Below are 42368 nucleotides of genomic sequence, written 5' to 3'. Positions count from 1 at the left end.
TCGGGCGCGCCTTTCTTTGCTTACTTTCTTTGGCAAGACAAAGAAAGTGAGTCAGCCCCGGCAGGGGATGAAACAAGGGATGCACCACAAGTGCAAAAGACGCCAGAGGACTGCCCGGAGACACACCAAAAAATGATCACCAAACTCCTAATCGCCAACCGAGGCGAAATCGCCTGCCGAGTCGCCGCCACCTGCCGCAAGCTTGGCATCCGCACCGTCGCTGTCTACTCGGATGCCGACGCCAACGCCCGCCACGTCGCCGCCTGCGATGAAGCGATCCACATCGGCGAACCCGCCGCCCGCGACAGCTACCTCCGCGCCGACCGCATCCTCGAAGCCGCACGCGCAACCGGCGCCCAGGCCGTCCACCCCGGCTACGGCTTCCTGTCGGAAAACGAAGCCTTCGCCAAGGCCTGCGCAGACGCCGGCATCATCTTCGTCGGCCCACCGGCCTCGGCCATCGAAGCGATGGGCAGCAAGAGCGCAGCCAAGGCGCTCATGGAAAAGGCCGGCGTGCCGCTCGTGCCCGGCTACCACGGCGACAACCAGGACGCCGCCTTCCTGCGCACGCAGGCTGATCGCATCGGCTACCCCGTGCTCATCAAGGCCAGCGCAGGCGGCGGCGGCAAGGGCATGCGCGTGGTGGAATCCGGCGATGCGTTCGAAGCGTCGCTGGCCTCCGTCAAACGCGAAGCCTCGTCCAGCTTTGGCGACGACCGCGTGCTGATCGAGAAGTACCTCACGCGCCCTCGCCACATCGAAATCCAGGTCTTCGCCGATGGTTTTGGCGATGCCGTTTACCTGTTCGAGCGCGACTGCTCCGTGCAACGCCGCCACCAGAAGGTGCTGGAAGAAGCCCCTGCCCCCGGCATGACGCTGGACCGCCGCCGCGCGATGGGCGAAGCCGCCGTGGCTGCCGCGCGCGCCGTCGGTTACGTGGGCGCCGGCACCGTCGAGTTCATCGTCGATGAAGACGGCACGTTCTACTTCATGGAGATGAACACGCGCCTGCAGGTCGAGCACCCCGTCACCGAAATGATCACGGGCGAAGATCTGGTCGAATGGCAACTGCGCGTGGCCTCCGGCGAGCCGCTGCCGCGCACGCAGGACGAGCTGCACATCCACGGCCATGCGCTGGAAGCGCGCATCTACGCCGAAAACCCGGACCGCGATTTCCTGCCCTCCATCGGCACGCTGAAGGTGTTGCGCACGCCGGTGGCGGTGGAGTTCACCGTCGGTGCACAGGCCAATGGTGAGCCGGCCGCCGTGCGCATCGACGCCGGTGTGCGCGAAGGCGATGCCATCAGCCCCTACTACGATCCGATGATCGCCAAGCTGATCGTCTGGGGCCGTGATCGTGAAGAAGCCCTCGCGCGCATGCTGCAGGCGCTGGGCAGCTTCCACCTGGTCGGGCTGTCGTCCAACGTGGCGTTCCTGCGCCGTCTGGTGGCATCAAAACCGTTTGCCACCGCCGATCTGGATACGGGCCTGATCGCCCGCAACCACGACACGCTGTTCCCCGCTGCACCAGAGGTGCCGCAAGACGCCATCGCCCTGGCCGTGGCCGCGCTGCTCGCACGCGAGGCACGCAGCCTGCGTACCGACACGCGCGATCCGCATTCGCCGTGGGCACGCGGCAGCGGCTGGCGCTTGAACGGCGCGGCGGAACGCATGCTGCGCTTCACGCACGGTGATCAATCCATCGACGCCACGCTCGTCTACGGTCGCGACGGCTCGCGCCTGAAAGCCAACGGCGCCGACGCCCCCTTCACCACGCAACGCCACGGCGAGACCTTCACCGTCGCACTCGGCTCACACAAGGCCGCCGGCCAGGTGCATGCCGATGGCGACGTCTTCCACGTCTTCACCGGCGGCGCGCACTGGACGCTGGAGCGCCACGACCCGCTCGCCCACGCGGGCGATGCCGAAGACGAAGGCGGCAAGCTGACCGCACCGATGCCGGGCAAGGTCATCGCCGTGCTCGCCACGCCGGGCCAGACCGTCACCAAGGGTGCGCCGCTGGTCGTCATGGAAGCCATGAAGATGGAGCACACGCTCACCGCTCCGGCCGATGGTGTGGTCGAGTCCGTGCTGTACAGCGTGGGGGATCAGGTAACGGAAGGCGTGCAACTGCTGGCGTTCAAGCCAGCGGAGGGGGCTTGAGTTGTCGAGCGATCGTCGGGCAAAAGAGACGCAGGTGCTGCTAACACTCTTGGAGGAAGCGTCCAAAGGCTTGGACGATGTCGGGGCGGGCCGCGTCAAGGATGCGAGAGTTGTGTTGCACCAGCTACGCCAACGACGCGCCCGCGTGACCTGCAAGCGATAGAACGCCGGCACCGAAACGGGCCGCCACGCGCTTCGGCAGCCCCTGCTACACTGCTTGACGTATACGTAAACCACGCGTCAACTACGCATCTCGAAGTCGCCCCACATGCACATCCAGATCTACACGCCCGACGGTAAGCCCCAACCCTGGCTCGATGGTTTTGCTCAGGCGCTGCCTGAAGCGCGGCTGTCGGTGTGGGAACAGGGTGCGGCGCAGGACGCCGACTACGCCGTGGTCTGGCAGCCGCCCGCCGACATGCTGCGCGGGCGCCAGGATTTGCGCGCGGTGTTCAACCTGGGTGCGGGCGTCGATGCCATCCTGGGCCTGCGTGCGCAATCCCCCGATGCCATCCCCGACGGCCTGCCGATCGTGCGCCTGGACGACGCCGGCATGGCCGCGCAGATGGGCGAATACGTCACGCATGCCGTGCTGCGTTTCTTCCGCCGGCTCGACGAATACGAACGCCAGCAGCAAGCCAAGATGTGGCGTTTCCTCAAGCCGTTCAATCGCGATGACTTCGTTGTCGGCGTGCTGGGCCTGGGTGTGCTGGGCACGCACATCGCCAAGACGCTGGCGGGCTTTGGCTTTCCGGTACGTGGGTGGAGCCGTTCGGCGAAGACCATCGACGGCATCGATTGCCGCGCCGGCACGGATGCTCTGCCCGATTTTCTCTCGGGCACGCGCGTGCTGGTCAACGTGTTGCCACTCACCGCCGACACCGAAAACGTGATCGACGCCAAGCTGCTCGCGCAGCTCGCCCCCGGCGCATTCGTCATCAACGTGGCGCGCGGCAAGCACGTGGTGGAAGAGGATCTGCTCGCCGCCGTGCGCAGCGGGCAGATTGCCGGCGCCGCGCTCGACGTGTTCCGCAAGGAGCCGCTGCCCGCCGATCACCCGTTCTGGGCCGAGCCGCGCATCCACATCACACCGCACATTTCGGCGCTGACGCTGCGCGAAGTGAGCATTGCCCAGATCGCGCGCAAGATCCGCGCACTGGAAGCCGGCGAAACGATCGTCGGCATTGTCGATCTGCAACGAGGTTACTGAGATGAGCTATCCGCATTTCGTGAAGGTGGTCGAGGTCGGCCCGCGCGACGGTCTGCAGAACGAGAAGGCGCCGGTCTCGACCGACACCAAGGTCGAGCTGGTGAACCGCCTGTCCGACGCCGGCTTCGTCAACGTGGAAGCGGCGTCGTTCGTGTCGCCCAAGTGGGTGCCGCAAATGGCCGACGGCGCCGAGGTGATGGCGCGCATCCAGCGCCGGCCGGGCACGCTGTATTCGGTGCTCACGCCCAACATGAAGGGCTTCGAGGGCGCCGCTGCGGCGGGTGCGGATGAGATCGTGATCTTCAGCGCGGCCAGCGAGGCCTTTGCGCAGAAGAACATCAACTGTTCGATTGCCGAATCGATCGAACGCTTTGTGCCGGTGGCCAAGGCCGCCAAGGACGCGGGCATTCGCGTGCGCGGCTCGATCTCGTGCTCGCTGGGGTGCCCGTATCAGGGTGAGGTGCCGGTGTCTTCCGTGGTCGACGTCATCAAGCGCATGGCCGATCTGGGCTGCGATGAGATCGACATTGCCGACACCATCGGCGTGGGCACCGCCGGCCGCGTGAAAACCGTGATGGAAGCCGCTGCCGCAACGTTCCCGATCGATCGCCTCTCGGGCCACTTCCACGACACGTATGGCCAGGCGCTGGCCAACATCGTGGCGAGTCTGGAAGTCGGCATCCACATCTTCCACGCATCGGTGGCAGGGCTGGGCGGTTGCCCGTACGCCAAGGGCGCGACCGGCAACGTGGCGACCGAAGACGTGCTGTATCTGCTGCACGGTCTTGGCATCCGCACCGGCATCGACCTGGACAAGGTCGTGCTGGCGGGCGACTTCATCTCGCAGGCCATTGGCCGCCCGACCGCTTCGCGTGCAGGCCGCGCACTGCTGCTCAAACTGCAGGACCAGATCGCCCAGGCCTGCATCTGAACCTTCACGAAGAACAACGACGATGACCGCTACCGATACGAACGCTCCGCTGCCCGAATCTGCCCAGCGCGTGGCCGACCACCTGCGCACGCTCGGCTACGAGAAAGCCATCGTGATGCTGCCGGCCACCGGCAAGACCTCTGCCGAGGCTGCTGCGGGCCTGGGCTGCTCGGTGGCGGAGATTGCCAAATCGATCATCTTCCGCCGCGCGAAAGACGACGTGCCGGTGCTGGTGATTGCCAGTGGCACCAATCGCGTCGACGAGGCAAAGGTTTCCGCGCACGTGGGCGCACTCGCCAAGGCCGATGCCAAGTTCGTGCGCGAGAAGACGGGCTACGCCATCGGCGGCGTGTGCCCGGTCGGCCATGCGGTCAAGCCGGTCATGCTGCTCGACCAGGACTTGTTCCAGTACGCCAGCGTGTGGGCTGCTGCCGGCCATCCGCATGCGGTCTTCAACCTCACGCCCGCCGAGCTGGAAGCGATGACCGGCGCGCCTGTGGCCGATATCGCCCAGCGCGACTGACCGAACATCAATGGACGCCTGCACTCGCGCCCAACTGAAACTCTCGCTGGGCAAGCTGCGTAACAGCCGTGCGCAGGCCGAGCGCGCACAGCCGGTCACGTCGCCGTGCATCAGCGTCTGCAAGATGAGCGACGCACGCGGCCTGTGCATTGGCTGCATGCGCACGATCGACGAGATTGCCACGTGGTCGACCATGAGCGACGCTGCGCGCCTCGCTGTGTGGCAGACGCTGCCCGAGCGCGCGTGCGCGTGGCTTAACGACACGCCCAGCGCCTGACCTCTATCTAACATGGCCGAACACGACATCATCACCCTCCCCGATTCGATGCGCGTGTTCGAGCGCGGCTGGCTGTCGTCCAACAACATCCTCTTCTTCGATGACGAAGCGCACGGCGGCTGCGCGCTGGTCGACTCCGGCTATCTCACGCACGCACCGCAGACTGTCGCGCTGGTCCAGCACGCACTGCAAGGCAGGCCGCTGCGCCGTCTGCTGAACACGCACCTGCATTCGGACCACTGCGGCGGCAACGCAGCGCTGCAGGCGCTGTACGACTGCCCCACGCGCGTGCCTGCGGCACAAGTCAACGACGTGCGCCGCTGGGACACCGACGCCCTCAGCTATGGCCCCACCGGCCAGGAATGCGCGCGCTTCACGCTGCCAGAGAGCGATGCAGACGCAGGCCTGGCCGACGGCATGACCGTGCACCTGGGCGGTTTCGACTGGCAGGTCATCAGCGCACCGGGGCATGATCCCAACGCCGTCATCCTCTACAGCCCGGAGTCGCGCGTGTTGCTCTCAGCCGATGCGCTGTGGGAACGCGGTTTCGGCATCATCTTTCCCGAGCTGGAGGGCGAGAGCGGCTTTGCAGAACAGCAGGCGATTCTGGAGCGCATCGCGCAGCTCGATGTGCACGTGGTGATTCCGGGACATGGCCGACCGTTCACCGGCGTCAGCGCAGCCATCGACGTATCGTTGGGGCGGCTCGCGTATCTGCGTGCGGACCCCGAGCGCAACGCGCTGCACGCCATCCGCGTGCTGGTGAAGTTCAAGCTGCTGGAGCAGCAGGCGCTGTCGCACGACGCGCTGTTTGCCTGGTTCACGCAGACCAGCCTGATGGAGCGCCTGCAGGCGCGCTTTTTCGCGAGCCAGTCGATGACGGTGTTGCTCGATGCCGCCATCGCTGCGCTAGTCAAGGCAGGCGCTGCCACGGTTGAAGACGGCCGCATCCTCAACCGCGATTGACCTGCCGCGCGGTGGCTGTGCGCCGCTACAATGCAGCGAAGCCTCTTCTCTTCGCCAGGGCATGCCGAAACCCGCCACACCCAACCCGCCCGAGTCCACTCCGGAAACTGAAACGCCACGCCGCAAGCGTGGCCGCCCCGCGCAAGATGCCAACGAGGGCCTGCGCCGCGCGCTGATCGAGCAATCAGCCAGGCTGTTCCGCGAGAAGGGGTATGGCAACACCACCGTGCGCGACATTGCTGCCGCCACGGGCGTGCATGCAGGAAGCTGGTTCTACCACTTCAAGACCAAGCAGGACATCCTGCAGGCCGTGATCGAACATGGCCTGACGGTGGCACTGGCCGACATCGAGGCCATCGACATCGACGGTCTGCCTGCGCGTGAAGCGATGCGCCAACTCGTGCGCGCGCACCTCTACACGATCCTCGCGCCCAATCAGGATTTCATCCCGGTGATGCTGTATGAGTGGCGCTCGCTCGATGCGCAGGCGCAGGAACGCATCATCGCCCTCAAAGACCGCTACGAGGACCTCTGGACCCGTGTGATCGACCGCCTGCGCGCCTCGGGCGACTGGGCACAACCGACACCGGTGGACCGCCTGCTGATGTTCGGCGCGCTCAACTGGACGGCGCAGTGGTATCAGGCTGGCGCGGGCATCAGCATCGATGCGCTGGCCGACCAGGCGGTGCTGTTCATCCTCCGTACCCCGCCATCGCCGCCCCAGCCGGCGGCCTGAGCGCTGGCCCTATCGGGCATCCCCCTCGAACAGCGTCTGGTTGGCGCTGCGCAGCACGTGCTTCTGGATCTTGCCGGTCGCCGTCATGGGCAGCTTGTCGACCACGGTGATGTGCTTGGGCACTTCGAAGCTGCCGAGATGCTCGCGGCAGTGCGCCTGCAATGCCGCAGCATCGGCTTGCGCATCGGGCTTGAGGCAGACAAAGGCGGCCACCGCCTCCACCCAATGCGTGTGCGGCAGGCCGACCACCGCGGCATTCGCCACGGCGGGGTGACGCAGCAGCACCTCCTCCACCTTGAGCGAGGGCACATTCTCCCCGCCGGTCTTGATCATGTCCTTGATGCGGTCCTTGAACTGGAGCTGGCCGTCGTCGTCCCACATGCCGAGGTCACCCGTGTGATGCCAACCAAAGCGGCGTGCGTTGGCGGTGGCCTGCGGGTCCTTGTAGTAGCCGAGCATGACATTGGGGCCGCGATGCACGATCTCGCCCAGCTGGTTGGGGCCGAGCAGGTTGCCCTGGTCATCCATCACCGCCGCCTCGTTCACCATGCAGGGCTGGCCCCAGTAGTTGCCGGTGCGCAGCAATTGCTGGTCGGGCGCGAAGTACATCGTCATCGGAAAGATTTCCGTCTGGCCGGAGCCGAGCGCAAAGTTCGGGCATACCTCCGCGATCAGGCGTTCGAGCAGCGGCTTGGCCATCGGCGCCATCGCATACAGGCACAGGCGCAGGCTGGAGAGATCGCGCTGCGCGCGCAGCGGGTGGTGCAGCAGCGCGGCGTACATGAGTGGCAGGCCGAATAGTTGCGTGATGCGCTCGTTGGCAATCGCATCGAGCAACGCCGTCGGGTCGAAGCCACGCTGGATGACGAGCGTGGCGCCCACCGTCATCGCCGATGCGGCCGTTGAAAACTGCGCGCAATGGAACATCGGCAGGATGCACGAGAACACGTCCGCCACGTTCAGGTTCAGGCCGGCGATGTTCGACATGAGCGCGGCGTGCACCGAGCGGTGCGAGTGCATCGCGCCCTTGGGCCGGCCCGTGGTGCCGCTGGTGTACATGATGAGCGCGAGATCACGGTCGTCGATCACCACGGCGGGCAGCGTATCGGCGTGACCTTGCAGCGCCTGCTCAACGGTCTGCGGGCCACCCGCAACTGGCTCGCCAAAGCACTGATGTGCCGGCAGCCCAAGCGTTGCCAGCGTGTCACGCAGCACCGGGTACAGCGCTGCATCGATCACCACGTGCCGCGCTTCGGCATGTTCCAGGATGTAGCGCACATCATCGGGCCCGAGCATCGCGTTGATGGGCACCCACACCAGCCCTGCCTTGAGGATGCCGTAGGCCGCCACCAGGAACTGCGCCGAGTTGCCGCAAAGCATGGCGACCTTGTCTCCCGGCTTGAGGCCACTGGCCAGCAGGTGATGCGCGTAGCGGTTGCTGTCTGCGTTGAGTTGGGCGTGGCTCATGCGGCGTGGTCCATCGACCAACGCGACCTTCGCGCCAAACTTGCGCGCACTGCGATGCAACGTATCGCCCAACGCCACCCGGTTCAGCAGGTTGGCTTCAAGCGCGGAATCTGGCGTGGCTTCGAACATGGGACGTCTCCTGTGGACCGCATGAACTGCACGACGAAACGATGGATCAGTACGGCGATGCAGCCCTCAGGCCGCGGCAATCTCCATCAGCAACCCACCCGGCGCCACCTGTGCGCCAACCTGGGTAAACAGGCCCTTCACCTCGCCGGCAAGCGGCGCGGCAATGCTGTGCTCCATCTTCATGGCCTCGACCACCAGCAGCACCTGACCGGCGGAGACAGCCTCGCCTTCGGCCACGTGCACAGCCACTACACGGCCGTTCATCGGCGCGCTGATGCGCCCGCTGCCGGCCTGTGCGCCGTTGCGTTCGGCCTTGGCGTAGGTGATGTCGACGGCGGCGTGCTCTCGGCCATCGAACACGAAATGGCAGGTAGCTCCAGAGATGGCGTAGTCGAACGGGTGCAACGTGTCGCCCAGCGCGAGCGTCATGCGGCCGTCGACTTCGGACACGATGTCTGCGTGTGCGACACCGCCGTCCCAGCTCACCTCCCAGCGTTGTGCGGTGAGTGTTCGCACACGCATCTCGATGGCTTCACCGTCGAGCGTGAAGCGGCACAGCGTGGGATACGTACGGCTGCTGGCCCAGCCTTGCAGTTCTGCGGGATAGCGGCGCGCGGTGTCCTCGCGCAGGTGCGTAAGCAATACAGCTGCGGCCTGGCAGACCACTTCATCGGGTACGGTCGCTTGACGCATCGCTGCCGGGAAATGCCGGTCGATGAACGCCGTGGAAACGTCGCCCGCCAAGAACGCCGGATGCGCCGCGCATTGGTGCAGGAACGCGCGGTTGGTCGGCAAGCCGAGCAGCAGGCAGTCATCCAGCGCATGCGCCAATCGGCGACATGCATCGGCGCGGTCGACGCCGTGCGCGACGATCTTGGCGAGCATCGAGTCGTAGTACGGCGACACCACCAGCCCATCGGCCAGCGCATGGTCCGTACGCACTTCACGCGGCGCACGCCAGCGGGCAACGGTGCCGCTCTGCGGCAGGAAGTTCTGCTGCGGGTCTTCCGCGCACAGGCGCACTTCGATGGCGTGCCCACCTTGCGCACGCCGCGCATCGATAGCGTCCTGCGAGAGCGGCAACGGCTCGTCCAATGCCACGCGCAATTGCCACTCGACCAGATCGACACCGACCACCGCTTCCGTCACCGCGTGCTCAACCTGCAGGCGCGTGTTCATCTCCATGAAGTAGAACGCGCCATCGGGGGCGAGCAGGAATTCCAGCGTGCCTGCGCCCACATAACCGATGGCGCGCGCTGCCGCCACCGACACCGCGCCCATGCGTTCACGCAACGCCGGTGACACAGCAGGCGATGGCGATTCCTCAATCACCTTCTGATGCCGGCGCTGCACCGAGCAATCGCGCTCGCCTAGGTGGACGACGTTGCCGTGCGTATCGGCAAACACCTGGATCTCGATATGACGCGGCTCGACGATCGCCTTTTCGAGAATCAACTCGTCCGAGGCAAACGCGTTCTCCGCTTCGGAGCGTGCGGACTGCAGTGCTGCAGCAAGGTCTTCTGCCTGATCCACACGTCGCATGCCGCGCCCGCCGCCGCCGGCTGCCGCCTTGATCATCACCGGGTAGCCGATGCGACTGGCTTCCTGAGCCATACGCGCATCGGATTGATCATCGCCTTGATAGCCCGGCACGCACGGCACGCCGGCGGCTTCCATCAGACGCTTGGCGCCGGCCTTGTTGCCCATCGCGAGGATGGCCTCCGCCGGCGGGCCAATGAAGACGAGCCCAGCTTCAGCACACGCGTTGGCAAATGCATCACTCTCAGCGAGGAAGCCGTAGCCGGGGTGCACGGCCTCCGCACCCGCCTTGCGTGCAGCCGCCAGCAGCGCCGGGATGTTCAGGTACGACGCCTGCGGCTGCGATGCGCCAATCGGCAAGGCGAGGTCCGCCGCGCGGCAATGCGGCGCATCGCGGTCGGCATCGGAATACACGGCAACGGTACGCATGCCGAGGCGCCGCGCCGTGCGCATCACGCGCAGCGCGATCTCGCCCCGGTTGGCAATCAGTACTGTGCGGAAAGCAGCGTGCGGCGTGCCCATCGCTCAGCCCTTCTTGCCCGGCAGCGTGTTCATGTACTTGCAGATGATGCCGAGCATCACTTCATCTGCCCCGCCGCCAATCGAGCCCAGGCGCCCATCGCGGTAGTAGCGCGAGACGTGGTTGTCCCACGTGAAGCCCATGCCGCCCCAGAACTGCAGGCAGGCATCCGGCACGATGCGCGCCAGGCGCCCGGCCTTGAGCTTGGCCATCGATGCCAGCTCCGTCACGTCCTGTCCGTGGATGTAGAGATCGCACGCGCGGTACGTGAGCGCGCGCAGCGCCTCCACCTCGGTCTTCAGTTCAGCCAGTTTGAAGTGCACCCACTGGTTGTCGAGCAGGCTGGCGCCGAACAGCTTGCGCTCGCGGGCGTACTCGGCCGTGGTCTCGATGCACATCGACATCGTCGCCAGGCTGCTGGCGGCGGCCCACATGCGCTCTTCCTGGAACTGCAGCATCTGGTACGTGAAGCCCTTGCCTTCTTCGCCGATGCGGTAGCGCTGCGGCACGCGCACGTCGTCAAAGTAGATGAGCCCCGTGTCTGACGAGTTCATGCCGATCTTGCGGATCTTCTTGCCGACAGACACGCCCTTCGTGTTCATCGGCACGATGATGAGCGACTTGTTGCGGTGGGCCGCGTCATCCGACGTATTGGCCAGCAGGCACATCCAGTCCGCCTGCAGGCTGTTGGTGATCCACATCTTGCTGCCGTTGATGATGTAGTCGTCGCCGTCCTTGCGTGCGGTGGTCTTGATGCTGGCCACGTCGGACCCGGCGCTCGGCTCCGACACGCCCACGCACGCCACCGCATCGCCGCTGATGGCGGGGGCGAGAAACTGCGCGCGCAGCTCATCGGAGCCGAAGCGCGCCAGTGCGGGCGTTGCCATGTCGGTCTGCACCCCGATCGCCATCGGCACACCGCCGCAGTGGATGTGGCCGAGCGTTTCCGCCATCGCCATCGCGTACGAGTAGTCGAGGCCCAGGCCGCCAAACTCCGTCGGCTTGGCAATGCCAAGAAAACCCAGCTCGCCCATCTTCTTGAAGAGCGCCTTGGCGGGGAACATCTCCGCCGCTTCCCACTCATCCACATGCGGGTTGATGTCGCTGTCGATGAAGCGTTTGAGGTTGCGTTGCAGTTCCTGGTGTTCGTGGGTGAAGTGCATGGTGTCTCGCTCCGGTGGCCTTGGGCTGTTCGTGTATTCGGATGGGATAGCGCTACGGTCGGGCAACGCCAAATTGGATGGGGTGCAGCGTGCGGCGGCGCGCTTCGTCGCAGACGGCCAGCACGCAGGCCAGCACCTTGCGCGTGTCGCGCGGGTCGATCACGCCGTCGTCCAGCAATCGGCCGGACACGGTGAACGCGCCGGACTGCCGCTCGAACGTGTCGATCACCTTGGCGCGCATCGCTTCGATGGCGTCATGGTCGACAGTCTGCGTCTTGCGCTGCATGCTCGCGGCCATGACGGTGGCCATCGTGCCGGCGGCCTGCTCAGCGCCCATCACGGCGGTCTTGGCGTTGGGCCAGCTGAAGCAGAAATCCGGGAAGAAGCCGCGCCCTGACATGCCATAGTTGCCCGCGCCAAACGACGCACCGCAATGCACGGTGATGCGCGGCACGGTGGCATTGGCCATCGCCTGGATCATCTTCGAGCCGTGCTTGATCATGCCCGCCTGCTCAGATTGCTTTCCGACGATGAAGCCCGTGGTGTTCTGCAGATACAGCAATGGCGTATCGGATTGGCAACACGCCTGGATGAAGTGCACGACCTTCGTGGCGCCCGCCGGGTCCAGCGGCCCGTTGTTGGTGATGATGCCGACGTGCATGCCGCAGATGGCCGCGTGTCCGGTGATCGTCGCCGGGCCGTAGTCCGGCTTGAACTCCAGAAAGTCCGACCCGTCGGCAATGCGTGCGATGACCTCGCGCATGTCGAGTGGCTTGCGATGGTCAGTCAGCGCAATGCCGAGCAGCTCTTCCGCATCGAAGCGCGGCGTCGCGTAAGGTCGATCGGCTGCGGGCACATCGCGGTTCCAATCCAGCGCAGCCACGAGTTCGCGCGCGATGCGCAGTGCATCGGCGTCGTCTTCGGCCAGATACTCCGCCAGGCCCGAGGTGGTGGCGTGCATCTCGGCGCCGCCCAGTTCCTCTTCGGTGGCGATCTCGCCAGTGGCCGCTTTGAGCAGCGGTGGCCCTGCGAGGAACGCGCGCGCACGATCACGCACCATGACCACATAGTCCGACAGGCCCGGCATGTACGCACCGCCCGCCGTGCTCGACCCGTGCACCACGCTGATCACCGGAATGCCCGCCGCCGACAGCCGCGCGAGCCAGTAGAAGCCGCTGCCGCCGTGGATGAAGGTCTCCACGCGATACGTCAGCAGGTTGGCGCCAGCCGACTCGACCAGGTGGATGAACGGCAGCTTCTGCTCCAGGGCAATGGCCTGCGCGCGCTGGAACTTCTCGATGCCCATCGGCTGCACGGCACCCGCGTCGATGCCCGCGTCGTCCACGATGATCATCGCGCGCACGCCGCTGACCCAGCCGATGCCGGCGATGAAGCCGCCGCCGGGAATCGAGCGTGCCGGATCTGCATGGTCCAGGCAGAAGCCCGCCAGTGTGGACAACTCAAGGAAAGGTGCGCCAGCGTCGAGCAGACGGCCGAGCCGATCGCGCGGCAGCAATTGCCCACGCTGCTCGAAGCGCGCACGCGAGGCTTCAGACTTGTCGCGCGTGCGGTTCTCCAGTGTGCGCAGTTGATCAACGAGTTCCGTCAACGCGGCGCGATTCTGCTGGTACGCAGCGCTCTGCGGAACGATGCGTGATTCAAGCGCCGGCATGACGATCCTCCTCGCTTTGGAGCACCTTGGGCGTCACGGCCAGGTGGAAACCGTTGAACGGTTCGGCGCCATGGCGCGGCGCGGGCATGGGCGTGCCGGGCCGCACGTTGGGGCGACCACCATCCACGCGCAAGGTCGTGCCCGTGATGAACGCGGCCGCTTCCGACAGCAGATACACGATCGCTGACGACACCTCCGCCTCGGTGGCGAAGCGCCCGGCCGGCACGGTGCGCGGCATGCTGCGGATGGTCTCGGCCATCCACGGCGGATACGCGTCCATGCCCGACGACGCCACATAGCCCGGCGCCACGGCATTCACACGCACGCCGTACTGCGCCCACTCGAACGCCGCCGTCTCCGTGAAGTTGATCATGCCAGCACGCGCCGCACCGGAGTGCCCCATGTTCGGCATGCCGCCCCACATGTCAGCAACGATGTTGACGATGGCGCCGCCGCGTTGCTGCATCGCCTGATTCAGGCACTCGCGCGCCATCAGAAAGCCGCCGGTCAGGTTGGTCTGCACGACGGCCTCCCACCCCTTGACGGAAATGTCCTTGAGCGGCGACGGGAACTGCCCGCCCGCATTGTTGACCAGCGCGTCGATGCGGCCGTGCTCGCCGACAATCTGCGCGACCGTCGCCTGCACGGCAGCCTCGTCGCGGATGTTGCAGACATAGGTATGCGCGGTACCGCCGGCTTCAACAATCTCGGCGTGCACGGCGGCGAGCTTCTCCGCATTGCGCCCCACCAGCGCCACCGCCGCACCGAGCGATGCCAGCTCATGCGCCGTGCACCGGCCGATGCCGCTGCCGCCGCCGGTCACCACCGCCACTTGCCCCAGGAACAACCCCGGTCGAAAGACTGAGCGATACATGGTTCTCTCCCTGATTGCCCGTTAGGCCCAGCCAAGCTGGCGCGCAGCAAGATCGTTCAGGATCTCCTCCGCGCCGCCGCCGATCATGTAGACCTTCACTTCGCGATAGATGCGCTCCGACTTCGTGCCACGCATGAAGCCCATGCCGCCCAGCAGTTGCACAGCAGTGTCCGCGCAGAACTGGAGGCTCTGCGTGGCGAAGTTCTTGAGCATGCACAGTTGCGCGACGGGCGAGTCGCCCGCCTGCATGCGGCGCATCAGGTCTTCAAGCAATGCACGCGTGGCTTCGATGCGCGTGGCCATCGCCACCAGCTTCTGCCGCGCCACCTGATGTTGCACGAGGCGCTTGCCGAACGTCTCGCGTTGGGTGGCCCACTCCACGGCTTCCGCCAAGCACGTGCGCGCGAGGCCGTAGGCCTGCATCGCCAGCGCAAGGCGCTCGTGGTTGAAGTTGCGCATGACCAGTTCGAAGCCGCGGTTCTCCACACCGAGCAGGTTGCCCACGGGCACACGGCAGTGGTCGAAGTGCAGTTGTGCCGTGTCTGAACACCACCAGCCCATCTTCTTGAGCGGCGTGCGCGACAAACCCGGCGTATCGCCGTCCACCAGCAGCACGGAGATGCCGCTCGCACCCGGCCCGCCCGTGCGCACAGCCACGGTGATGTAGTCCGCGCGCATGCCGGAGGTGATGAAGATCTTGCTGCCGTTGACGATGTAGTGATCGCCGTCACGCACAGCGCGTGTGGTGAGGTTGGCGACATCCGACCCACCGGATGGCTCGGTGATGGCCAATGCGCTGATCTTGTCGCCCGACAGGATCTCCGGCAGCACGCGCGCCTTCAGCTCCGCAGAGCCGCCCGCCACGATGGGCGGCGCACCGATCGTGTGGCTGAACAGCGAAGCCAACAACCCGCCGCTGGCCGCACGCGTCAGTTCTTCGATCATCGCGAGTTCGAGGAACAGGTCGCCGGGTGTGCCGCCGTATTCCTCCGGAAAGCCGACGCCGAGCAAACCAAGATCCGCCGCCTCGCGATACAGCGCGCGCGGGAAGGTCTCGGCCTCTTCCCATGCATCAATGTTCGGCAGCACGACCTTGTCGACAAAGCGGCGCACGGTCTCGCGAAACGACTCATGATCGGCATCGAACATCGCGGACGACAACAAGCCTGAGTACATGATGGCCTCGTCGGTTAAGGGGGATCGAGCGGCACGCGCACGGGCATCGTCAGCAGCACCTGCGCCATGCCCTTGCCCAGCGGGTCGTTGCGCAGCGAGGCCATGCCGCCGCCGCCCAACGCCTGCTCGCAGACGAAGTTGAGCGCGTGAATGCCGGGCAAGTCATAGCGCGTCACGCGGCCCTTCACGACGTGCGCGAGGTAGGCGGCGACGGCGTCTTCGGTCAGCTGTGCGCGCAGCAGCGGCAAGTCTTCTGGCTGACGCGCGATGACGCCGATGTTGGAGGTGTCGCCCTTGTCGCCGCTGCGAGCGTAGGCAAGTTCGATGAGCGGGACTTCGCGCGTCGGGCCGGATGGCAATGCGTTTGACGCAGTGGCAGCAACCACGGCTTCAAGCGCTGCACCACCTAGCGGCACGGTCACATCGAAGCTCTCGCCACCGAGCAACGTCACGCGCGGCTGCAGGCGCCCCTTGTCGATCAGGAAGGCGTATTGCTTGATGGCAGGCACGACGCTTGGGCGGCCGCCCGCGCCCGTTGTGCCGGGCGACCAGGATGTGCCGGCGGGTGCGATCTCGCGTGCGAACAACTCCAATGCCTGCTTGTTCGGATGCGCGACCGCCAGCCACATCACCGATTCAAAGCGCGGCGCGCTCGGCTGATGTGGCCCGAACAGGTAGGCCGATCCAAGTGTTTCGATGTGCGTGGCGCTGTAGTCCGGCAGGCCGAGCTTGCGGAAGAGGCCGCGCGTGCGCTCCAGAATCGCCTCGGCAGTGCGGCGCGCCTTGTGGTCAGCGTCGATGCCGACGACGGTGAGCTGGCCGGTGGCGCGGTAGCCGTCGGCATACGTGGCGCTCACCTTGCAGTCGGGCGTGGGTGCAAGGCCGCGTGCGCCCCGTACTTCAACGCGATGCTCGCCGGCCTGCGTCATCGTCACCTGTGTGAAATCGCAGACGACATCAGGCAGCACGTAGCGCGCCGGGTCGCCGATCTCGTACAACAGTTGTTCGCCCACGGTGGCAGGCGTCACCAGCCCGCCCGTGCCTTCCGGCTTGGTGACGATGAAGGTGCCATCGGCCCGGCATTCGACGATGGGGTAGCCGCTGTGCGCCCAGTCGGGCACGGCTTCCCAATCGGTATGCAGACCGCCGGCGCCCTGACAGCCGCATTCGAGGATGTGCCCAGCAAGGCTGCCCGCGGCGAGGCGGTCATAGTCATCGGCGTGCCAATCGAAGCTGTGCATCAATGCGCCGAGCGTGACCGCACTGTCGACGCAGCGGCCGGTGATGACCACCTGCGCCCCCGCATCGAGCGCTGCCTTGATCAGCAGCGCGCCCAGGTACGCATTCGCGCTCACCACCTTGTCGGGCAGCGGCCGGCCGCTTTGCAGCTCGCGCACGCCTTCGTCGCGCAGCGCGGGCAGCAGCGGCATCACGTCGTCGCCTTCCACCACGGCAATGCGCACACTCACACCAAGCTCATCGGCCAACGCCTGCAGGGCGGTAGCGCAACCGCGCGGGTTCACACCGCCCGCGTTGGCGATGATGCGAATATTCTGCGCCAGCGCGTCCTTGAGCACCGCGCGCATCGCCACGCTCACGAAGTCGGTGGCGTAGCCCAGCTCCGCGTTCTTCATGCGCGCGCCGGCCAACAGCGACATGGTCAGCTCGGCCAAGTAATCGAAGACGAGAAAGTCGAGGCGGCCCGAGGCGACCAACTGCATCGGACCGGTAACGCTGTCACCCCAGAACCCGCTGGCGCCGCCAATGGAAATCGTATCTTTGCGCATGTCAGCGACCCGTCCAGTTGGGGGCGCGCTTCTCGCGAAAGGCAGCCTGCCCTTCCTGCGCGTCTTCGGTCAAAGCAAACAGGCCGATCTGGCTTTCGGTAAAGGCCATCGCCTGCTCGAAGCTCAGGTGCTCGACCTGCTTGAGCGTGTACAACCCGCGCCGGATGGCCGACGGCGACTTGTCGAGCAATCGCGCAAGCAGCGCATCGACAGTGGCATCAAGTGCTTCAGGTTCTGCGACTTCGTTGATGAGGCCGGCGGCGAGCGCGCGGTCCGCGCTCATCGGCTCGCCGGTCAAGCACATCTCGTTGAGCACGCGGCGTGGCAACTGATGCTGCAGCACGGCCAACACCTGTGCCGGGAACACCCCGACCTTCACCTCGGGCAGCCCGAACACGGCGCTGCGGCTGGCCACCGCCAGATCGCACATCGCCAGCAAGCCCATGCCGCCGGCCATGCACGCGCCATTCACCCGCGCGATGAGCGGCACGGTGCAGCGGCGTGCCTGGCGGAACAGATCAGCCAACGCTTGGTGCGGTTGCGAATAGTCAAAGCGGAAGGATTGGCCGCTCTGCAGATCGGCCCCGGCACAGAAGGCACGCGTGCCGGCGCCGGTCAGCACCACGGCGCGTACAGCGGTGTTGCGGCTGGCATCGGCCAGCGCTGCCGTCAGTGCGTCGAGCACGGCGCCATTGATCGCGTTGCGGCGCTCTTCGCGCTGAATGGTCAGCCACAGCGCTTGGCCGCGCTGCTCGATATGGAGTTCCGGGTCCGTGCTCACGCGATGCTCACCTTGCAAGAGAGATTCGGTTGGACAACCTGCCCGCCAATACTAAATCATTTGCTTGAATAAATGGAAGCCTTCGAACACAAAACATGCTGCGTTTTGCCGCATCCGGCAGCTCGCTTGGCATAACACATTGATTTATCGGAGATTTTCTTCAGCCAATAAGGAAACCGACAGATTCTGCGTTGACTCCTTCACATGCGAACGATAACAATTCTCATTTGCACAAAACATGTAACAAGATTTTTCAGGGGAGCGGGCACCAAGCCATGCAAGCAGCACAGACGGAACGTAAGCGCGCCGAACATTCGGTGGTGGGATATCTGACCGGGGCCATGAGCTTTGCCGTGGCGGCCACGCCGGCCATAGCCGAGACCAAGAAGGATTCAGTGACGGCCACCCTGCCGACCCACACGGTCACCGGCAGCACCGGCTACCAGACCGACGAAGCCTCGGGCGGCAAATTCACCGCGCCGCTGCTCGACACGCCCAAGTCCGTCACGGTGATCCCGGCCGAGGTGCTGCAGGACACCGGCTCCGTCACACTCACCGAAGCGCTGCGCACGGTGCCGGGCATTGCATTTGGCGCGGGCGAAGGCGGCAACCCGGTGGGCGATCGCCCGTTCATCCGCGGCTATGACGCGCAGGCCAGCACCTTCCTCGACGGGCTGCGTGACATCGGTGCGCAATCGCGCGAGATGTTCAACGTGGAATCGGTGGAGGTCATCAAGGGGCCGTCGGGCGCGTATGAAGGGCGCGGCTCGGCGGGTGGGGCGATCAATATCGTCAGCAAAACGCCCAAGCTGGAGCACTTCACGGAAGGCACGGTGTCGGTGGGCAATGCGGCGTACAAGCGCGCCACGGCCGACGGCAACTACCAGATCGGCGAGCACGCCGCCTTCCGCCTGAACGCGATGTATCACGACGCCGGCACACCGGGCCGTGACGTGACGAGCTTCAGCCGCTGGGGCATCGCACCGTCCATCGCGTTTGGGCTGGGCACGCCCACGCGCGCCACGCTGTCGTACTACCACCTGCAATCGAACGACACGCCGGACACGGGTATCCCTTACAACAACGGCACGTTCAACCGCCGCACCGATGGCCGGCCGCAATTGTTCGCACCCGGCGACGGCTCGCCGGTGGATGTCGACCGCAATACCTACTATGGCCTCGGCCGCGACTTCCGCCGTGACCGCGTCGACATGGGCACGCTGTCGCTGGAGCACGATGTGTCGAGCGCGCTGAAGCTGCGCAACACCACGCGCATCGCACGCACCAGCCAGGACTACGTCTGGACGCAGCCGGACGACAGCCAGGGCAACATCTACTACGGCATGGTCTGGCGCCGTGCCAACACGCGTTACTCCGTGGCCAATACCGTCGCCAACCAGACGGAAGCGACCGGCAAGTTCGAGACCGGCGGCTTCAAGCACAGCTATGCGGCGGGCCTGGAGTTCTCGCGCGAGCACAGCAGCAACGACACGTACAACGTCCCCACGGGCAGCAACCGCTGTCCGAACGGGATCGGCGCGGCCGGCGGCTACAACTGCACCAGCCTGTTCAACCCGAACCCGAATGACCCGTGGACGGGCAACATCACGCTGGCCAACAACCCGGCCGAGACCACGGTGCGCACGCAATCGGCCTACGTGTTCGACACCATCGAGCTGTCGCCGCGCTGGCAGATCAACGGCGGCCTGCGCTTCGATCGCTACTCGGCATCGGCCACCACGTCGGCTAATGCGCAAGGCGTGCGCTCCAGCTTCTCGCGTGACGACAACCTGCTGAACTACCAGCTCGGCCTGGTCTTCAAGCCTGCGCAGAACGGCAGCATCTACGTGGCGTATGGCACGTCGTCCACGCCGTCGGGTTCCGTGGCCGGCCAGGGTGCCGATGGCAGCGCGCTCACACCAGACCGCTCGGGCAATCGCGGCGACGTGCTCGCCCCTGAGAAGAACCGCGCCTACGAACTCGGCACCAAGTGGAACGTGCTGGACAACAAGCTGGCGCTGACCGCTGCCATCTTCCGCATTGAAACCACCAACGCGCGCATCGTGCTGCAGGACGGCACCGCCGCCATGGCTGGCAACAAGCGCGTGGACGGTTTCGAGCTGGGCTGGTCGGGCGCGCTCACCAACAAGTGGCAGGTGTTCGGCGGCTACACATACCTGAAGAGCGAGCTGCGCAACAACGGCGGTTCGGGCTCGGCCTTTGGCGCCACCAACGGCACCGAATTCCCCAACACGCCCAAGAGCAGCTTCAGCCTGTGGACCACCTACCAGCCGATGCCGAAGTTCACGCTGGGTGGCGGTGCGTACTACGTCTCGAAGGTCTGGGGCAGCGCCAACCCAGCCAACCCGAAGTGGGTGCCGGCCTACTGGCGCTTTGACGCGATGGCCTCGTACCGCATCGACAAGCACATGAACCTGCAGTTGAACGTGCAGAACCTGTTCGACAAGAAGTACTACAACCAGGCGTATGCATCGCACTACGCATCGCTCGCACCGGGGCGCGCGGCGATCCTGACGCTGGGTATCCGGTACTGATGGCGGCACAAGCGCAAACCACCGCAGCCGATGCTGCGGTGGTGGATGCCATCCACGCCGTGCTGACCGGCCCGGCCGACCGCGCGGCGGATTGGCTAGCCGGCGCCGCCCGTCGCGGCCATACGGAGGCACAGGCCATCCTCGGCCAATGGCTGCTCGATGGCCACGGCGTTGAACGCAATCACACCGAGGCCCTCTTCTGGTTCAAGACCGCCGCGGTATCCGGCCACGCCATGGCCGCCAACATGCTCGGCCGCTGCTACGAGCACGGCTGGGGCGCCCCCGCCTGTGACAAGACCGCCACGCATTGGTATGCCCGCGCGGCAGATGCCGGCCTCGACTGGGGCCAGTACAACTACGCCACCAGCCTGCAGCTCGGGCGCGGTGTACGGCAAGATCGCGCACAAGCCTTCGCCCTCTTCCAGGCAGCCGCTGCGCAAGGACACGCCAAGTCGATCAACGTGGTCGGCGGTTTCTATGAAGACGGCTGGGAAGTCGAGGCCGACCTGGGGATGGCCCTGTACTGCTACCTGCGTGCCGCTGAGGGTGGCGACTTCCGTGGCCAGTTCAATGCGGCACGACTCTTCGCGCTCACCGACCGCGCCGACGAAGCCCGCACGTGGATGCGAGCCGTACCGCGCAGCGCGACACCCGCCTTCCTCGCCAAGGCCCATGACTTTCTTGCCGGCCATCCCGATGCGCGCCTGCGCACGCTGGCCGGCGCACTTGAAACCGAATCGCCATGCTGTTGAAGATTCCCGCCGTCCTCACCAAGGATCAGGTCGCACACTGCCGCGCCATCATCGACACCGCGGAATGGGTGGACGGCAAAGTCACCGCCGGCGCTCAGTCGGGCCAGGTGAAGCACAACATGCAGTTGCCTGAAGGCTCGCCCGCTGCGCGGGAGGTCGGCACCTTCATCCAGGATGCGCTGGCAGCCAACACGCTGTTCTTCTCGGCCGCGCTGCCGCTCAAGGTATTCCCGCCGCTGTTCAACCGCTACGCGGGCGGGCAGACCTTCGGCAACCACGTCGACAACGCCGTGCGCCACCTGCGCGGTACCGACTTCCGCATCCGCAGCGACCTCTCCTGCACGCTGTTCCTGACCGAGCCCGAAAACTACGACGGCGGCGAACTCGTCATCGACGACACCTTTGGCGAGCACCGCGTCAAGCTCGCGGCGGGTGACATGGTGCTCTACCCGAGCAGCAGCCTGCACCGCGTCACACCCGTCACGCGCGGCGCGCGGGTGTGCTCGTTCTTCTGGCTGCAGAGCATGGTGCGCAGTGATGCGCATCGCGCGCTGCTGTTCCAGATGGATACGGAACTGCAGCGGCTGATGGCGGTACTGGGGCAGGAGGACACGTCCGTCATTGCGTTGACGGGGACGTATCACAACCTGTTGCGAGAGTGGGCGGAGGCTTAGTCCGCCAAGTCACGCTCAGGCAAAAAACGCCCGCATCTCCGTCAACAACGCCTCCGGCGCTTCCTCCGGCACATAGTGCCCGCATGGCACGGTACCGCCGCTCACATCCTTGGCCACCGCGCTCCACAGTTCCAGGGGCTTGAAGCACCGCTGGATCACGCCGTGCTCGCCCCACAGCACGCGCAGCGGCACGCTCACACGCTTGCCGGCAGCACGGTCGGCGCGATCGTGTTCGAGGTCGATGGTGGCGGCGGCGCGGTAGTCCTCGCACATGGCGTGCACGCAGGCAGGCTCGCGCATGGCGGCGGCGTAGGTGGCCATCGCTTCCGGGGCAAATGGTTCAAGCCCCGCATGCCGCAGGCCCATCAATTTGCTGATGTAGAAATCCGGCGTGGCATTGATGAGCGTTTCAGGAAACGGCGACGGCTGGATCAGGAAGAACCAGTGCCAGTAGGCGGATGCAAAGGCCATATCGGTGTGCTCGTACATCGCCAGCGTGGGGGCGATGTCGAGCAGCATGGCGCGCTCCACATGTACAGGGTGATCGACACACAGGCGATGCGCCACGCGTGCGCCGCGATCATGTGCGCATAGCCGGAAGCGGCCGAAGCCGAGCGCGCGCATCACTTCCACCTGGTCCTGCGCCATGGTGCGCTTGCTGTATTCGACATGCCTGGCGCTGCCTTCCGGTTTGGACGACGCGCCATAGCCGCGCAAATCCGTGGCGACAACGGTGTAGTCGCGCGCCAGTTCGTGCGCCACCTTGTGCCAGATCACATGGCTTTGCGGATGGCCGTGCAGCAACAGCAGGGGCGGTCCACTGCCGCCAATCACCCCGGCGATCTCCACCCCGTTGACCGCTTGGCGGAACGGGCGAAAACCCGGAAACAGCACGGCATCTGCAGCGGCGGTGGCGGCATCGATGGAAAGCGGCGTGGTCATGCGGGTCTCCAGTGATCGGTCGTGAGGCGACGGGTGAGGAATGCTCCGCATGCTAGCGCACCCCGGGCATGCACGTTGCGGAGATGTCCGCTCCGCCCACCTGACAGGAGTTCATCATGACCACGCTACACGACATGCGCATCGCCATCCTGGTCCACGACCTCTTCGAGCAAGCCGAGCTGGCAAGCCCCAAGCAGGCGCTGGAAGCGGCCGGTGCCACCACCGCCGTCATCGCGCCCAAGGCCGGCAGCGTGACGGGGCTGCATCACGACACCAAGGCCGACAAGTTCAAGGTGGACCTCGTTCTGGACTACGCCCGCGCCGACGACTTCCATGGCCTGGTGCTACCCGGCGGCGTGTTCAACGCCGATGCGCTGCGCATGGTGCCCGCCGCGCAGGCCTTTGTAAAAGCGTTCGAGCAGGCGCAGAAGCCCATCGCCGTGATCTGCCACGGGCCGTGGCTGATGGTCTCTGCCGGGCTGGTGCGCGGGCGCACGTTGACGAGTTGGCCCTCGCTGCAGGACGACATCCGCAACGCCGGCGGCACTTGGGTCGACCAGGAAGTCGCCACCGACCGCAACTGGGTCAGCAGCCGCAAACCCGACGACCTGCCGGCCTTCAACCGCACCTTCATCGAGTTGCTCGCGCAGCACGCGCATGCCTGAGCCCCGGCCGGCAAATCGCGCGCGGCAGAGTGCTGGATCGTTCCTATAATCGAACGACGCCCGTCTGCCCGGAGACGCCATGCCCGCCGCCAAGCACTTGCCGCCCGCGCTGCAACACCTGACGCTGCCCGTGATCGGGTCGCCCATGTTCATCGTGAGCTATCCGGAACTGGTGCTAGCGCAGTGCAAGGCCGGCATCGTCGGCGCGTTTCCGGCGCTCAATGCGCGCCCGGCCGAGGTGCTGGACGACTGGCTCACGCAGATCAACGAGGACCTGGCCGCCCACCGCGCCGCGCATCCGCACGACGTGGTGGGGCCGCTGGCCGTCAATCAGATCGTGCACCACTCCAACGCGCGGCTCGAGCAGGACGTGGCCACCTGCGTCAAGCACAAGGTGCCGATCTTCATCACCTCGCTGCGCGCGCCGGTCAAGGAGATCCTCGATGCCGTGCACAGCTACGGCGGCATCGTGCTGCACGACGTGATCAATCTGCGCCATGCCGAAAAGGCGCTCGAAGCCGGCGTCGACGGGCTGATCCTGGTGGCTGCAGGGGCGGGCGGGCATGCCGGCACGCTGTCGCCGTTTGCCCTGGTGGGCGAGGTGCGCAGCATCTTCGATGGGCCGATCGCGCTGTCGGGCGCCATCGCCACGGGGGATGCCATCCTCGCCGCGCAGGCCATGGGGGCGGACTTCGCCTACATCGGCACGCGCTTCATCGCCAGCCAGGAGGCGCACGCCGCCGAGAGCTACAAGACCGCCATCGTGCGCGCGGCGGCGTCCGACATCATCTACACCAACCTCTTCACGGGCGTGCACGGCAACTACATCCGCGAGAGCATCGAACTGGCCGGCCTGGACCCACAAGCCCTGCCCGAGGCCGACAAGTCGAAGATGAACTTTGGCGACGGCAGCTCCCGCGCCAAGGCGTGGAAAGACATCTGGGGCGCTGGCCAGGGTGTGGGCCAGATTGGCGACCTCCCCCCCGCCGGAGAGATCGTCACACGGCTCAAAGCCGAGTACGATGCCGCCAAGTTGCGCCTCGCCCTACATCTGCGGCTGTAGGCGCATCCGCATGCACCCTACCGCGCACCCCACCGTGCGCACCCCACCGCACTTCGATTGACTTGCGAGGGCGGCACTTCTAAATTCAGAAGAGGCTTAACAACAAGCGTGGCGTCGTGACGGGCGACCGCGCAACCGTATGCGCAAGCATCCTTGGGGGGATGTTCGACAGGCGTCTGGTTTCCTGTTGCCGCGTACCGACAAGATGGAGAACACGATGACGCACTGCCATGCGCCCGTGCGCCCGCTCATGAGGCTGGCGGCTGTGGCGTTGAGCGCGGCGGCCCTGACCCTGACCGGCTGCGCGACCCAGGACCCGAACCCCGCCGCAGCCAACGAACTGCGCCTGCCGCAAGCCGGCGAGGCGCAAGTCCGATCCGCTTATGTGTATGCGTTTCCGTTGATGATGACGGACGCGTTGATGCAGGTCACTTCCGCCATCGCGCCCAATGGCCGCTTCATGCACCAGCGCACGCTGGAAGATGAAGCCCTGCCGGCCGGCGTGCGGGCCCGCGTAGACGTGCTTGCCAGCAGCGCCTTCGTCGATTTGCGCAACGGGCCGGTCGTGCTGAGCCTGCCCGACGTCGGCCGCCGCCACATCTGGGTCGCGGTACACGACGCCTGGACCGATGTGTTCGAATCGCTCGGCAACCGCACCACCGGTGCCCGTGCGGCCAACTACGCCATCACGCCGCCGGGCTGGGAAGGGACGCTGCCGGCGGGCGTCAAACAGATTGCCGCGCCGACCAACCTGGTATGGGTCGTCGCACGCACCCAGGTTGCTGGCCAGCGCGATGAAGTTGCCGCGCGCCGCGTGCAGGATCGCTATCGCATCACGCCGCTCGAAGCATTCGGCAAACCTGGCGCGCGCGAAACGGAAGCCGAAGCGGACAAGGCCAACGACATCGACGTCAGCCTGAATGCAGCGCGCCGCCGCGTAACCGCGCTGGATGCCAACACGTACTTCACGCGCTTTGCCGAGCTGCTCAAGGACAACCCGCCGCACGCGGCGGATTCCACGATGGTGGCATCGCTGCGCAACCTGGGCATCGTGCCGGGTGCGCCGTTTGATGCCAAGGCTGTGGACGCCACCAGCCTCAAGGTCATGGATGCCGGCGTGACTGCCGCACGCGAGACGCTCTCCATGGCGGCCAAGCAGCCGCAGATCACGCAGAATGGCTGGTTCATCCCGCGCATGATTGGCGCGTATGGGCTGGACTACGCGCAACGCGCCATCGTCTCGTGGTCGGGTGGCGGTACGGATGTGCCGCAGGACATGCTGATCGCCACGGCCACGGCGGATGCCAACAGCCTGCCGCTGGACAGCACACATCGCTACGTGCTGCATTTCGACCGCAACCAGCTCCCACCTGAGAACGCTGGCTGGGCTGTGGCCGCCGTGCAGCAACCGCGCCGCACTGTGGAGCGCCCGGGCCTGCGCAACGTCATCAGCGAGGCAGACCACCCACGCCTGAACCGCGATGGCTCGCTCGACATCCTGATCCAGCGCGCGCCGCCCAAGGGCATGCGTAACAACTGGCTGCCGCCGCCCGTGGGGCCCTTCCTGTTGCGCATGCAACTGACGTGGCCGAAGGAAGCTGCGCTGGATGGCACGTGGCTGCCGCCCGCAGTGCAGAAGCGGGATTAGCGAATCCTCACTCGCCGGCCAGGCGCACGGCACGTACCGGCGCCGCCTGCGCTGGCGACTGGGGCGCTTGAGGCTGCCCCTTGCACGCAGCCGTACACAGCACCTTGTCCACACTGGCGAAGAAGCCGTCGTAGATCTCCCGCTGCAGCACGGTCTTCGTGCGCGCGTCGCCGTTGCTGTCCCAGACCGTGCTGTCGAATCGGGCGCGTACGAGCGTTGCCTGGCCACCCGAGCCCGCCTTGACGGCAATGACCGCCGATACGCGTTCGTGATCCGGCTTGGCCGGAAACATGCCGGTGTAGTTCTTGAGCGCACCACGCAGCAGTTGGCGCCACTTCGGCACCAGCGTGTCGCTGCGGCCCGCTTCAACCAGACCGGTTTCGTGGTCGACGGATACCGGCGCGTAACCGAGTTCGGTCAGCGCCTTGGCCACAGCACCCAGTGCACGGTCCTGCGCGGTATTGGCGTAGGTACGATCCCGCATGGTGCGCAGGCTCTGCTGCTCCGTATCGGTCAGATCCACACTCACCTGGCGTGAGCTGTATCGCACCAGCGTGCCGCCGCTGCCGGTCTCCCGCTCGTTCGGCGGTGGCCCCGCGCACGCGACCAGCATCAGGACGATGCCAGCCAGCGCCGCGCATCGGCTGGTTTGACGCGCCCACACGGGCATCCAACAGCCGAACGGCACTGGGCGCCATGCAGCGCGATGCGTCGATGTCTTGAGTAGGCTGGGTAAAGCAATCATCATCTTCCGATCCGGTGTGGCGCCTATGATAGGAAGCCGCTTTCATCGCCACAAACGAGTTTTTTTCCAGAACGCTTTAGCCGTTCTTTGATATTGCGCCATGCGCCGACTCCCTCCTCTCAATGCCTTGCGCAGCTTTGAAGCTGCCGGACGCCTGAACAGCCTGACCCTTGCCGCCGAAGAGTTGAACGTGACGCAAAGCGCGATCGCGCAACAGATCCGCGTGCTGGAAACGTTCTTCGGGCAGAAGCTGTTCGAGCGCGATGGACGATCCCTGCGCCTGACGTTGCGGGCCCGGCACTACCTGGTCGACGTTGCAAGTTGCATCGGGCGCCTGACCGAGGCCACGGAGCAGATGTTCGAGGCGCCCGATCGGCAGCAGATCCGGATCAACACCTCATCGTCGTTCGCCCACGGTTGGTTGCTTCCGCAACTGGTGCACTTCCATGCGCAGCACCCGGGTATCGACATTGAACTGGTGTCCACGCCCGACACCGACGTGGAGCGCATCGATGAATCGAGCGACGTGGTCATTCGCCGCTACACGCCGGAGTTGCGGCGCCGGGGGTTCGTGTCGAAGCCGCTGGTAGCCAACGCGGCGGTGCCGATTTGCGCGCCGCATCATCCAGCGTTGGCTGCGGTACGCACACCGGCTGACTTGCGTCATGCGCCGCTGCTGCATTACGCCGGCTTGCCGCAGGCGTGGCAGTACTGGTTTCACCAGGCCGGCGTTTCGATTGGTGAGACCCTGCGTGGGCCGTTCTACGACGAATTTGCCTTGCTGGTGAAAGCCGCGATGAGTGGCCTGGGGGTCTGCCTGGCCCCACGGGCGGTGATTCAGGACGACGTCGACCACGGGCGGCTCGTCATGCTGTTTCCGGAGGTCAAGCTCGAGGGACCGCCGTTTCACTGCCTGCATCGGGATGCCGCAGATGACCTGCCACTCAACACCTTCCTTGCATGGCTATTCGAGCGTGCCGGCAAAGCACACAACCCCGCGTAGCCCGTACGGCGCTCGCCTCAGTTGCCGAGGCGAAGCGCCTTCGTTCAAGCGATGGTGGACGGCACAGACCGTGGCCGCGCGATACGTTGGCGGAGCATGCGGTTGAGCGGCTCGGCGTAGTACCGGGCAATGCCCGCTGCCAGCAACAATGAAAGCAGCATGAACACCGCCAGCAGCACGAGCTTCTCGTCGCCGGCAACGCTTGCACGCGGGAACCCCGTCTTGAGCACCGCCAGCGGGATCAGGTGGAACAGGTACAGCTCGTAGCTGTTCTTGCCGCACCACGCCACCATTGCACCCAAGCGGTTGAAGCGCAGCTCATCACTGGGCGCTGAACGCTGCACCGGCCACAACAGGGCGGCCGTACCCAGCGCCATCGCCGTCACACCCAGGACGTTGCTCTGCGCGATCGGCCACCACAGATAGAGAAACGTCATCAAGGCCACGACTGCGCCCTGCACAAACCAGGTCGACATGCCAGCCAAGACGAACCGTCTAGACAGAACGGCAGCGCCGCAGCCAATGGCAATCCCGTCGAAGCTGGCGAAGTACGCATACAGAAATCCAGCCTCATCGCCTTGATGGGTCAGCCGGTACAGCGGGCCAACCGCAATGATTGCCGCCCAGAACAGGCACAGCAGCGACTCACGCCGAAGCACGAGACACAGCAGCGGGAAGGTGAGGTAGAACACCTCTTCCACCGAGAGCGACCACAAGACGCCCAACGGATAGTTGATCCATCCGACCCGGCTGATCAGCAGATTCATGGTGAAGGTCAGGCTTGCCAGGTTGACGTGCCATAGCGGGACGGGCTCACCCGTCGCGGCATGGTTCTGGAAGATCGCAACACCACTCAGCGCGAGCACGTTCACGATCAACAACAGCAACAGCAGGCACGGCACGATGCGCGCGATGCGCAGCCCATAGAACGCCCACGCGTCGATACGGCTGAGCTGGCCCCAGCGGCGCAAGGCGTTCGAGGTGATCAGGTAACCCGAAACCACGAAGAACAGGGTCACCCCGTAGTTGCCGTTGCGGGCCACGGCCTGCACAAGCTCCGACCCGAAAGCCGCAGCGAGCGACGTATCGCTCAAGCGATAGGCGATGTTGAAGTGATGGAACAGGACAAGCAGGATGGCGACCCCGCGGATCACATCGATGCGCCTGTTGCGCATGTCGATACGCATGGCCGGCCTATCGTGTGGCGCCATCGACCAACGACGGCAGCTCGGCCAGCAGCGCATCGCGTGTGCGCATGCCGGCGGGCGCCGGTTGCGCCTGCGCGTCCTGGGTCAGGCGCGCAAACACCAGCGTGCGCGACCCCTTCGTTGCCCAGCCGACGAACCAGCCGTAAGCGTGCGCGCGGTCGTAGTGGCCTTCATGCGTGATCGGTGCTCCCGGAGAGCCCGTCCCCGTCTTGCCATGAATCGTCCACCCATCCGGGCGCGCGGCGATTTCCGTCACGCGCCAGGTCATGTCCAGGGCAGTGGCACTCACCGGAAGCGTACGGTTGGCAACCTTGCGCAGGAAGGCCACCTGCTCCAGCGGCGATATCTGCAACGACGAGTTGATCCACGCGCCAGCGGTGCCGTTGTGCTTACCCGGCTCACCAGACACATCTCGGTTCCCGTAGTCGAACACGTCGGCGTAGTGCTGAAAGCGGGTGTCGCCAAGCGACTGCGCCACCCGCTGCGAGAACCAGACCACCGAGTACTGGATCCAACGCGCCGGGTCCGTGGGCTGCCGCCAAGCGTCACCGCCCCACGCGACATCGCCGTCGTGGTACGCCAGCGTGGGCGTATGTTCATCCTTGAGGATGCCGGCGTCGAACCCCATCAGGCTGAGCGCAATCTTGAAGGTAGACGCCGGTGTCACGCGCGTGGCGCAATCACCGTTCTGCACCAGTACCTTGCCCGACGCCGCATCTGCGACGACGGTGCAGAGGGTTTCGGCGTGAGCTGTTGGGCTCACCACGTTGGCGGCCAGAATGGCTGCCGCGACACACCAGCGTTTCATGTTCTTCTCTCTTGAGGATGCCTCGATCCGCGTGCCGATTTCGGCAAGAAGGAGGCAGGGTTGAAAGGCCAGACTGCAGGCGAACACCGACCGGCCGGCCGCATGCAATCAGCCAGACAGGAAAGCAAACACAGGAAACAACGCGATGCGCGCCGACTGTTCAGTCAGGCGCCGCGCAGGATGCGAATCAAGACATGGTGGGTACCGTCACCGCGCGATGCCCATTGAGCAAGACCATCGTGATGCTGGTGCCGGCAGAACGGATCTGCATGATCAGGCAGCGGCCGGCCTCATCGGTAAAGCCTGTTTTGGAGAGCTGGATATCCCAGCCGCGCGCGCCCACCAGCGGATTGGTGTTGCGGTACTCAACCGGCTGGCCGTTGATCTGCACGGTCTCGCGCGTGTAGGTCGTATCGCGGCGGATTTCCGGGTAGTCGGCCGCAGCCTTGGCAAGCGTGGCGATATCGCTGGCCGTCGACCGGTTGTGCGGCGACAGACCGGTCGGCTCATTCAAGGCTGTGTGCTGCAGCCCCAGCGCGGCAATCTTGGCCTGCAGCGCGCGCTGGAATGCCGGCATACCACCGGGATACGTCCGCGCCAATGCAAAGGCAGCCCGGTTATCCGACGACATCAGCGCAAGCTGCATGACATCGCGCAGCGGCAAGCGCGTCCCGATCGGCACCCCCGCACGACGCAGCTCCGGTGTGCCGGCGTCGGCTGGGGCAATCTGCACGATACGGTCCAGGTCGGGCTGTGCATCCAGCACCACCATCGCGGTCATCAGCTTGGTCAACGATGCAATCGGAACCATGCGATCGGCATCTTTCCGGAGCAGCACCTTGCCGCTGTCGTCCTCCACCACGTACACGTGTTGGGATTGGATCAGGCCGGCTAGCGCCTCGACCTTACCGATGGCCGATGCGTGGGCGAGCACATGCCGCGCATCGTCCGATACGGACTGGATCTCGCGAGCGACAGCCCGGTCGAGGTAGCGCGGCACCACGGCTGCCGACACCAGCAACGCAATGCCGAGCGTGGCAGTGAAGCCCACCGACGCCCATCCCGCAGGCTGCGGCTGCGGCCTGACCAGCCGGCGAATGCGCTCGGACAGCACACCGCCGCGTGCCGACAGTGCCGCGCCTGCCGGGGTGGTCTCCACGGTCTGCAGCAGGCTCAGTTGATTGAGCGCCAGTGCCAGATGCCGCGCGTTGCCCGTCAGGCTCGCGGCAAGTTCATCGGCAATCAGCTCCCGCTCCACTCGGATACGCCCTGACAACCACCACACGCCGGGGTGATAGAAGAGCAGGGCCTCGATCGCCCGCTGCAGGAGGTTGACGAGATAGTCGAAACGCCGGATGTGGGCGATCTCGTGTGCCAGCAGCGCTTCGATCAGGTCCGGCGGCATCTGCGTCAACAACGAAGCGGGCACCAGCACGATCGGGCGCCACCAACCGGCAGTGACCGGACTGGACAAGCACGGCACGACCCGAAGCCGGACCGGGCGGCGCACGCCACAACGCTGCGCAAGCGCCGACACACAGGCCTGCCACGCATCGTTGGTGCAGGCTTGCGTGGCATGCGCGAGCCGGTGCACCCATGCCAGCCCCACGACCACACGCACCGTCATGAGGCCGACGCCAAGCAGCCAGGCCACCACGACCCAAAGCATGGGGGCTTCCGACAAGGCAGGCACTGCGGCCTGCTGCAGCCAAACGGGTACGGCTTGCGCCGGGTCGATGACGACGGAGGCCGCCGTCATCGCGGTGAATTCTCGATAGCCGTCGATGAGGGGAACCAGCACGCACAGGGCCAAAGCCGCGCAGAGCACGATGTACCGGATCTGCGGTCGGCTGCCGCGCGTCAGCCGCAGGAACAGCGCAGCAGCCAGGCTCAGCAGTGTGCCCTTCCAGAGAAAGTGCAGCAGTGCCCAGCCCAGCGCCTGAACCACGATGGCAGGCGTTGTGCTCACAGGTCGTCCCCGCGCAGCAACGCTTCGATCTCGGCGCGCTCTTCCTTGGTCACATGTCCGCGCAGCGCTGCCAGGACAAGCGCCTTGCCGGAACCATCAAACGCCTTGTTGATGAACTCCTTCAGCAGACCGCTCTGCAGAACGTTCTGGCGCTGCGCCGGCGCATACACATGCGAGCGCTCGCGCTCGTCGCGCATCAACATCCCTTTGCCATGCATGATCTGCAACTGGCGCAGCACTGCGGCATAGGTTGTTTCCGGCTTCTCGACCTGCACCGCCTGATGCACTTGCTTGACCGTGGCCGGCCCCAGTTGCCACAACACGCGCAGGAGGTTCAGCTCAGCAGCGGTGGGCTTGATGCGGGATGAGGTCTTGGTCATGGCTACACGTCGGCTGTACTGGAGATCGACATGTAGACTATCTTGTCTAGAAAATCTTGTCTAGAAAATTATGTCTACTTGCTGAGCGGCCTCGTCGCCCGGCTGGCGCATGCGGAAGGCACGATCAAAGACGAAGGCGGTCGCCACCCCTCCAAATTCCAGTTTACTGGATGAAAATTTCCATTAAACTGACCCCCATGGACATCCACCAACGCATCGCCCACCGCCTGCGTGAACTGCGCGACGCGCAAGGGCTCTCGCTCGACGCCCTGGCCGAACGCAGCCAGGTCAGCCGCTCGGCCATCTCCCTGATCGAGCGCGGCCAAAGCAGCCCGACCGCCGCCGTGCTCGACCGGCTCAGCTCTGCGCTGGGCGTGACGCTCGCCTCGCTGTTCGAAGAGGGCGCGGCGCCGGCCGCCGAGCCCTCACCCGTGGCGCGCGCGGCCGACCAGCTGGAATGGACGGACCCCAGCTCAGGCTATGTACGCCGCAACCTCTCACCGGCCGCCCGCTCGCCTATCCAGCTCGTGGAGGTGCACTTTCCGCCCGGCCAGCGCGTGGCCTACGACACCAGCGTGCGTGATGCCGAGATCTACCAGCAGGTGTGGATCGTGGAAGGCACGATGGAAATGACCGTGGGCGACGTGCATTGGCGCCTGAGCGCGGGCGATTGCCTGGCAATGCAACTGGATCGCCCGATCGTCTTTCACAACCCGACGCAGCGGCCGGCGCGCTATCTGGTGGCGCTCACCACCGTGTCACCTGTTGGCTGGAGACCGAAATGACCGACACCGTGATCGTGCGCCGCGTGGGTGCCAATGAAGCGCGCACCTGCGTCGATGCGCTGGCCGATGTGCTGGTCGATTGCGTGGAAGGCGGCGCGTCGGTCAGCTTCATGCAACCGTTGTCGCATGACAAGGCGCAGGCGTTCTGGCGCAACGTGGCCGAAGGGGTCGCGCGCAACGAACGCGCCTTGCTGATTGCTGAAGACGCGCACGGCACCGTCCTGGGCACCGTGCAGTTGATTCTGGCACAGCCCGAAAATCAGCCGCACCGGGCAGACGTGGCGAAGATGCTTGTGCACCGCCGCGCCCGTCGGCAAGGCATTGCGCAGCAATTGATGGCGGCGATTGATGACATCGCACGTGCCGAAGGCAAGACGGTGCTGGTGCTCGACACCGTCACCGGCGGCGATGCCGAGCGGCTGTACGCACGCGCCGGCTGGCAGCGCGTGGGCACCGTGCCCAACTACGCGTTGATGCCCGACGGCGCGCCGTGCGGGACGACGTTCTTCTGTAAGCAGTTCAACGTCGCCAACTAGCGTCGCCGCTTGACCACTCAAATCGTCAGCGTGCCGCGGCCGATCTCGATCACGCGGCCGCCCACGTGGATGGTGCCGTCCGCATCGACCTTCAGCGTCAGGTAGCACGGCCGCCCCACCGCGGCGCCCTGCTCGATGCGGTAGCTTGCCGGCAACGTGTGCTCAGTCGCACGCAGCCAGCCGCCCAGGTTGGCACAGGCCGAACCGGTGCCCGGGTCTTCCCACAGGCCCGTGCCGTATTCGAAGAAGAAGCGCGACACCACCGGGTCATTGCTGCCGGCGCCGTTGCCAAATGCCGGCATGGTGAACACGTAGGCGTTGCGCCCATCATTGCGGCTGCGCGGCCAGGCGTCGAACGCAGCGGGATCGGGGCGAGCGCGCTCCACATCGGCACGCGTCTTGACCGGCACCATCAGTTGCTCGATCCCCGCATCGACCCACAACGGCGGGCCCGCCAATGCATCCGTGTCCAGCCCGAGCATCTTCGCAATGGCCGGATCGGCTTCGCGCGTATTCAGCGCACCCGAGCGCGGCGGCACCAATGACCACCCTTCATCCTGCGCCGTGAGCGACACGATGCCCGACTGGCAGCGCAGCGTCAGCTCATTGCCCGGGCCGTACAGCTCGCGCACCACCTGCGCGGTCCCCAGCGACGGGTGGCCGGCAAACGGCATCTCGTAATCGGGCGTGAAGATGCGGAAGCGCGCCGTGGCACCGTCCGTGTCATCCGGAAAAATGAAGGTGATCTCGGACAGGTTGAACTGGCGTCCGATGGCCTGCATGGTGGCATCGTCCAAGCCGCGCCCGTCTTCAAAGACGGCGAGCTGGTTGCCGCCAAAGGTGGATTCAGCAAAGACGTTGAGCAGACGGTAGGCGTAGCGCGACATGGCAGTGTCCGGTGTGTGAAAAGGAAAAAAGCGGTGTGGCGATGCGTCATCATCAACGCACCGCCACACCGCCTCCATGCACACTTACGGACAGTTCGCGCGAATCCGGCCTGACAGTTGGCGGACAGCGCGATTGTGCGCAGTTACTTGCGATAGTCGTACACACCGCGACCGGTCTTGCGGCCCAGGTAGCCGGCGGCCACCATTTCGCGCATCAGCATGGCCGGGCGGTATTTGGGGTCGGCAAACTCGGTGTACAGCACTTCCATCACGGCCAGCATGGTGTCCAGGCCGATCATGTCGGCCAGCGCCAGCGGCCCGATCGGGTGGTTGCAGCCGAGCTTCATGCCCTCGTCAATCTCTTCCGGCGAGGCCAGGCCTTCGCCCAGCACGCAGAACGCCTCGTTGATCATCGGGCACAGGATGCGGTTGACCACAAAGCCCGGGCTGTTCTTGACGGTGATCGGCGTCTTGCCGAGTTGCTTGGCCAGCGCCTCGACATCGGCGTGCGTGGCATCGCTCGTCTGCAGGCCACGAATGACTTCCACCAGCGCCATCATCGGCACCGGGTTGAAGAAGTGCATGCCGATGAAGCGGCTGGCGTCTTGTAGCACGGCGGCCAGCTTGGTGATCGAGATCGATGACGTGTTGGACGCGACGATGGCGTGCGGCGCGGCCACCGCTTCCAACTGCTTGAGGATCTTGACCTTCAGGTCGAAGTTCTCGGTGGCGGCTTCGATCACGAGGTCGGCGCGCTTGAGGTCGTCATAGCTGGTCGAGCCCTGGATGCGTGCCAGCGCGGCGGCCTTGTCGGCTTCGGTTGCCTTCTCTTTCTTGATCAGGCGGTCCAGGCTGCCCGCCACGGTGGCGATGCCCTTCTGCACGGCGGCATCGCTGATGTCCACCATCACCACGTCCAGCCCAACCACGGCGCACGCTTGCGCAATGCCGTTGCCCATTGTTCCGGCACCGACGATGCCGACCACTTGAATTGCCATGAACTGCTCCTCGCTTGGTATTGGAATAAGAATGAAACAGATTGCAGAGGATAAACGACACGGCGATGCGCCGAAAAGCCCGCCGACGGGAACATCACATTCCACGGTATCGCCGTATGATGGCTGCCGTCGCGCCACCCTTTCACCCCGGGCGCCAGGACGCTGGAAATGGACCGTTTTCTCAGTATTGAAGCCTTCGTGCGCGTGGCCGAAACGCGCAGCTTTGCCGAGGCCGCACGCCAGCTGGGCGTGACCAACTCGGTGGTCACCAACCGCGTGCAGCAACTGGAGCGCTTTATCGAGGCGCCGCTGTTCCACCGCAGCACACGGCATGTGCGGCTGTCCGAAGTGGGTGAAACCTACTACAAGCGCTGCGCCGAAGCCGTCTGCATGCTGACGGACCTGACCGACCAAATGCGCGGCCTGCGCGCCACACCGGCCGGCAAACTGCGCATCCGCATGCTGCCTGGCTACGCGCTGAGCCACTTTGCCGCGCCGCTGGCCCGGTTTGGTGCGCAGTACCCCGACATCCAGCTCGACGTGGTGGTGGACGACAGCGTGGTCGACCCGATTGCCGAGGGGTTCGACGTGGCGTTCCAGATCTTCCCGCCCGTCAACGATTCGCTGATCGAGCGGCGCCTGTTCACGCTGCGGCGCATGTTCTGCGCAACGCCCACATACGTTGAGGAATACGGCCTGCCGCAGCAACCGGCTGACCTGCTGCAGCATTCACTCGCGCTGTACTCCGGCTATCCGACCCGCAAGCGCTGGGTGTTCTCGCGCAATGGCGAGGTGAGCGCCGAACTTGACCTGCCCGAGCAAGTGCGCTCCAACTCCGTGCACCTGCTGCGCGACTACGCGCTCACTAGTGCCGGCATTGCCTGCCTACCCACGCTGGTTGTGAGCGACGACCTGGTCGCTGGCAGGCTCGTGCCGGTGCTGGCGGAGTACGACCTCGCGCCGCTGCATTTTTCTGCGGTCTATCCCGCAACGCAGCGACAGGCCGTCAAGGTGTGCGCGCTGATCGACTGCCTGACCAACCACCACGCAGGAGAACTGGCCTGGGACGTGCCCCTGCTCGAGCGCGGCTGGGTTCGCTAGGGGCCGGTGCGCCGGTTCCAGCGGCCGGCGCGGGTCAGGTTAGTCGCGCAATATTTCGCGAAGCAGCACGGATTGTTCGTCAATCGCAAAAACTGCACTCGCCATTTCTGACGTTGTGCACGGAGCGTAACTTCCTATGATGGATGGGCCGCCGATTGCCGTGGGTTCCGCACGGCGCGCGCATGACACCCATGCGACAACCACACGGCGGCACTCTCTCATTTGCATCACGCCCCCAAGGGATACGGCCATGACGAACCCCAAGCTGGAAGTCCTCACCCCGCAGAACTGTCAACTGATCTTCATCGACCACCAGCCGCAAATGGCCTTCGGCGTGCAGTCGATGGACCGACAAGCCCTGAAGAACAACACCGTCGGTCTAGCCAAGGCTGCGAAGATCTTCAACATCCCCACTACCATCACTACCGTCGAGTCGGAAAGCTTCTCCGGCTACACCTATCCCGAATTGCTCGACGTGTTTCCGGGCAAGGAACTGCTCGAACGCACCTCGATGAACTCGTGGGACGACCAGAAGGTGCGTGACGCCCTGGCCAAGAACAACCGCAAGAAGGTGGTCGTCGCTGGCCTGTGGACGGAGGTGTGCAACTGCACCTTCGCGCTGTCGGCCATGCACGATGCCGACTACGAGATCTACATGGTGGCCGACGCCTCGGGCGGCACCTCCAAGGAAGCGCACGACTACGCCATGCAGCGCATGGTGCAGGCCGGTGTGGTGCCGGTGACGTGGCAACAGGTGCTGCTGGAATGGCAGCGTGACTGGGCACACCGCGATACGTATGACGCCGTGATGAAGCTGGTGAAGGAACACTCCGGCGCCTACGGCATGGGCGTGGACTACGCCTACACGATGGTGCACAAGGCACCGCAGCGCACCGCCACGCCGCATGAGGCGCTGGCGGCTGTGCCTGCCCGCTGATCGCGCTGCCACCCAAGCCGTATCCCTGCCCTCGGGCGACGCCTGTGCAGCAACGCTGCTGTTGCACGCGCCGCCCGCTTCGCCATCACGCACACATCCATTCCCATCATGCAAACGATCACGACTCAAGACGGTACGCGCATCTTCTACAAGGATTGGGGCACCGGCAAACCGGTGGTCTTCTCGCACGGCTGGCCGCTCAACGCCGACGCCTGGGACGCACAGATGCTGTTTCTCGTGCAGAAGGGCTTTCGCGTCATCGCCCATGACCGGCGCGGCCACGGCCGCTCCGACCAGCCGTCGCAAGGCAACAACATGGATACCTACGCCGACGATCTGGCGGCGCTGCTGGATGCGCTCGACATCCAGGGCGCCACGCTGGTCGGCCACTCCACCGGTGGCGGCGAGGTCGCGCATTACATCGGCCGACACGGCACCAAGCGCGTCGCCCGCGCCGTACTGATCGGCGCCGTGCCGCCCATCATGCTCAAGACGGCTGCCAACCCGAAGGGCTTGCCGATGGAGGTGTTCGACGGCATCCGCAAAGGTGTGGCCGACAACCGCTCGCAGTTCTATCGCGATCTCGCCACGCCGTTCTTCGGCTTCAACCGGCCGGATGCCAAGGTCTCGCAAGGCACCATCGATGCCTTCTGGGCGCAGGGCATGACCGGTGGCATCCACGGCCAGTACTTGTGCATCAAGGAGTTCTCCGAGGTCGACTACACCGAAGACCTGAAGAAGATCGATGTGCCGGTGCTATTCCTGCACGGCGACGATGACCAGATCGTGCCGATCGACGATTCGGCCAAGCTGGGTGTGGAGCTGGTGAAAAACGGCACGCTGAAGGTCTATCCGGGCGGCTCGCACGGCATGTGCGTGACCGAGGCAGACAAGGTCAACGCCGACCTGCTGGCGTTCCTGTCGTCCTAAACTGGGTGAGCCGGTGTGCGGCATCGCGCGTGCACCGGCCCCGACGACTCCGACAACCGCCCGACTGGAGGCCTCATGAAGCCCTATCTCATCTCGATTGGCGTCGGCATGCTGGTCGGCGTCATCTATGCGTTGCTGCACGTGCGCTCGCCTGCGCCGCCCGCGATTGCGCTGGTCGGGCTGCTCGGCATGCTGATCGGTGAGCAGATCGTGCCGACCACGCAGCGCCTGCTGGCCGGTGAGCCGATCACGATGGCGTGGTTCCGCCACGAGTGCGTGCCCAAGATCACGGGGGCACCGCCCAAGGCACCGGAGGCCGATGTGGCGGCGGCCGCGGATCGCACACCGCCCAATCCAACGTAACTGAACAGAGGCGACTGCCATGACACGCCTTTCGCTCGAATCCACCAACGCCACGGCACCGGCCGACACCGCGCCGAATGTTGCCCTTCATGCTGGCCTGCTGTTCCTGCGCATCACCGGCAGCGCGCTGCTCATTGCCGTGCACGGCCTGCCCAAGGTGCTGCACTACAGCCAGGAACTCACACGCATTGAAGACCCGTTCCACATGGGCGCCGCACCTACCTTGCTGCTGGCAATCCTCTCGGAAACGGTGTGCCCGCTGCTGATTGCGCTGGGCGTGCTGACCCGCCTGGCGTGCCTGCCCATCGTCGCCACGTTGCTGGTGGCGATGCTGGTGGTGCATCCGGACTGGTCACTTGCCGATGGACAGTTCGGGTGGATGTTGCTGATCATCTTCACGACGATCCTCATTGCCGGCCCCGGACGTTTCTCGATCTTTCCTAAATACTGACGCCATGACTGCCGACCTCATCCTGCACAACGGCCGCATCCACACGGTCGACCGTGAACGCCCCTCCGCCAGCGCCGTTGCCGTGCGCGACGGGCGCTTTGTTGCCGTGGGCGACGACGCCACCGTGATGGCACAGCGCGGCGCCACCACCCAGGTGATCGACCTGCGCGGGCGCACCGTCATTCCCGGCCTGAACGATTCGCACCTGCACCTGATCCGGGGCGGGCTGAACTACAACCTGGAGCTGCGCTGGGAAGGCGTGCCGTCTCTGGCCGATGCGATGCGCATGCTCAAGGAACAGGCCGCGCGCACGCCATCGCCGCAATGGGTACGCGTGGTGGGTGGCTGGACAGAGTTCCAGTTTGCCGAGCGCCGCATGCCCACGTTGGAAGAGCTGAACCAGGCCGCGCCCGACACGCCGGTGTTCGTGCTGCACCTGTATGACCGCGCGCTGCTCAACCGCGCCGCGCTGCACCAGGTCGGCTACACCAAGGACACGCCGAACCCGCCCGGCGGCGAGATCCAGCGTGACGCCAGTGGTGAGCCCACCGGCATGCTGATCGCCAAGCCCAACGCGATGATCCTGTATTCCACGCTGGCAAAGGGGCCGAAGCTGCCGCCGGAATACCAAGTCAACTCAACGCGCCAGTTCATGCGCGAGCTAAACCGCCTGGGCGTGACCAGCGCCATCGACGCAGGCGGCGGCTTCCAGAACTATCCGGAAGACTACGAAATCATCCGCGAGCTATCGGCACAGAACCAGCTCACCATCCGCATCGCCTACAACCTCTTCACGCAGAAGCCGAAGGAAGAGCTGGCCGACTTCAAGAACTGGACCGGTAGCGTGCAATACCGCCAGGGCGATGACTTCTTCCGCCACAACGGTGCGGGCGAAATGCTGGTCTTCTCCGCCGCAGACTTTGAAGACTTCCTGCAACCGCGCCCCGACCTGCCCGAGACGATGGAGCAGGAGTTGGAAACCGTCGTGCGCCACCTCGTCGCGCAGCGCTGGCCATTCCGCCTGCACGCCACGTACGACGAATCGATCTCGCGCATGCTCGACGTGTTCGAGCGCGTGAACCGCGACATTCCGTTCAACGGGCTGCCGTGGTTCTTCGACCATGCGGAGACGATTTCACCGAAGAACATCGAACGCGTGCGCGCACTCGGCGGCGGTATCGCCATCCAGGATCGCATGGCCTTCCAGGGCGAGTACTTTGTCGACCGTTACGGCGCAGCCGCTGCGGAACAAACGCCGCCCATCAAGCGCATGCTGGCCGAAGGCGTGCCCGTGGGCGCCGGCACCGATGCCACGCGCGTGTCAAGCTACAACCCGTGGACCTCGCTGTACTGGCTGTCGAGCGGGCGCACCGTGGGCGGCATGGCGCTGTATCCCGAAGGGTTGCCGCGCGAAGTTGCACTGGAGCTGTACACGCATGGCAGCGCATGGTTCTCGGCAGACCAGGGCAACAAGGGGCAGATCAAGGTGGGGCAGTTGGCCGATCTGGCAGCGTTGTCGGCGGATTTCTTCAGCGTGCCTGAGGCCGACATCAAGACCATCGAATCGGTGCTGACGGTGGTGGGGGGGCGCATCGTCTACGGCGCGGCAGAGTTCACCGAATTCGGCCCGCCGCCGATTCCGGTGTTGCCGGAGTGGTCGCCCGTGTCGCGCGTGCCGGGGCACTGGCGGCCGGCTGCGCCGTTGCAGCAGCAGGTGCACCACTGCGCTGGTGCATGCACGGTGCATGGCCATTCGCATCAGAAGGCGCGCACGGCCAACGTACCGACCACCGACTTCCGCGGTTTCTGGGGCGCCTTCGGGTGTTCGTGCTTTGCCTTCTGAAGCCGCGGTGTCTCCGGCGGCTGCATCACCGTCAGCGCGTTTCTTGATCGCGCAGGGCAGCCTGCTGGCGTTCGTGGCGGGCTATATCGACGTGGTCGGCTTCGCAGCGCTGTTCGGGCTGTTCACGGCGCACGTCACGGGCAACTTCGTGATGATCGGGCTGGAGTTGGCGGGCTCCGGTCAAGGTGTGCTCGCCAAGCTGCTGGCGCTGCCGATGTTTGTGCTGGCCGTGGCTGCAACCAAGTTGGCGGTGGCGGCGCTCACGCGGCGCGGCGTGGCGCCACTGCGACCGCTGTTGTTGGCGCAGGCGGTGCTGTTGCTGGCATTCATGGTGGCGGGGTTGCTGGCGTTGCCGATTCAATCGGCCGATGCACCGGCCACCATCATCGTCGGGCTGATCGGCGTGGCGGCGATGGGGGTGCAGAACGCCAAGGCGCGCATTGTTTTGTCGGAGCATGCGCCAACGACCATCATGACGGGCAACACCACGCAGATCGTGATTGATGTGGTGGAGTTGTTGTCGCTTGGCAGCACGCAGAAGGAAGCAGCGCGTACGCGGTTGCGGAAGATGGTGCCACCGCTGTGTGGGTTCGCCATCGGCGCGGTGTTGGGGGCGTTGGCGTTTTCGGTTTTTTCGTTTTGGTGTGTGGTGCCGCCGGTGTTGATTTTGCTGGGGCTGGCGGTGGTGCAACGGTAGATGGACTGTCGGGGTTTTGTTTTTGATCTTGGTGGTCCACTCCCCTTTCGTTCCCTGCCGGGACCGACTCACTTTTCTTTGTCTTGCCAAAGAAAAGTAAGCAAAAGAAAGGCGCGCCCGAGATGGCGAACCCTTCCTTGAATTTTCGTAACCGTGCGGAGACGGGGAAAACTCGCTGCGCTCAAACAGTTCCCCGTCTTTTTTCCGCCCGCTTACAAAAATTCAAGGCGCCATCAAGGGCTCAACGTCAAAAGAAAAGGCCAACCCATCGTGAGGTTGGCCTTGTCGTTTGGGGCTGGCGCCCAGAGGGTTTGGCCTTTGACTTTCCCTGCCCTATGCGGCGCCTTGAATTTGTGTTGCAAGGAGGAAAAAGAGAGGAGGCTGTCTGAGCGTAGCGAGTTTGCCTCCTCTCCCTCCTTGCGACAGAAATTCAAGGAATCTGTCGCCGCATCGGGCGCGCCTTTCTTTGCTTACTTTTCTTTGGCAAGACAAAGAGGGCCTGTCCGAGATTTTG

The 42368-nt window shown here is 65.3% G+C and carries 39 protein-coding genes; 23 read left to right on the top strand and 16 right to left on the bottom strand.

What is annotated here, in order from left to right; translation table 11 throughout:
* Nucleotides 1–132: 132 nt before the first annotated feature.
* The 7 genes from PI87_RS19645 to PI87_RS19615 all read left to right on the top strand — a co-directional run bounded on the left by PI87_RS19645 (nucleotide 133) and on the right by PI87_RS19615 (nucleotide 6806).
* Complete coding sequence (locus tag PI87_RS19645; RefSeq protein WP_039599417.1) at nucleotides 133–2163, top strand: acetyl/propionyl/methylcrotonyl-CoA carboxylase subunit alpha; 2031 nt, start codon at nucleotides 133–135, stop codon at nucleotides 2161–2163.
* Nucleotides 2164–2431: 268 nt separating this feature from the next.
* Nucleotides 2432–3373 (top strand): 2-hydroxyacid dehydrogenase, encoded by a 942-nt coding sequence (locus PI87_RS19640; protein ID WP_039599416.1) that lies wholly within the window; start codon nucleotides 2432–2434, stop codon nucleotides 3371–3373.
* Nucleotide 3374: 1 nt separating this feature from the next.
* Nucleotides 3375–4304 (top strand): hydroxymethylglutaryl-CoA lyase, encoded by a 930-nt coding sequence (locus tag PI87_RS19635; protein ID WP_039599415.1) that lies wholly within the window; start codon nucleotides 3375–3377, stop codon nucleotides 4302–4304.
* 22 nt (nucleotides 4305–4326) lie between these two features.
* Nucleotides 4327–4827: a YbaK/EbsC family protein gene (locus PI87_RS19630; protein ID WP_039599414.1), complete on the top strand. Its 501-nt coding sequence runs from the start codon at nucleotides 4327–4329 to the stop codon at nucleotides 4825–4827.
* 10 nt (nucleotides 4828–4837) lie between these two features.
* The gene (locus PI87_RS19625; protein WP_039599413.1) at nucleotides 4838–5104 is read left to right on the top strand and encodes a DUF1289 domain-containing protein; all 267 of its coding nucleotides are present in this window, start codon (nucleotides 4838–4840) and stop codon (nucleotides 5102–5104) included.
* A 12-nt stretch (nucleotides 5105–5116) separates the two neighbouring features.
* Nucleotides 5117–6070 (top strand): MBL fold metallo-hydrolase, encoded by a 954-nt coding sequence (locus PI87_RS19620; protein ID WP_039599412.1) that lies wholly within the window; start codon nucleotides 5117–5119, stop codon nucleotides 6068–6070.
* A gap of 61 nt (nucleotides 6071–6131) precedes the next feature.
* Entirely contained in the window at nucleotides 6132–6806 is a 675-nt protein-coding gene (locus PI87_RS19615) for a TetR/AcrR family transcriptional regulator (RefSeq protein ID WP_039599411.1), read from the top strand.
* 9 nt (nucleotides 6807–6815) lie between these two features.
* Here PI87_RS19615 and PI87_RS19610 read toward each other — a convergent pair whose 3' ends face one another.
* From PI87_RS19610 to PI87_RS19575, 8 genes are all read right to left on the bottom strand, one after another.
* Nucleotides 6816–8402: an AMP-binding protein gene (locus PI87_RS19610; protein WP_039599410.1), complete on the bottom strand. Its 1587-nt coding sequence runs from the start codon at nucleotides 8400–8402 to the stop codon at nucleotides 6816–6818.
* 66 nt (nucleotides 8403–8468) lie between these two features.
* Nucleotides 8469–10463: an acetyl/propionyl/methylcrotonyl-CoA carboxylase subunit alpha gene (locus PI87_RS19605; RefSeq protein WP_039599409.1), complete on the bottom strand. Its 1995-nt coding sequence runs from the start codon at nucleotides 10461–10463 to the stop codon at nucleotides 8469–8471.
* Nucleotides 10464–10466: 3 nt separating this feature from the next.
* Nucleotides 10467–11624: an acyl-CoA dehydrogenase family protein gene (locus PI87_RS19600; RefSeq protein ID WP_039599408.1), complete on the bottom strand. Its 1158-nt coding sequence runs from the start codon at nucleotides 11622–11624 to the stop codon at nucleotides 10467–10469.
* A 52-nt stretch (nucleotides 11625–11676) separates the two neighbouring features.
* Nucleotides 11677–13296: an acyl-CoA carboxylase subunit beta gene (locus PI87_RS19595; RefSeq protein WP_039599407.1), complete on the bottom strand. Its 1620-nt coding sequence runs from the start codon at nucleotides 13294–13296 to the stop codon at nucleotides 11677–11679.
* Complete coding sequence (locus PI87_RS19590; protein ID WP_039599406.1) at nucleotides 13283–14170, bottom strand: SDR family oxidoreductase; 888 nt, start codon at nucleotides 14168–14170, stop codon at nucleotides 13283–13285. The genes PI87_RS19595 and PI87_RS19590 overlap by 14 nt, the downstream gene beginning before the upstream one ends.
* Before the next feature lie 21 nt (nucleotides 14171–14191).
* The gene (locus tag PI87_RS19585) at nucleotides 14192–15346 is read right to left on the bottom strand and encodes an acyl-CoA dehydrogenase family protein (protein ID WP_039599405.1); all 1155 of its coding nucleotides are present in this window, start codon (nucleotides 15344–15346) and stop codon (nucleotides 14192–14194) included.
* A 14-nt stretch (nucleotides 15347–15360) separates the two neighbouring features.
* Nucleotides 15361–17133 carry an acyclic terpene utilization AtuA family protein gene (locus tag PI87_RS19580; RefSeq protein WP_039599404.1) on the bottom strand — a complete coding sequence of 591 codons (1773 nt, stop codon included), beginning with the start codon at nucleotides 17131–17133 and terminating at the stop codon, nucleotides 15361–15363.
* Nucleotide 17134: 1 nt separating this feature from the next.
* Entirely contained in the window at nucleotides 17135–17914 is a 780-nt protein-coding gene (locus PI87_RS19575) for an enoyl-CoA hydratase/isomerase family protein (RefSeq protein ID WP_039599421.1), read from the bottom strand.
* A gap of 275 nt (nucleotides 17915–18189) precedes the next feature.
* Between PI87_RS19575 and PI87_RS19570 the strand changes: the two genes are divergently transcribed.
* From PI87_RS19570 to PI87_RS19560, 3 genes are read left to right on the top strand one after another with little or no spacing between them, the layout of a single operon-like run.
* Nucleotides 18190–20469 (top strand): TonB-dependent receptor, encoded by a 2280-nt coding sequence (locus tag PI87_RS19570; protein WP_039599403.1) that lies wholly within the window; start codon nucleotides 18190–18192, stop codon nucleotides 20467–20469.
* Nucleotides 20469–21221: a tetratricopeptide repeat protein gene (locus PI87_RS19565; RefSeq protein WP_039599402.1), complete on the top strand. Its 753-nt coding sequence runs from the start codon at nucleotides 20469–20471 to the stop codon at nucleotides 21219–21221. The genes PI87_RS19570 and PI87_RS19565 overlap by 1 nt, the downstream gene beginning before the upstream one ends.
* A complete protein-coding gene (locus tag PI87_RS19560; RefSeq protein WP_039599401.1) occupies nucleotides 21212–21895 on the top strand; it encodes a Fe2+-dependent dioxygenase in 684 nt (227 codons plus the stop codon). The genes PI87_RS19565 and PI87_RS19560 overlap by 10 nt, the downstream gene beginning before the upstream one ends.
* Before the next feature lie 15 nt (nucleotides 21896–21910).
* On the opposite strand, the gene PI87_RS19555 is transcribed toward PI87_RS19560, so the two are convergent.
* Nucleotides 21911–22837 (bottom strand): alpha/beta fold hydrolase, encoded by a 927-nt coding sequence (locus PI87_RS19555; protein ID WP_039599400.1) that lies wholly within the window; start codon nucleotides 22835–22837, stop codon nucleotides 21911–21913.
* A 116-nt stretch (nucleotides 22838–22953) separates the two neighbouring features.
* On the opposite strand from PI87_RS19555, the gene PI87_RS19550 reads away from it, so the two are divergent.
* The 3 genes from PI87_RS19550 to PI87_RS19540 all read left to right on the top strand — a co-directional run bounded on the left by PI87_RS19550 (nucleotide 22954) and on the right by PI87_RS19540 (nucleotide 26213).
* Nucleotides 22954–23502: a type 1 glutamine amidotransferase domain-containing protein gene (locus PI87_RS19550; RefSeq protein ID WP_039599399.1), complete on the top strand. Its 549-nt coding sequence runs from the start codon at nucleotides 22954–22956 to the stop codon at nucleotides 23500–23502.
* A gap of 79 nt (nucleotides 23503–23581) precedes the next feature.
* Entirely contained in the window at nucleotides 23582–24565 is a 984-nt protein-coding gene (locus tag PI87_RS19545) for an NAD(P)H-dependent flavin oxidoreductase (RefSeq protein ID WP_039599398.1), read from the top strand.
* Nucleotides 24566–24782: 217 nt separating this feature from the next.
* Nucleotides 24783–26213, top strand: a complete 1431-nt coding sequence (locus PI87_RS19540) for a DUF1254 domain-containing protein (RefSeq protein ID WP_039599397.1) — start codon at nucleotides 24783–24785, stop codon at nucleotides 26211–26213.
* Nucleotides 26214–26220: 7 nt separating this feature from the next.
* On the opposite strand, the gene PI87_RS19535 is transcribed toward PI87_RS19540, so the two are convergent.
* Complete coding sequence (locus PI87_RS19535; protein ID WP_198139588.1) at nucleotides 26221–26961, bottom strand: hypothetical protein; 741 nt, start codon at nucleotides 26959–26961, stop codon at nucleotides 26221–26223.
* A gap of 97 nt (nucleotides 26962–27058) precedes the next feature.
* Here PI87_RS19535 and PI87_RS19530 point away from each other — a divergent pair, with 97 nt between their 5' ends.
* A complete protein-coding gene (locus tag PI87_RS19530) occupies nucleotides 27059–27961 on the top strand; it encodes a LysR substrate-binding domain-containing protein (protein WP_039599396.1) in 903 nt (300 codons plus the stop codon).
* 44 nt (nucleotides 27962–28005) lie between these two features.
* Here PI87_RS19530 and PI87_RS19525 read toward each other — a convergent pair whose 3' ends face one another.
* The 4 genes from PI87_RS19525 to PI87_RS19505 all read right to left on the bottom strand — a co-directional run bounded on the left by PI87_RS19525 (nucleotide 28006) and on the right by PI87_RS19505 (nucleotide 32326).
* Nucleotides 28006–29148 (bottom strand): acyltransferase family protein, encoded by a 1143-nt coding sequence (locus PI87_RS19525; protein WP_039599395.1) that lies wholly within the window; start codon nucleotides 29146–29148, stop codon nucleotides 28006–28008.
* A gap of 7 nt (nucleotides 29149–29155) precedes the next feature.
* Entirely contained in the window at nucleotides 29156–29977 is an 822-nt protein-coding gene (gene blaOXA, locus PI87_RS19520) for a class D beta-lactamase (RefSeq protein WP_039599394.1), read from the bottom strand.
* 187 nt (nucleotides 29978–30164) lie between these two features.
* Complete coding sequence (locus tag PI87_RS28175; protein ID WP_052321632.1) at nucleotides 30165–31946, bottom strand: M56 family metallopeptidase; 1782 nt, start codon at nucleotides 31944–31946, stop codon at nucleotides 30165–30167.
* Nucleotides 31943–32326 carry a BlaI/MecI/CopY family transcriptional regulator gene (locus tag PI87_RS19505; RefSeq protein ID WP_039599393.1) on the bottom strand — a complete coding sequence of 128 codons (384 nt, stop codon included), beginning with the start codon at nucleotides 32324–32326 and terminating at the stop codon, nucleotides 31943–31945. Before PI87_RS19505 ends, PI87_RS28175 begins: the two co-directional genes overlap by 4 nt.
* A gap of 197 nt (nucleotides 32327–32523) precedes the next feature.
* On the opposite strand from PI87_RS19505, the gene PI87_RS19500 reads away from it, so the two are divergent.
* Both PI87_RS19500 and PI87_RS19495 read left to right on the top strand, forming a co-directional pair.
* Nucleotides 32524–33111, top strand: a complete 588-nt coding sequence (locus PI87_RS19500; protein ID WP_039599392.1) for a helix-turn-helix domain-containing protein — start codon at nucleotides 32524–32526, stop codon at nucleotides 33109–33111.
* Complete coding sequence (locus PI87_RS19495; protein WP_039599391.1) at nucleotides 33108–33647, top strand: GNAT family N-acetyltransferase; 540 nt, start codon at nucleotides 33108–33110, stop codon at nucleotides 33645–33647. The genes PI87_RS19500 and PI87_RS19495 overlap by 4 nt, the downstream gene beginning before the upstream one ends.
* A gap of 17 nt (nucleotides 33648–33664) precedes the next feature.
* Here the strand turns inward: PI87_RS19495 and PI87_RS19490 are convergent, their stop codons facing one another.
* Nucleotides 33665–34534 (bottom strand): PhzF family phenazine biosynthesis protein, encoded by an 870-nt coding sequence (locus PI87_RS19490; protein ID WP_039599390.1) that lies wholly within the window; start codon nucleotides 34532–34534, stop codon nucleotides 33665–33667.
* Between the two features lie 143 nt (nucleotides 34535–34677).
* Nucleotides 34678–35532, bottom strand: a complete 855-nt coding sequence (locus tag PI87_RS19485; RefSeq protein ID WP_039599389.1) for a 3-hydroxybutyryl-CoA dehydrogenase — start codon at nucleotides 35530–35532, stop codon at nucleotides 34678–34680.
* 168 nt (nucleotides 35533–35700) lie between these two features.
* On the opposite strand from PI87_RS19485, the gene PI87_RS19480 reads away from it, so the two are divergent.
* The 7 genes from PI87_RS19480 (at nucleotide 35701) to PI87_RS19450 (ending at nucleotide 41854) form a co-directional block, all read left to right on the top strand.
* Nucleotides 35701–36633 (top strand): LysR family transcriptional regulator, encoded by a 933-nt coding sequence (locus PI87_RS19480; RefSeq protein WP_039599388.1) that lies wholly within the window; start codon nucleotides 35701–35703, stop codon nucleotides 36631–36633.
* Between the two features lie 250 nt (nucleotides 36634–36883).
* Nucleotides 36884–37570, top strand: a complete 687-nt coding sequence (locus PI87_RS19475; protein WP_021196188.1) for a hydrolase — start codon at nucleotides 36884–36886, stop codon at nucleotides 37568–37570.
* 108 nt (nucleotides 37571–37678) lie between these two features.
* Entirely contained in the window at nucleotides 37679–38500 is an 822-nt protein-coding gene (locus PI87_RS19470; protein WP_039599387.1) for an alpha/beta fold hydrolase, read from the top strand.
* A gap of 75 nt (nucleotides 38501–38575) precedes the next feature.
* Complete coding sequence (locus tag PI87_RS19465) at nucleotides 38576–38863, top strand: XapX domain-containing protein (protein ID WP_039599386.1); 288 nt, start codon at nucleotides 38576–38578, stop codon at nucleotides 38861–38863.
* A 19-nt stretch (nucleotides 38864–38882) separates the two neighbouring features.
* Complete coding sequence (locus PI87_RS19460; RefSeq protein WP_039599385.1) at nucleotides 38883–39314, top strand: DoxX family protein; 432 nt, start codon at nucleotides 38883–38885, stop codon at nucleotides 39312–39314.
* A 4-nt stretch (nucleotides 39315–39318) separates the two neighbouring features.
* On the top strand, nucleotides 39319–41157 hold the full coding sequence (locus tag PI87_RS19455; protein ID WP_039599384.1) for an amidohydrolase: 1839 nt from the start codon (nucleotides 39319–39321) through the stop codon (nucleotides 41155–41157).
* Nucleotides 41147–41854, top strand: coding sequence for a YoaK family protein (locus PI87_RS19450; RefSeq protein WP_039599383.1), 708 nt, complete (start codon nucleotides 41147–41149; stop codon nucleotides 41852–41854). The genes PI87_RS19455 and PI87_RS19450 overlap by 11 nt, the downstream gene beginning before the upstream one ends.
* Nucleotides 41855–42368 lie beyond the last annotated feature (514 nt).

The organism is Ralstonia sp. A12 (assembly GCF_000801955.1).
Classification (GTDB): domain Bacteria; phylum Pseudomonadota; class Gammaproteobacteria; order Burkholderiales; family Burkholderiaceae; genus Ralstonia.
The sequence above is the reverse complement of the archived record's forward strand: the minus strand, read 5'-3'. Positions and strand labels throughout refer to the sequence as shown.

Excerpts from the sequence above, each read along its gene's own strand:
- PI87_RS19550 (WP_039599399.1), top strand. The coding sequence starts at position 22,954 with ATGACCACGCTACACGACATGCGCATCGCCATCCTGGTCCACGACCTC.
- PI87_RS19540 (WP_039599397.1), top strand. The coding sequence starts at position 24,783 with ATGACGCACTGCCATGCGCCCGTGCGCCCGCTCATGAGGCTGGCGGCT.
- PI87_RS19630 (WP_039599414.1), top strand. The coding sequence starts at position 4,327 with ATGACCGCTACCGATACGAACGCTCCGCTGCCCGAATCTGCCCAGCGC.
- PI87_RS19460 (WP_039599385.1), top strand. The coding sequence starts at position 38,883 with ATGACACGCCTTTCGCTCGAATCCACCAACGCCACGGCACCGGCCGAC.
- PI87_RS19555 (WP_039599400.1), bottom strand. The coding sequence starts at position 22,837 with ATGACCACGCCGCTTTCCATCGATGCCGCCACCGCCGCTGCAGATGCC.
- PI87_RS19595 (WP_039599407.1), bottom strand. The coding sequence starts at position 13,296 with ATGCCGGCGCTTGAATCACGCATCGTTCCGCAGAGCGCTGCGTACCAG.
- PI87_RS19565 (WP_039599402.1), top strand. The coding sequence starts at position 20,469 with ATGGCGGCACAAGCGCAAACCACCGCAGCCGATGCTGCGGTGGTGGAT.
- PI87_RS19490 (WP_039599390.1), bottom strand. The coding sequence starts at position 34,534 with ATGTCGCGCTACGCCTACCGTCTGCTCAACGTCTTTGCTGAATCCACC.
- PI87_RS19610 (WP_039599410.1), bottom strand. The coding sequence starts at position 8,402 with ATGTTCGAAGCCACGCCAGATTCCGCGCTTGAAGCCAACCTGCTGAAC.
- PI87_RS19605 (WP_039599409.1), bottom strand. The coding sequence starts at position 10,463 with ATGGGCACGCCGCACGCTGCTTTCCGCACAGTACTGATTGCCAACCGG.
- PI87_RS19455 (WP_039599384.1), top strand. The coding sequence starts at position 39,319 with ATGACTGCCGACCTCATCCTGCACAACGGCCGCATCCACACGGTCGAC.
- PI87_RS19535 (WP_198139588.1), bottom strand. The coding sequence starts at position 26,961 with ATGATGATTGCTTTACCCAGCCTACTCAAGACATCGACGCATCGCGCT.
- PI87_RS19585 (WP_039599405.1), bottom strand. The coding sequence starts at position 15,346 with ATGTACTCAGGCTTGTTGTCGTCCGCGATGTTCGATGCCGATCATGAG.
- PI87_RS19615 (WP_039599411.1), top strand. The coding sequence starts at position 6,132 with ATGCCGAAACCCGCCACACCCAACCCGCCCGAGTCCACTCCGGAAACT.
- PI87_RS19545 (WP_039599398.1), top strand. The coding sequence starts at position 23,582 with ATGCCCGCCGCCAAGCACTTGCCGCCCGCGCTGCAACACCTGACGCTG.
- blaOXA (WP_039599394.1), bottom strand. The coding sequence starts at position 29,977 with ATGAAACGCTGGTGTGTCGCGGCAGCCATTCTGGCCGCCAACGTGGTG.
- PI87_RS19645 (WP_039599417.1), top strand. The coding sequence starts at position 133 with ATGATCACCAAACTCCTAATCGCCAACCGAGGCGAAATCGCCTGCCGA.
- PI87_RS19590 (WP_039599406.1), bottom strand. The coding sequence starts at position 14,170 with ATGTATCGCTCAGTCTTTCGACCGGGGTTGTTCCTGGGGCAAGTGGCG.
- PI87_RS19480 (WP_039599388.1), top strand. The coding sequence starts at position 35,701 with ATGGACCGTTTTCTCAGTATTGAAGCCTTCGTGCGCGTGGCCGAAACG.
- PI87_RS19470 (WP_039599387.1), top strand. The coding sequence starts at position 37,679 with ATGCAAACGATCACGACTCAAGACGGTACGCGCATCTTCTACAAGGAT.
- PI87_RS19475 (WP_021196188.1), top strand. The coding sequence starts at position 36,884 with ATGACGAACCCCAAGCTGGAAGTCCTCACCCCGCAGAACTGTCAACTG.
- PI87_RS19600 (WP_039599408.1), bottom strand. The coding sequence starts at position 11,624 with ATGCACTTCACCCACGAACACCAGGAACTGCAACGCAACCTCAAACGC.
- PI87_RS19500 (WP_039599392.1), top strand. The coding sequence starts at position 32,524 with ATGGACATCCACCAACGCATCGCCCACCGCCTGCGTGAACTGCGCGAC.
- PI87_RS19525 (WP_039599395.1), bottom strand. The coding sequence starts at position 29,148 with ATGCGTATCGACATGCGCAACAGGCGCATCGATGTGATCCGCGGGGTC.
- PI87_RS19625 (WP_039599413.1), top strand. The coding sequence starts at position 4,838 with ATGGACGCCTGCACTCGCGCCCAACTGAAACTCTCGCTGGGCAAGCTG.
- PI87_RS19635 (WP_039599415.1), top strand. The coding sequence starts at position 3,375 with ATGAGCTATCCGCATTTCGTGAAGGTGGTCGAGGTCGGCCCGCGCGAC.
- PI87_RS19640 (WP_039599416.1), top strand. The coding sequence starts at position 2,432 with ATGCACATCCAGATCTACACGCCCGACGGTAAGCCCCAACCCTGGCTC.
- PI87_RS19620 (WP_039599412.1), top strand. The coding sequence starts at position 5,117 with ATGGCCGAACACGACATCATCACCCTCCCCGATTCGATGCGCGTGTTC.
- PI87_RS19560 (WP_039599401.1), top strand. The coding sequence starts at position 21,212 with ATGCTGTTGAAGATTCCCGCCGTCCTCACCAAGGATCAGGTCGCACAC.
- PI87_RS19570 (WP_039599403.1), top strand. The coding sequence starts at position 18,190 with ATGCAAGCAGCACAGACGGAACGTAAGCGCGCCGAACATTCGGTGGTG.
- PI87_RS19505 (WP_039599393.1), bottom strand. The coding sequence starts at position 32,326 with ATGACCAAGACCTCATCCCGCATCAAGCCCACCGCTGCTGAGCTGAAC.
- PI87_RS19580 (WP_039599404.1), bottom strand. The coding sequence starts at position 17,133 with ATGCGCAAAGATACGATTTCCATTGGCGGCGCCAGCGGGTTCTGGGGT.
- PI87_RS19495 (WP_039599391.1), top strand. The coding sequence starts at position 33,108 with ATGACCGACACCGTGATCGTGCGCCGCGTGGGTGCCAATGAAGCGCGC.
- PI87_RS19530 (WP_039599396.1), top strand. The coding sequence starts at position 27,059 with ATGCGCCGACTCCCTCCTCTCAATGCCTTGCGCAGCTTTGAAGCTGCC.
- PI87_RS19465 (WP_039599386.1), top strand. The coding sequence starts at position 38,576 with ATGAAGCCCTATCTCATCTCGATTGGCGTCGGCATGCTGGTCGGCGTC.
- PI87_RS19485 (WP_039599389.1), bottom strand. The coding sequence starts at position 35,532 with ATGGCAATTCAAGTGGTCGGCATCGTCGGTGCCGGAACAATGGGCAAC.